This is a genomic window from Bradyrhizobium genomosp. I (2014), from assembly GCF_000261685.1.
Taxonomy (GTDB): domain Bacteria; phylum Pseudomonadota; class Alphaproteobacteria; order Rhizobiales; family Xanthobacteraceae; genus Bradyrhizobium.
Genome location: NZ_AJQE01000168.1, coordinates 1 through 41,898, shown reverse-complemented (window position 1 = coordinate 41,898; position 41,898 = coordinate 1). Strand labels below are relative to the sequence as shown.

49 protein-coding genes and 2 tRNA genes are annotated in these 41,898 nt (G+C 65.3%); 14 read left to right on the top strand and 37 right to left on the bottom strand.

Annotated features, from left to right (window positions below; all coding sequences use genetic code 11):
* Both IC50_RS39135 and IC50_RS16275 read left to right on the top strand, forming a co-directional pair.
* Window positions 1–145, top strand: a 145-nt coding sequence (locus IC50_RS39135; protein ID WP_157460983.1) for a DUF1365 family protein, incomplete at its 5' end; no start/stop codon positions are given.
* 3 nt (window positions 146–148) lie between these two features.
* Complete coding sequence (locus tag IC50_RS16275) at window positions 149–1,366, top strand: SAM-dependent methyltransferase (RefSeq protein WP_035706533.1); 1,218 nt, start codon at window positions 149–151, stop codon at window positions 1,364–1,366.
* 170 nt (window positions 1,367–1,536) lie between these two features.
* On the opposite strand, the gene IC50_RS16270 is transcribed toward IC50_RS16275, so the two are convergent.
* Both IC50_RS16270 and IC50_RS16265 read right to left on the bottom strand, forming a co-directional pair.
* Entirely contained in the window at window positions 1,537–2,316 is a 780-nt protein-coding gene (locus tag IC50_RS16270) for a DUF2182 domain-containing protein (protein WP_035706531.1), read from the bottom strand.
* 124 nt (window positions 2,317–2,440) lie between these two features.
* Window positions 2,441–3,073 (bottom strand): DUF1326 domain-containing protein, encoded by a 633-nt coding sequence (locus IC50_RS16265; RefSeq protein ID WP_035706529.1) that lies wholly within the window; start codon window positions 3,071–3,073, stop codon window positions 2,441–2,443.
* 668 nt (window positions 3,074–3,741) lie between these two features.
* On the opposite strand from IC50_RS16265, the gene IC50_RS16260 reads away from it, so the two are divergent.
* Together IC50_RS16260 and IC50_RS16255 are read left to right on the top strand one after the other, a co-directional pair.
* Window positions 3,742–4,212, top strand: a complete 471-nt coding sequence (locus IC50_RS16260; RefSeq protein ID WP_035706546.1) for an aminoacyl-tRNA deacylase — start codon at window positions 3,742–3,744, stop codon at window positions 4,210–4,212.
* Window positions 4,213–4,322: 110 nt separating this feature from the next.
* On the top strand, window positions 4,323–4,742 hold the full coding sequence (locus tag IC50_RS16255) for a CBS domain-containing protein (protein WP_035706527.1): 420 nt from the start codon (window positions 4,323–4,325) through the stop codon (window positions 4,740–4,742).
* A gap of 143 nt (window positions 4,743–4,885) precedes the next feature.
* Here the strand turns inward: IC50_RS16255 and IC50_RS16250 are convergent.
* The 13 genes from IC50_RS16250 to IC50_RS16190 all read right to left on the bottom strand — a co-directional run bounded on the left by IC50_RS16250 (window position 4,886) and on the right by IC50_RS16190 (window position 14,351).
* Window positions 4,886–4,961 (bottom strand) — tRNA-Phe (locus IC50_RS16250).
* Between the two features lie 185 nt (window positions 4,962–5,146).
* On the bottom strand, window positions 5,147–5,329 hold the full coding sequence (gene yacG / locus IC50_RS16245; protein WP_035706524.1) for a DNA gyrase inhibitor YacG: 183 nt from the start codon (window positions 5,327–5,329) through the stop codon (window positions 5,147–5,149).
* A gap of 154 nt (window positions 5,330–5,483) precedes the next feature.
* Entirely contained in the window at window positions 5,484–6,113 is a 630-nt protein-coding gene (locus tag IC50_RS16240) for a Maf-like protein (RefSeq protein WP_035706521.1), read from the bottom strand.
* Between the two features lie 323 nt (window positions 6,114–6,436).
* Window positions 6,437–6,904 (bottom strand): arsenate-mycothiol transferase ArsC, encoded by a 468-nt coding sequence (locus IC50_RS16235; RefSeq protein ID WP_035706520.1) that lies wholly within the window; start codon window positions 6,902–6,904, stop codon window positions 6,437–6,439.
* A 132-nt stretch (window positions 6,905–7,036) separates the two neighbouring features.
* Complete coding sequence (locus IC50_RS16230) at window positions 7,037–7,534, bottom strand: UPF0262 family protein (RefSeq protein ID WP_035706518.1); 498 nt, start codon at window positions 7,532–7,534, stop codon at window positions 7,037–7,039.
* Window positions 7,531–8,826 (bottom strand): histidinol dehydrogenase, encoded by a 1,296-nt coding sequence (gene hisD, locus IC50_RS16225; RefSeq protein WP_035706511.1) that lies wholly within the window; start codon window positions 8,824–8,826, stop codon window positions 7,531–7,533. Before hisD ends, IC50_RS16230 begins: the two co-directional genes overlap by 4 nt.
* A gap of 153 nt (window positions 8,827–8,979) precedes the next feature.
* A complete protein-coding gene (locus tag IC50_RS16220) occupies window positions 8,980–9,423 on the bottom strand; it encodes a DUF2948 family protein (protein WP_035706510.1) in 444 nt (147 codons plus the stop codon).
* Between the two features lie 82 nt (window positions 9,424–9,505).
* Window positions 9,506–10,165: an NAD(P)H-binding protein gene (locus tag IC50_RS16215; RefSeq protein ID WP_035706508.1), complete on the bottom strand. Its 660-nt coding sequence runs from the start codon at window positions 10,163–10,165 to the stop codon at window positions 9,506–9,508.
* A 57-nt stretch (window positions 10,166–10,222) separates the two neighbouring features.
* The gene (locus tag IC50_RS16210; RefSeq protein ID WP_035706543.1) at window positions 10,223–11,047 is read right to left on the bottom strand and encodes an alpha/beta fold hydrolase; all 825 of its coding nucleotides are present in this window, start codon (window positions 11,045–11,047) and stop codon (window positions 10,223–10,225) included.
* Between the two features lie 125 nt (window positions 11,048–11,172).
* A complete protein-coding gene (locus tag IC50_RS16205) occupies window positions 11,173–11,682 on the bottom strand; it encodes a hypothetical protein (RefSeq protein WP_035706507.1) in 510 nt (169 codons plus the stop codon).
* 190 nt (window positions 11,683–11,872) lie between these two features.
* Window positions 11,873–12,181 (bottom strand): EthD family reductase, encoded by a 309-nt coding sequence (locus tag IC50_RS16200; RefSeq protein WP_035706504.1) that lies wholly within the window; start codon window positions 12,179–12,181, stop codon window positions 11,873–11,875.
* Window positions 12,182–12,416: 235 nt separating this feature from the next.
* Window positions 12,417–14,123, bottom strand: coding sequence for an FAD-dependent oxidoreductase (locus IC50_RS16195; protein ID WP_035706501.1), 1,707 nt, complete (start codon window positions 14,121–14,123; stop codon window positions 12,417–12,419).
* 39 nt (window positions 14,124–14,162) lie between these two features.
* Window positions 14,163–14,351 carry a hypothetical protein gene (locus IC50_RS16190; RefSeq protein ID WP_035706499.1) on the bottom strand — a complete coding sequence of 63 codons (189 nt, stop codon included), beginning with the start codon at window positions 14,349–14,351 and terminating at the stop codon, window positions 14,163–14,165.
* A 317-nt stretch (window positions 14,352–14,668) separates the two neighbouring features.
* On the opposite strand from IC50_RS16190, the gene IC50_RS16185 reads away from it, so the two are divergent.
* Window positions 14,669–14,743, top strand: a tRNA-Thr gene (locus tag IC50_RS16185).
* A gap of 1,584 nt (window positions 14,744–16,327) precedes the next feature.
* Here the strand turns inward: IC50_RS16185 and IC50_RS16180 are convergent.
* The 3 genes from IC50_RS16180 to IC50_RS16170 form a co-directional block, all read right to left on the bottom strand.
* Entirely contained in the window at window positions 16,328–16,822 is a 495-nt protein-coding gene (locus tag IC50_RS16180; protein WP_035706492.1) for a Crp/Fnr family transcriptional regulator, read from the bottom strand.
* Window positions 16,823–16,998: 176 nt separating this feature from the next.
* Window positions 16,999–17,637 carry a ferric reductase-like transmembrane domain-containing protein gene (locus IC50_RS16175; RefSeq protein WP_035706490.1) on the bottom strand — a complete coding sequence of 213 codons (639 nt, stop codon included), beginning with the start codon at window positions 17,635–17,637 and terminating at the stop codon, window positions 16,999–17,001.
* Between the two features lie 12 nt (window positions 17,638–17,649).
* Window positions 17,650–18,153, bottom strand: a complete 504-nt coding sequence (locus tag IC50_RS16170) for a twin-arginine translocation pathway signal (RefSeq protein ID WP_035706487.1) — start codon at window positions 18,151–18,153, stop codon at window positions 17,650–17,652.
* A gap of 252 nt (window positions 18,154–18,405) precedes the next feature.
* On the opposite strand from IC50_RS16170, the gene IC50_RS16165 reads away from it, so the two are divergent.
* Window positions 18,406–19,398, top strand: coding sequence for an LLM class flavin-dependent oxidoreductase (locus IC50_RS16165; RefSeq protein WP_035706484.1), 993 nt, complete (start codon window positions 18,406–18,408; stop codon window positions 19,396–19,398).
* 138 nt (window positions 19,399–19,536) lie between these two features.
* Here IC50_RS16165 and IC50_RS16160 read toward each other — a convergent pair whose 3' ends face one another.
* The 6 genes from IC50_RS16160 to IC50_RS16135 are packed head-to-tail and all read right to left on the bottom strand — an operon-like array spanning window position 19,537 to window position 24,145.
* On the bottom strand, window positions 19,537–20,412 hold the full coding sequence (locus IC50_RS16160) for an amidohydrolase family protein (RefSeq protein ID WP_035706479.1): 876 nt from the start codon (window positions 20,410–20,412) through the stop codon (window positions 19,537–19,539).
* Window positions 20,413–20,424: 12 nt separating this feature from the next.
* Window positions 20,425–20,811, bottom strand: coding sequence for a RidA family protein (locus tag IC50_RS16155; RefSeq protein WP_035706477.1), 387 nt, complete (start codon window positions 20,809–20,811; stop codon window positions 20,425–20,427).
* Window positions 20,812–20,836: 25 nt separating this feature from the next.
* On the bottom strand, window positions 20,837–21,640 hold the full coding sequence (gene hpaH, locus IC50_RS16150; RefSeq protein WP_035706474.1) for a 2-oxo-hept-4-ene-1,7-dioate hydratase: 804 nt from the start codon (window positions 21,638–21,640) through the stop codon (window positions 20,837–20,839).
* 3 nt (window positions 21,641–21,643) lie between these two features.
* Window positions 21,644–22,504: a fumarylacetoacetate hydrolase family protein gene (locus IC50_RS16145; RefSeq protein ID WP_035706470.1), complete on the bottom strand. Its 861-nt coding sequence runs from the start codon at window positions 22,502–22,504 to the stop codon at window positions 21,644–21,646.
* A 54-nt stretch (window positions 22,505–22,558) separates the two neighbouring features.
* The gene (locus IC50_RS16140; protein WP_035706468.1) at window positions 22,559–23,176 is read right to left on the bottom strand and encodes a flavin reductase family protein; all 618 of its coding nucleotides are present in this window, start codon (window positions 23,174–23,176) and stop codon (window positions 22,559–22,561) included.
* A gap of 3 nt (window positions 23,177–23,179) precedes the next feature.
* A complete protein-coding gene (locus tag IC50_RS16135) occupies window positions 23,180–24,145 on the bottom strand; it encodes a Bug family tripartite tricarboxylate transporter substrate binding protein (RefSeq protein ID WP_035706465.1) in 966 nt (321 codons plus the stop codon).
* A 158-nt stretch (window positions 24,146–24,303) separates the two neighbouring features.
* On the opposite strand from IC50_RS16135, the gene IC50_RS16130 reads away from it, so the two are divergent.
* From IC50_RS16130 to IC50_RS16110, 5 genes are all read left to right on the top strand, one after another.
* Entirely contained in the window at window positions 24,304–25,086 is a 783-nt protein-coding gene (locus tag IC50_RS16130) for an IclR family transcriptional regulator (RefSeq protein WP_244429599.1), read from the top strand.
* 151 nt (window positions 25,087–25,237) lie between these two features.
* Window positions 25,238–26,533: an O-acetylhomoserine aminocarboxypropyltransferase gene (locus IC50_RS16125; protein WP_035706461.1), complete on the top strand. Its 1,296-nt coding sequence runs from the start codon at window positions 25,238–25,240 to the stop codon at window positions 26,531–26,533.
* Between the two features lie 4 nt (window positions 26,534–26,537).
* On the top strand, window positions 26,538–27,320 hold the full coding sequence (locus IC50_RS16120) for an alpha/beta fold hydrolase (RefSeq protein ID WP_035706459.1): 783 nt from the start codon (window positions 26,538–26,540) through the stop codon (window positions 27,318–27,320).
* 68 nt (window positions 27,321–27,388) lie between these two features.
* Window positions 27,389–27,892 (top strand): DUF6496 domain-containing protein, encoded by a 504-nt coding sequence (locus IC50_RS16115; protein WP_035706456.1) that lies wholly within the window; start codon window positions 27,389–27,391, stop codon window positions 27,890–27,892.
* 82 nt (window positions 27,893–27,974) lie between these two features.
* Window positions 27,975–28,706, top strand: a complete 732-nt coding sequence (locus IC50_RS16110; RefSeq protein WP_035706454.1) for an SDR family NAD(P)-dependent oxidoreductase — start codon at window positions 27,975–27,977, stop codon at window positions 28,704–28,706.
* A 55-nt stretch (window positions 28,707–28,761) separates the two neighbouring features.
* Here the strand turns inward: IC50_RS16110 and IC50_RS16105 are convergent, their stop codons facing one another.
* Genes IC50_RS16105 through phnG form a run of 9 tightly spaced genes read right to left on the bottom strand, consistent with a single transcriptional unit; the run spans window position 28,762 to window position 35,736 of the window.
* The gene (locus IC50_RS16105) at window positions 28,762–29,373 is read right to left on the bottom strand and encodes a pyridoxamine 5'-phosphate oxidase family protein (RefSeq protein WP_035706452.1); all 612 of its coding nucleotides are present in this window, start codon (window positions 29,371–29,373) and stop codon (window positions 28,762–28,764) included.
* 10 nt (window positions 29,374–29,383) lie between these two features.
* Entirely contained in the window at window positions 29,384–29,995 is a 612-nt protein-coding gene (gene phnN / locus IC50_RS16100) for a phosphonate metabolism protein/1,5-bisphosphokinase (PRPP-forming) PhnN (RefSeq protein ID WP_035706444.1), read from the bottom strand.
* Entirely contained in the window at window positions 29,992–31,149 is a 1,158-nt protein-coding gene (locus IC50_RS16095) for an alpha-D-ribose 1-methylphosphonate 5-triphosphate diphosphatase (protein ID WP_035706541.1), read from the bottom strand. Before IC50_RS16095 ends, phnN begins: the two co-directional genes overlap by 4 nt.
* An 11-nt stretch (window positions 31,150–31,160) precedes the next feature.
* Window positions 31,161–31,859: a phosphonate C-P lyase system protein PhnL gene (gene phnL / locus IC50_RS16090; RefSeq protein WP_035706539.1), complete on the bottom strand. Its 699-nt coding sequence runs from the start codon at window positions 31,857–31,859 to the stop codon at window positions 31,161–31,163.
* Between the two features lie 8 nt (window positions 31,860–31,867).
* The gene (phnK, locus tag IC50_RS16085; RefSeq protein WP_035706441.1) at window positions 31,868–32,665 is read right to left on the bottom strand and encodes a phosphonate C-P lyase system protein PhnK; all 798 of its coding nucleotides are present in this window, start codon (window positions 32,663–32,665) and stop codon (window positions 31,868–31,870) included.
* Window positions 32,658–33,554: an alpha-D-ribose 1-methylphosphonate 5-phosphate C-P-lyase PhnJ gene (locus tag IC50_RS16080; RefSeq protein WP_035706438.1), complete on the bottom strand. Its 897-nt coding sequence runs from the start codon at window positions 33,552–33,554 to the stop codon at window positions 32,658–32,660. Before IC50_RS16080 ends, phnK begins: the two co-directional genes overlap by 8 nt.
* Window positions 33,551–34,654: a carbon-phosphorus lyase complex subunit PhnI gene (locus IC50_RS16075; protein WP_035706435.1), complete on the bottom strand. Its 1,104-nt coding sequence runs from the start codon at window positions 34,652–34,654 to the stop codon at window positions 33,551–33,553. Before IC50_RS16075 ends, IC50_RS16080 begins: the two co-directional genes overlap by 4 nt.
* Before the next feature lie 4 nt (window positions 34,655–34,658).
* Window positions 34,659–35,267: a phosphonate C-P lyase system protein PhnH gene (gene phnH / locus IC50_RS16070; protein ID WP_035706426.1), complete on the bottom strand. Its 609-nt coding sequence runs from the start codon at window positions 35,265–35,267 to the stop codon at window positions 34,659–34,661.
* 4 nt (window positions 35,268–35,271) lie between these two features.
* Window positions 35,272–35,736 carry a phosphonate C-P lyase system protein PhnG gene (gene phnG / locus IC50_RS16065; RefSeq protein WP_035706537.1) on the bottom strand — a complete coding sequence of 155 codons (465 nt, stop codon included), beginning with the start codon at window positions 35,734–35,736 and terminating at the stop codon, window positions 35,272–35,274.
* Between the two features lie 106 nt (window positions 35,737–35,842).
* Here phnG and phnF point away from each other — a divergent pair, with 106 nt between their 5' ends.
* Complete coding sequence (phnF, locus tag IC50_RS16060) at window positions 35,843–36,574, top strand: phosphonate metabolism transcriptional regulator PhnF (protein ID WP_035706424.1); 732 nt, start codon at window positions 35,843–35,845, stop codon at window positions 36,572–36,574.
* A 60-nt stretch (window positions 36,575–36,634) separates the two neighbouring features.
* Here the strand turns inward: phnF and phnE (IC50_RS16055) are convergent, their stop codons facing one another.
* The 4 genes from phnE (IC50_RS16055) to phnC all read right to left on the bottom strand — a co-directional run bounded on the left by phnE (IC50_RS16055) (window position 36,635) and on the right by phnC (window position 40,245).
* Window positions 36,635–37,483: a phosphonate ABC transporter, permease protein PhnE gene (phnE, locus tag IC50_RS16055; RefSeq protein ID WP_035706421.1), complete on the bottom strand. Its 849-nt coding sequence runs from the start codon at window positions 37,481–37,483 to the stop codon at window positions 36,635–36,637.
* Entirely contained in the window at window positions 37,480–38,364 is an 885-nt protein-coding gene (phnE, locus tag IC50_RS16050; RefSeq protein ID WP_035706417.1) for a phosphonate ABC transporter, permease protein PhnE, read from the bottom strand. Before phnE (IC50_RS16050) ends, phnE (IC50_RS16055) begins: the two co-directional genes overlap by 4 nt.
* A gap of 85 nt (window positions 38,365–38,449) precedes the next feature.
* Window positions 38,450–39,379, bottom strand: coding sequence for a phosphonate ABC transporter substrate-binding protein (gene phnD, locus IC50_RS16045; protein WP_035706414.1), 930 nt, complete (start codon window positions 39,377–39,379; stop codon window positions 38,450–38,452).
* 56 nt (window positions 39,380–39,435) lie between these two features.
* Window positions 39,436–40,245 carry a phosphonate ABC transporter ATP-binding protein gene (phnC, locus tag IC50_RS16040; protein WP_035706411.1) on the bottom strand — a complete coding sequence of 270 codons (810 nt, stop codon included), beginning with the start codon at window positions 40,243–40,245 and terminating at the stop codon, window positions 39,436–39,438.
* 173 nt (window positions 40,246–40,418) lie between these two features.
* Between phnC and IC50_RS16035 the strand changes: the two genes are divergently transcribed.
* Both IC50_RS16035 and IC50_RS16030 read left to right on the top strand, forming a co-directional pair.
* The gene (locus IC50_RS16035) at window positions 40,419–41,090 is read left to right on the top strand and encodes a transferase hexapeptide repeat family protein (protein ID WP_035706408.1); all 672 of its coding nucleotides are present in this window, start codon (window positions 40,419–40,421) and stop codon (window positions 41,088–41,090) included.
* The coding region (locus IC50_RS16030) for an alpha-D-ribose 1-methylphosphonate 5-triphosphate diphosphatase (RefSeq protein WP_035706406.1) at window positions 41,087–41,898 on the top strand (812 nt) is incomplete at its 3' end. The genes IC50_RS16035 and IC50_RS16030, both read left to right, overlap by 4 nt.

Below are 41,898 nucleotides of genomic sequence, written 5' to 3'. Positions count from 1 at the left end.
TCTGCCCAGCCACTCGCTATTGGCGGCGCTGTTCGGTCTGCCCTTCCTGACGTTCAAGGTGATCGCAGCCATCCACTGGGAAGCGATGCGGCTTTGGCTGAAAGGTGCTCCGTACGTGCCCCGTTTGAAACAACGCGAGATTTGAACCATGGACCTCGCAGCCACGCATCAAGCCGTTCAATTCGATGGTGTCCCATTCCTTGCCCGACTGGCTCTGCGCCTTGCATCGCAGCTCAGTTACGGCACGGTTCACGTACGCCTTCCCGACCAGAGAACCGTCGCGTTGCGCGGCCGGCTTCCGGGTCCGTCGGCCACGATAGAACTCAACAATTACCGGTTCGCGCGCAGCCTTGTCATGGGTGGCGACATCGGCATGGCCGAGGCTTACATTCGAGGCGATTGGACCACACCCGATCTCACCCAGCTTCTCTACGTGTTCTGTCTCAACGAAGAGCTGGTCGACAATGCCTTTGCCGGGAACATGCTGGTCCGATTCTGCCGGCGGGTGCTTCATCGATTGCGCCGGAACACGAGACAGGGGTCGAGGCACAACATCCATTCGCATTACGATCTCGGAAACGAGTTCTTCGCTGCGTGGCTCGATTCAAGCATGACCTACTCGTCGGCTCTGTTTCCGGCCGAGACAGCCGACCTGCCCTCCGCCCAACAGCACAAATACGAACAACTGGCGAAAGTCATCGAATTGCGGCCCGGTCAGAGCGTGCTCGAGATCGGATGCGGTTGGGGCGGCTTCGCCGAGTTCGCCGCGAAGACTTACGGCGCCAGCGTGGTGGCACTCACCATCAGCAAGGAACAGCACGAATTTGCCCGTCGACGAATCCACGAAGCCGGGCTCGCCGAGAAGGTCGAGGTCCGGTTGCAGGATTATCGCGACCAGGAAGGTCATTTCGATCGCATCGCCTCCATCGAGATGATCGAGGCCGTCGGCGAGCAATTCTGGCCAGCCTACTTCGATCAGTTGAACCGGCGGCTCAAGCCCGGCGGTCTGGCAGGCATCCAGGCCATCACGGTCCGCGACGAGCTCTTTGACAGCTATCGGCAGCGTGTGGACTTCATCCAGAGATACATCTTTCCGGGAGGGATGCTCCCCTCGACGAACATCCTGCGCTCGCTCGGCGAACGCTTCGAGGTGCCTGTCATTCGCGAGCGCGTGTTCGGGCAGGACTACGCAAGGACGATCGCGCTCTGGCGAGAGAACTTCGGCCGGGCATGGAGCGACCTGACCTCGCTCGGGTTCGACGAGCCCTTCCGCCGGCTGTGGGAATACTATTTGTGCTACTGCGAGGCAGGATTCAGGGCCGGAAAGATCGACGTCCGGCAACTGGTTTTTGCACGCCGGAGCTGACGCGGTTCAGGGGACCGCGGCCCCCGCCAGCAGCGTGCAGTATATCAACGCACGATCCGGAGAAAGTGCGCAGCGGTTTTCCGAAGGGATGTCCTCAAACAAGCATCCAAAGCGCGATGGCGATTCATCCCAGTTTCATCGCGCTTCGGCAGCGCTGGCGGTTTCGAGCCTCACACCGCGCGCGCAAGAACGATCGCGCCGGACAGGATGAGGATCCCGCCTGCTGCATAGCTCAATCTTCGGCCGAACGGCAGCAGCTTCTCGGCGGCGACATAGAGCATGAGGCCGACGATCCAGACCAGGTTCATCACGCCGCCGACAAACAGCACGACCATCAGAAACCAGCAGCAGCCGACGCAGTAGCTGCCGTGGCGCAGCCCCATGCGGAATGCCCCGCGCGTGCCGGGCCGCCAATGCCGGCTGAGAAACAACAGCGGGCTCTCGCAGTAACGCAGGCAGGCGTGCTTGAGCGGCGTGAACTGGTAGAGCCCCGCGGCAAGCAAGATGACGCCGCCCAGAACCGCGCTGGTGCTTGCCATCGCCATCGACAAGAGGCCGAGGCGTTCGAGCGCCCATTGGGCCAGGACTGCAGCGAGACTGAAGCCGGCCCATGTCACGAGGTACCCGGCGAGAAAAATCCAGGCATCGATTGCCGCACGGGATGCATCCTCATGCTTGCGCCTGATCGTCGTATACAGGAGGACGGTGGGCGCCGCGCTCGGCACCATCATCGCGATCATCATCACCCACCACATCGCGAACAGCAGCGCGGCGGAGCGCAGCGTCCACGGCATCGGGGCCATGTCCGGCATCTCGGCCATCATGTCGGTGTCCATGCCGGCGCCGCCCGCGAGATAGGCCCAGGCGAGCGCCGCGACGACGGCGGTCCCGATCGCGACGATCAAGCGATCGCGGTAGAGCAGGTGTTCCAGTATCGCACGCCCGTACATAGGTCATCCGCAAGCGCCGTGACGAATCCGGGAGCCGGACCTTCATCCTTCGCGACGCGCGCATCGCGCCCGCCGGAGGATCACGAGCCGACACCGAAGGTGCGGTCCCGGCGGCAGCGCCGCATCACGCCGCAACGCCCTCGGGAGTCTGCACGACATTGGCGAGCGAGCTGTGCGTGCCCTGGGTCTCGAATGGGATGGCACCGGTCGAACGGATGTTGGCGGACGCGACCTCGGCAGCCCTGTGCTCGAAGCCCTCGGGCATGACCACTTGAATTCGATGTGGGGCACCGGTCACGGGATTCTTGATCGGCTCCACCTCGGTCTCGAGCACATCGCCGGCGACGAGTTTTGCGACACGGCCGTCCTTGTCGAAGGAAAATTCGAACGGCGCGAAAACCGGATCGTGAATGGTCGTCACGATCAGGCTGAAGATATGGAACAGCGTGCCCTCGGCCGAATGCTTGCCCGACAGAATGTTGAACAGCGCCTGTCGCTGCTCCGGCGTGGCGCGCTGGTCGACGATGGGCTGCATCTTGCCGTTGCCTTGATGCAGCGCGCCGGGGAAATCCACCACGACCGCAAAACAGAGGCCGTCGAGCTTGACGCCTTCAAAATGCCCTCTCGTGATCCGCATGCCGACCATGCCTTTGCAATAGCCGCGGGTCGGCAGCGCGTTGAAATCGCAGGGGCAGCCAAACGCGCAATTGCAATTCTTCATCCATTCGCCTTCGAGACGCCAATCCGATGCAGCCATGGCACATCTCCCAATGTGAGCAGGGACACGGCAGCGGTTGACGAATTTGTTCAGCGTTCTTGTCGAGGCAATGCGAGAAGGCGCGAGCGGGATCGAGATCCGATCAGAAGGCCGGCATCGCAAACAAGTATGGTGGCGAGCTGCCGTTTGCCGTCGCAGGATCATATCAGCCGCAGCCGGGCTCGTATAGCGAACGAGGGTAGTGGCCCGGCGGCAGCTGCATCTCGGGGATGTCCGACGTCGTGGAAATTGCGCGCCGGCCGGGATCAAATTGCGATCTCCTATATAATTGAGATATATACATAATTCAGCCACCGACGAACTGCCGCCCAGCCATCGCCGCAGCAACCGTCGAACGCTTTCCAAAAGGGGGGATTGACCTTGTCGATCGTCATCGCACCCCTGCGCGAAAAGTCCGCGCAGCGGCCGACGTGCATGGATGGCGCTGCCGTAGCGCCAGTGCAGAGGCGCCAGGAACCGGGCTCCCGATCCTTGTCTTGACGCGTTTTCTTCACGCGAACCGGTGCTCCACTTCGCTGGAAAACGCTCTGATTGCGGCATCCGGGGGCAAGGCCTATGCTGCAGCCCGGCAATCACGCGGCCGCCCATCGTGCGGCGGGGGCAGCCTCACGGTGGATGGCTCGCACACCCATCCGAAAGGCTACGCCATGACCATTGCCCCCACATTGCACCGATATCTGGCTGCGGAGAATATCGAGTACGCCGAGATCCCGCACGCTCTCACCATGTCGTCCGCGCGGACGGCGCAGGCCTGCCACGTCTCGGGCGATCACCTCGCCAAGGCCGTCGTGCTGCGGCATGACGGCGGCTATATGCTCGCGGTCGTGCCGGCATCGCACCATCTCAACCTGCCGGACTTGAAGGAGAGGCTCGGCGAGGATCTCGTGATGGCCAACGAGACCGAAATCAACCGGCTGTTCGCGGACTGCGCGCACGGAGCCGTTCCGGCGGTCGGCCGGTGCTACGGGCTCGATCTCGTCGTCGACGACAGCATCCGCGCCCAGCCTCAGGTCTATATCGAAGCCGGCGATCACGAGACGCTGCTTCAGCTCACCCATGCGCAGTTCGCGCGCCTGACGGCCAGTGCACCGCATGGACGCTTCAGTGTGCACGACTGACGCGGCATGAAGGCGAGATGTTCCCGGGCACGCCTCCGGCGCGCGTGCGATCGCGCCCGGTTCGTTGTATAGTCACGCCACGGGGGCTGCGTTCGCAACGGAGATCCTCCATGAAGGTCAAGGACGTGATGCACAAGGGCGTCGATTGGGTCAGCCCCAACACCCCGATCACCGAACTCGCGAAGTTGATGCAAGGGCGCGACATCGGCTGCATTCCGATCGGCGAAGACGACCATTTGATCGGGATGGTGACTGATCGCGACATCGTCTGCAAAGGCCTCGCGCGCAAGGACTTCAACGCGACGGGCATGACAGCGCGGGACGTGATGACCGAAGGCATCCATTGCTGCCGGGAAGATGACGATCTGGCGAAAGCCGTGCATCACATGGAGATGCTGAAGATCCGCAGGCTGCCCGTCATCAACAGGAGCAAGCGGATGGTCGGCATGATCAGCCTGGGCGATGTCGGTCGATCCGCCACCGCCGATCTGCTGACCCAGTGCGTCAAGGGCGTGTCGGCCCATCATTGAGGCAACGTCGGATCGTTCGCAGACCCCCGCGGCCCGCGGAGTCCTCTCGGGCGTGCCGTCGCTCGCTTCGCCGCACGCGGCGGCCATCTCCGCTCGGGGCAAGCGGCAGTCGGCTCAAGTCAAACCTGGGTGCTGAGGCGAGATGGTGCCCAGGGGCGGAATCGAACCACCGACACTGCGATTTTCAGTCGCATGCTCTACCAACTGAGCTACCTGGGCGTGCTCCAAGAGAGGGGCCAAAGCCCATCGAGCGGGCGGTTTATAGTGGGCTCCGGGCTGCCTGTCCACCCGGCTTCGCCAGGAGGCTCGCCGGGCAGGGCCCGGCTGTGCACAAGGCGGACCGGCCCTGCCAAGGCTGCCGCGGGATGAAGCCTGCATCCAACCATCCAATTGGAATTACTTGCCTATTCGACGTCATCCACTTCGTCGTCGCGACCGGGGATGACGTAGGAGCCTTTCAGCCAGCGGTTCAGATCGACGTCGCGGCAGCGCGAAGAGCAGAACGGACGGGTGGCTTCCGATTGCGGCTTGCCGCAGATCGGGCAGGTTTTGAGCGGGCCGGCGGGCTTTTTGACCTGGTCGTCCATGAGGTGCGCAGCTCAAGTGGGGTGAGGAAGTTCAAGCGCCTGTCGCCAAACGGGTTCCCGGAGCAACGGTACAGGGGCCGCGGCCCGGTCCCGGCCGGGCCATTCTACTGTGCATGGGGTCATTTTCGAGATTCTTGTCAGCCAGCCGTCGCGCTCACACCGCGGTGGTGTTGAGCCAGCCGAAGCGGATCGGAAAGCCCTCGCCGCCGAGCAGGGTCGTGGTCTCATAGAGCGGCAGGCCGACGACGTTGGTGTAGGACCCGACCATCTTGACCACGAAGGAGCCGGCGATGCCTTGCACGGCATAGCCGCCGGCTTTGCCGCGCCATTCGCCGGAGCCGATATAGGCCTGGATGTCGTCCTCCGAGAGGCGCTTGAAGCGCACCCGGGTCTCGACCAGGCGCTGACGGAAGGCTTCGCGCGGCGTGACGAGGCAGATCGCGGTGTAGACGCGATGGTTGCGGCCCGACAGCAGCCGCAGGCATTGCGCGGCTTCGTCGACCAGATTGGCCTTGGGCAGGATGCGGCGACCGACCGCCACCACGGTGTCGGCGGAGAGGATGAAGGCGCCGCGCAGCTCGTCGTCGAGCTGCACCGATTTCAGCGCCGCATCGGCTTTGGCACGGGCGAGGCGATTGGCGCAGGCGCGCGGCAGCTCACCCCGCTTCGGCGTCTCGTCGACATCGGCCGGCCGGAGCGCATCCGGCTCGATGCCGGCCTGGTTGAGCAGCGACAGGCGGCGCGGCGAACCGGAGGCAAGTACGAATTTGGGGCGGCCGAGCATCAGGTGATTTGCGGGATGAAGCAGGGGGTGAATTGCGCGCGGAACCTATCGGAAGGGGGCTGATTTCACAACCGGGAACCGGAGGTCTGATGATTCGAGCTTTCCGACATGCCTGTGCCTGCGCTCTGTGACGTCGGTGTTACGGGAGGTCTTCGCCTCTCCCCGCTTGCGGGGAGAGGCCGGAATTCAAGCGTGCTTGAATTCCGGGTGAGGGGGACTCTCCGCGATTCTCGCTATCACCGTCGTTGCCGAGACTCCCCCTCACACCGACCCTCTCTCCCCGCAAGCGGGGCGAGGGATAAAGAGCCGTCCGGGGCACGAGATCACCCCGATGCCGCGCCCGCCTTGGCGAAGCGCCGGCGGATGCGCATCAAGAGCTGATCGCAGACCTCGCGATAGGCGGAGAGCTTCTGGTCGCGGCTGCCTTCGATGGTGGTGGGATCCTGCATCGGCCAGTATTCGACCTCGGCCGCGAGTGTCCGCGTCAGCTCCAGCGCCTTGTGATGCGCCTCGGGCGAGAGCGTGATGATGAGGTCGAAATTCAGCCCCTCCCAGTCCTCAAGCTCCTCGAAGGTCTGCGGCTTGTGGGCCGAGATGTCCTGGCCGAGCTCGGCCATCACGGACACTGCGAACGGATCGAGCTCGCCCTTCCTGGTGCCGGCCGACTTCACGTAGAGGCCCTGCGGAAACATGTGCAGCAGCAGGCTCTCGGCCATCGGTGAGCGCACGCTGTTCATCGCACAGGCGAACAGCACCGATTGCGGATCGCGTGCGCGTGGCGGACCCGCCATCGCGGTCAGGCCCTTCTGATAGGGGGCATGGCCTCGTCGGAAAACCGCTGCACACCTTTCCGGGCCGTGAAGCCTGTCGTCTTGCGCATGATCCGATCCGAAAACCGGTGCCCACTTTTCGGGATCATGCGCCTAACCCTTCCAGTGCAGGACGGTGATGAGCGTGAACAGGCGGCGCGAGGTCTCGAAGTCGACCCGCACCTTGCCCTTCAGCCGCTCCTGAAGCGTGCGCGATCCCTCGTCATGGATGCCGCGGCGACCCATGTCGATGGCCTCGATCTTGTCGGGGGTCGCGGTGCGGATCGCCTGGTAGTAGCTGTCGCAGATCATGAAATAGTCCTTCACGATCCGCCGGAACGGCGTCAGCGACAGCAGATGCGCGACGACAGGCGTGCCGTCCTCGCGGCGGATGTCGAACATCAGCCGGTTGCCGGTGATGCCGATATGCAGCGTGAACGGGCCCTTCCCCTCCGCACCCTCGGGCGCGAACAAATTCTGCTCAATCAGATCGTAGATCGCGATCGCCCGCTCATGCTCGATGTCCGGCCCGGAACGGCCGATCGAGTCCTCGTCGAGCGAGACTCCGACGATGCGGTTGGTCGAGTCGTCCTGTTCGGGCGGCTTTGTCATGACAGATTGAGGCGCAATCCAATCGAACGCGAATGGGCGTCCAACCCCTCCGCCTTGCCGAGCGTCATCGCGGCCGGACCCAGCGCACGCAATTGATCGGGTCCGCATTTCAGAATCGAGGTGCGCTTCATGAAGTCATGCACCGACAGCCCCGAGGAAAATCGCGCCGAACGCGCCGTCGGCAGCACGTGATTGGAGCCGCCGACGTAATCGCCGATCGCCTCGGGCGTATGGGGTCCGAGGAACACCGCGCCGGCGTTGCGGATCTTTGCGGCGAGCGCGTCGGGATCGCTCGTCATGATCTCGAGATGCTCGGCGGCGATGGCGTCCGCAAGCGGGATCGCGTCGGCAAGAGTCCTCACCATGATGATGGCGCCGAAGTCGGCCCAGGAGCTGCCTGCGATCGCGGCGCGCGGCAGCGTCTTCAACTGCGCTTCGACCGCCTTTTCGACGTCGGCGGCAAGGCGTGCCGAGTCCGTGATCAGGATCGACTGCGCGCTCGCGTCGTGCTCGGCCTGCGCCAGCAGGTCGGCGGCGATCCAGTCGGCGTTGCCGGTATCGTCGGCAATGACGAGCACCTCCGAGGGGCCGGCGATCATGTCGATACCGACCTTGCCGAACACCAGCCGCTTCGCGGCGGCGACATAGGCGTTGCCGGGGCCGACGATCTTTGCCACCGGCGCGATCGTCGCGGTGCCGTGCGCGAGCGCGGCGACGGCCTGCGCGCCGCCGACACGGTAGATCTCTGTGACGCCACCGAGATGCGCGGCCGCCAGCACCAGCGGATTGAGCTTGCCGTCCGGCGAAGGCACCACCATCACGAGGCGCGAAACGCCGGCGACCCTCGCGGGCACGGCGTTCATCAGCACCGATGACGGATAGGCGGCGGTGCCGCCGGGCACGTAGAGGCCGGCGGATTCGATCGCGGTATAGCGCCAGCCGAGCTCGACGCCGAGCGGGTCGGTGAAGCGCTCGTCCCTGGGAAGCTGACGGCGGTGATAGATCTCGATGCGGTCCCGCGCGAGCTCGAGCGCATCCAGCGTCGCGGCATCGCAGGCTTTCACGGCGGCCTCGATCTCGGCGGCGGAGACGCGCAGGCCCGATGCATCCAGACTCAAGCGGTCGAACTTCGCCGTGGCCTCGAGCAGGGCGGCATCGCCGCGCCTGGCCACATCGTCGACGATCGCGCGCGCGGCGGCTTCGACATCGGCCGACACCTCGCGCTTGGCGGCGAGGAAGGCGGCGAATCGCTGGTCAAAATCGGCGCTGCTGCGGTCGAGGCGAACGGGCATGTTTCGCTTGGCTTCTGGCTGGTCTGGAGGGGCGGATCGGCGCACCAGGTCCCCTGCTCAATGGCGCGGCGGCCACCCGCCGTCAACCCTTGCCAGGTGTCGTCCCGGCGGACGCCGGGACGACACAGGTTCGCTGGGCGCTGGTATACCGCCTCATTCCTCGATACCCGGCCCCATTCCCAGCGCGTCGGCCCCGAGATCGGTCAGCTCGCATTCCAGGCACTCGACGTCGAGGCGGATGGCGCCGCCCTGGGCGAACAAAAGCAGGGCGCTGCCGCCGGGCTCCTCAAGGCGGCCGTCCTGGGGGTGAAATTCAATGCCGACGAGGTCCAGCACCTTGTCGGGCGCGGCGAGGTCGATGTTGCGCGACTTGCAGGCGAGCACACGGTCGAAACGGAGCGCGGCGACCAGCCGGCGTGGCGCGGCCTCGCCCTCCAGCGTCTGCTCCCAGTCCAGCCGGCTCATGCCAACCACAAGCCGCTTCTCGCCCTGCCGCCAGATGATGTCGGAGGTCTGGACCCGGGCGTCCTGGACATGGGTCGAGATCACGGCGAGGTCGTCGGCATCGAGCGCGATCAGTTTGAGCTGGGGCGACATCGCCGACGCTTCTCCTTCGGAGCGGACAGGGCTCAACGCGCGCGGGCCCCGAAATTTCCGCACAAATTAACGGGCCGGCAGGTTAGAGGCCATTGATATCCTCGATCTCCAGCACCTGGCGCGGATATCCCTCCCGGGCGACGCGGATCATGGCGCGGCCGATCTGCTCGGTCGAGGTCACGAGCCGCGGTGAAATCCTGCGCAGCACCGACCACAGCGGTCCGCTCACGGCATAGATGGCCTGCACCCAGGCGGTCTTGGACCGGGCGCCGTGCAGGGGCTGGATCGCGCCGGGCCGGAACATGTAGGCGGCCCTGAACGGCAGCTTGAAGAGATCGTTCTCGGTCTTGCCCTTGATCCGCGCCCACATCCGCGATCCCTGCTCGGTCGAATCGGTCCCGGCGCCGGTGACATAGATGAAAACCATCTGCGGATTGAGCTGCGCCAGCGTCGTCGCTGCCGCGAGCGTGAGATCATAGGTGAGGTGGCGGTAGCGTTCCTCGCTCATGCCGATCGAGGAGACGCCGAGGCAGAAAAAGCAGGCATCGTAGCCGGTGAGTTGGGCTTCGATCGCGGAATAATCCGTGAAATCGGTGTGGATGATCTCGACGAGCTTGGCGTTGCCCACGGCGGTCGGGCTGCGGCCGACCACGAGCACACGGTCGATGCCGGGGTCGATCAGGCATTCGCGCAAGACGCCCTGGCCCACCATGCCGGTCGCGCCGAAGATGATCACCTGCATCGGGACGTCCCCCAACGGGCTCGCAGTTCTAGCCGCGAGCCCGATCTCGCCGAAGCCTCACTCCCTGAAAAACGCCAGGAGGTCGGCGTTGATGGTCTCGGCATGCGTGGTCGGCATGCCGTGCGGAAACCCCTTGTAGGTCTTCAGGGTGCCCTTCTTCAGAAGCTTGGCCGACAGCGGCGCGGAATCGGCGTAAGGCACGATCTGGTCGTCGTCGCCGTGCATCACCAGCACCGGCACGTTGATCTTCTTGAGGTCCTCGGTGAAATCGGTTTGCGAGAATGCGACGATGCCGTCGTAGTGCGCCTTCGCGCCGCCCATCATGCCTTGGCGCCACCAGTTCTGGATCACCGCTTCCGACGGTTTTGCGCCGGGGCGGTTGTAGCCATAGAACGGCCCGGCGGGGAGGTCGCGATAGAATTGCGTGCGGCTGGCGGCGAGTTGCTTCTGGAGATCGTCGAACACGCTCTTCGGCAGCCCGCCGGGATTGGCCGGCGTCTGCACCATCAGCGGCGGCACCGCCGAGAGGATCGCGGCTTTCGCCACCCGGCTCTCGCCATGGCGCGCGATGTAGTGCACGACCTCGCCGCCGCCGGTGGAATGGCCGACATGGATGGCGTTCTTGAGGTCGAGATGCGCGGTGAGCGCGGCGAGATCGTCGGCATAATGATCCATGTCGTGGCCGTCGGCGACCTGCGCCGAGCGGCCGTGGCCGCGGCGATCATGGGCGACGACACGATAGCCGCGCGTGACGAAGTACAGCATCTGCGCGTCCCAGTCGTCGGACGACAGCGGCCAGCCATGGCTGAACACGATCGGCTGGCCCGCGCCCCAATCCTTGTAGAAGATCTCGACGCCGTCTTTGGTGGTGATGGTGGGCATGAACAACTCCTTCAGCGGGAATCAATCCGGGGCTCGCAAAACGCGAGCCGGCGATGCGGAGATGGTTACGTGATGGTCTGAAGTCGATGCTCTCGCGCCAACCTGCGGCAATGAGAATCGTGTGATCAAGCAAACGCCATCGGCCTGAAGCGGCGCCAGGCGCCGATCGTCAGCACAACGAAGAACACCAGCACGATGCCCTGCACCACGGCGAACACCGGCCCGGACGGCGGCGCCGGGGGCACGGCCGGTGCGAGCGCGGCAAGCGCCGGCACCTTCAGGAACGACTGGATCACCAGCACGAAGACGTTGAAATACAGCGAGATCATCGCGGTCACGATATAGACCGGACGCCATACGCCGGAGAGCTTCATGCCGTACAGCGCGATGCAGGCGATGGCGAGCAGCACCAGCGAGATGATGCCGATGATGTGTGAGGGCAGCAACTCCTTGAACGGAAACAGGAAACCGGTGGCGCTGGTGAGGATCGTGGTCAGCAGGAAGATCGCGGTGAGGGCGGGCATCGGCTTCGAGCCGAGCAGGCCGAACATCACGACGAGGCCGGCGACGATGGCGATCAGGCTGATGATGACATGGATCAGCGTAAAGGCGGGCAGACTCAACCCAAGGACCATGACATCTCTCCTACTCTCCGCATTGAGATGATGAGAGTAGTATTACGGTCCTCATGGGATTGCCACCCGCGTTGGCGTCGCATGCAAGTGCACAGCCATGCGTCATCGTGCGAATCGAAAAACGCATGGCTGATTTTTTTGCGCCGCTGTCGCGAAGGACGGCAGTTTCGACGAAAGTTGAATCGATCCTTCACACGTCCTTGGTGTCGAAGATCAAGAGGTCGGCACCGCCGCTGGCGAATTTCGGCACGTCGGCGCCGGTCGCCTTGCCTTCCGGACTGGCGAATGCCGCCTGAATGTCGGCCACGCTGTCGAAGGTGAGGATGGCGACGAGATGGATTCCGGAAGGACCTGCGGGAGATGCGACCGGCCCCTTGCTGACGGCGTATTTCTTCAGGCCGGGAAGTTTCTTGGCGAGCGGGATGTGCGTCTCGGCATAGTACTTGTCGAAGGCGGCGGCATCCTTGGGTGTTTTGTACAGCACGACGATTTCAGCCATCTAGTCCTCCCTTGTAAACCTTCTTCTATGTCCAACCTCATGGCGAGGAAGCGCGTAGCGCCCCCTGCGGATGATGCTTCGCATCGCCGCGCGAACCATGCAGGCCCGGATGCATCCCGGCCTCGATCCTTCGAGACGCGCGCGATGTGCGCTCCTCAGGATGAGGAGATAGTCTGCATCAAGCAGCATGATGGCAAGCCACTTTCGGCTGGCCATTCCCTTGTCTTCTCCTTGCCTAAAGCGCCGGTTTTGCGGCGTCGCCGAGATAGCCGTGCAGGGAGGCCACGACCTGGGCGCCCTCGCCGATGGCGCCGCCGACGCGCTTGACTGAGCCGGAGCGGACGTCGCCGACGGCGTAGACGCCGGGCACGGAGGTTTCCAGCGGCGCCACGAGCTTGCCCTGGTTCTGCTCGGACTGCGCACCCGTCACGACGAAGCCGCCGCGGTCGAGCGTCACGCCGCAGCCGTCGAGCCAGGAGGTGGCGGGATCGGCGCCGACGAACAGGAAGAGATTGCGGATGTCGGCGAAATCCTCGTCGTCCGACAGCCGGCTCTTCCAGCGGATGCGCCGCAGCAGCGAGGCCTCGTCGCCCTCGAGCGCGGTGATCTCGGTGTTGAACATCAATTCGATGTTCGGCGTCGCTTCGATGCGCTCGATGAGATAGCGCGACATGCTGGCGCCCAAGCCGCCGCCGCGGATGATCATCAGCACGCGTCTGGCGTGGCCCGACAGAAACACGGCGGCCTGCCCCGCCGAATTGCCGGCGCCGACCAGGGCCACCTCCTCGCCAGCGCAGAGCCGCGCCTCGACCGGCGAGGCCCAGTACCAGACGCCGCGTCCCTCGAACTTGTCGAGGTTCTCGATCTGCGGGCGGCGATAGCGCGCGCCGCTGGCGACCACGACCGAACGCGAGCGCAAGGGATCGCCGCCCTCGAGCGTCACCGAAAATGCACCATCCTTGCGCGTGCAGTCGAGCGACTTCACGGTCACCGGAATCATGATGTCGGCGCCGAATTTCTGCGCCTGGGTGAAGGCGCGCGCGGTCAAAGCCTGGCCCGAGATGCCGGTCGGAAAGCCCAGATAGTTCTCGATGCGCGCGCTGGCGCCGGCCTGGCCGCCGAAGGCGCGGATGTCGAGCACCGCGACGGACAATCCTTCGGACGCGGCGTACACTGCGGTGGCAAGCCCCGCCGGTCCGCAGCCGACCACCGCGACGTCGTAGATGCGGTCGCCCTTCGCGCCGCCAATCATGCCGATGGCGCGCGCGAGCTCGGTCTCATCGGGGTTGCGCAACACCGCGCCGCTTGCGGCGACGACCAGCGGCCAGTCGTCGGGCTTCGGCGAATAACGCGCGATCAATTCGGCCGCGTCACGATCGCGGTCGGGATCGAGCAGATGATGCGGCTGGCCGTTGCGGGTGAGAAAGCCCTGCAACCGCACCACGCCGGCGGAGTTCGACAGCCCGATCAGCACGGGACCGCCGACGCCGCCCTGGATCAGATTGACCCGGCGCAGGATCAGCGCCCGCATGATGCGCTCGCCGAGTTCGGCCTCGGCGACCAGCAGCGCGCGCAGCCGGTCCGGGGGCAGCAGCAGCGTCTCGACATCGCCCACGGCGCGGCCGTCGACCAGCGCCGGCTGGCCGGAGAGCTGGCTGAGCTCGGCCAGAAACTGCCCCGGCCCCTGGTCGATCACCGGGGTGACGTGACCGAGCCCGTCGCGCTGGGTGATGGCGACATGGCCCTTCAGCACGACGAACATGCCGGGCCCGGGCTTGCCGGTCTCGAACAGCAACTCGCCATCCGCGTAGGTGCGGATTTCGCCGAAGTGCCGGATGTGTTCGATCTCGGCGGGTGTCAGCGCCGGAAAGGTCTGCTCGGGGCGCGTGAACCGCGACATCTGCGCGTCACGGTCGGTTCGTTGCGTTTCGTCCTGCCCCATTGCCACCTCATGCACTCCAAAAATTCTGGCCGCCAGTCTTCAACTGCCGGTCTTGCCGGCGGTCCCCTCATTTAGGGAACCATCTTCGTTCTGCGAGGGGTCGGCCGTTGCGGCGCGTTCGCGGGCTTGCAGCTTCCGCCGCTTCAGGTTCTCGCGCAGCGCCGATTTCAGGCGGTCGTCGCGGGACGCCCTCGCCTGGCTCGCGCTCTTGTCAGTCTGGTCGGTCATCCTGGATCCATCACAGCAACCGGCAGAAGGATGCCACCGAAGTGTGGCAGCTCAAGAGGCCGGCGCGATCCGATCGTGCGAAACGCGAAATGGATCGAATCCGGCGCCCGGAGCAACTGGCCAGTTGGCCGGGGATATCCGAGCACGAATTGGCTGAAAGTCGGTCGTTTCAAGCCAAAATGCGGGCTTTGACCCCAATATCGGCCCGATTTTCTCGTTTCGACGGAGCCTGCAAGCTTGCACAGGAGGGGGGCTTGTGGCAGATATCGGCCCGCTTGGTAGGCCCCTCCGGGCGAGCCGATTCTTCACCAGCACATGCTGCCGTAGCTCAGTGGTAGAGCACTCCATTGGTAATGGAGAGGTCGACAGTTCAATCCTGTCTGGCAGCACCATAAACCCTCGATTTGAAGTAGAACGCTTCATTTGAGGAGGAGCAAAGTTTTTCCAGTTTTTTCGTCGTCGGCCACTGACTTCTGCACATAACGGCCGAGCGATATGACGGACCTTCTAAAAAGGTCGAAGTGCGCTCCGACATTGGTTTCGCCTAGCTTCTCGTGCCGACGAGCCGCTTCGATTGCATCCAAAATCTCAGATTCGGTAAACTGATACTTCGCCTTAACGTAAGTAGATATGCATAGGGATGAGAGGCAGTTCTTAAACTCATTTATTGCCAAGTCGACATAGCGCTTCCGTTCGAAGCCAGCTTCTTTGAGTGTGTCATGACGAAAAAACAGAGTTTCGAAAGCTTGCTCATAGAAGATGTGTATCTTGTCGGGTATCTAGTGTTGGGGGACCGGAGTGTAACTACTAACCAATTTGACTCGGCTGCTTCTGCCGCAAGCACGTTCGCCAACCTTTAAGGCATTGATATATCAGATAATTATCCGGTCGACTTGATGAAAAACTCCCTGGGTAAGCAGAGGTCGACAGTTCAATCGTGGCCGGCGGCACCAGTGTTCCACACATGAAGCAACCTTCTCGCGGCGCGAAGCGTCCGAGTTTTGCTGGTTTCCTTGACCCTCTCCATGTGAAGAGGGCGCAGGGAAGGCCGGGTGCCGGCTGGCACCCATGATCCGCCGCGCGAAGAATTTGCACACGCAAATGCGCAAGCGGGACAACAGGTGGGCCGGAAAACACCCGGCCTTCCCTGCGCGATGGTTTGACGGCTTATGCGCGCTCTCCCCGGAGCCGAGTTCCTTCTGGCCTCCGTCACCTCGCGAATTGGCGATGTCCCGAGACCCGGTTGAGCCCCGACCCATCTCCGCAAGGCTTGACCGTAGCAACGACGGTCAAGACCACGCGCTTTTGCCGTACGCAGCGGCCCGGCTCCGCCCAAGGGCTTCGCCGGACCTAAGCGCCGTCCGTCCGCACGCAGTCGGACCTCACGAGGTTCATCTCGCCCTGGTCCCACCTCGCATGCCCGGCGCTGCCGCGTCCACCGCACCCCGGCCCACGTTCGTGACGACGTACGATCGCCCCTCTCCTTGGGCCGGGATGGCGGGGAATATGCCGTAATTCCGAATTTCGGTAAAGTGGAATATTTTTGCGGGAAGGGGTTGACGGGGTTTTGGGAGAGGCGGGTGTTTTGCCTGACGGGTCAAAAATCGCTGCCGCTTACGGTGGCGCTTCTTCGCAAAGATGCAGTCACGCTGTCCTTTTGACCCCTTAATTCATGGTGATAATGTCGTAGCCTGCGGTCCGTCCGGGAGGACACCATGGAATGGCTTGACCGGCTGTTTGGAAGGACGTCGTCGCCTCCGAGCCGGCTCTTTGCGAGATTCAGGCGGACTTCGAGGTCGCCGACTGATCCCGACCTTCTGAAAATCGCCAAAGACCGGAAAGGGCATATTTCGCGAAGAGCCGTGCGAGATGAATATAATCGGCTGGTCTTGGAGAAGTACGCGCACGATAAGTCGTGATTTCCAGGACCGATCGAGCCTTGCTCAGCGGCGAAACATAGTGGTTTCGCAACAGTTCTACCCGTCCTGCGCGCGATCAAACGAGCCACCCACCTGCAGTGCCGCGAAGCGATCGTCGGCACGGCGCAGCCGTCGGCACAGCTCGCGGTTGATGTTCTGCAGGATGATCACATAGGCGTGGATATCGGCCTTGTAGCAGGCGTAGAGCTTTTGGGCCGTCAGCTCGTATAGCACGGTCGGCGCCTCCGCGACGACCGTGGCGGAGCGGTTCTGCATTTCGATCAGCGTCATCTCGCCGAAGAAATCGCCAGGCTCCAGACGCGATATCGGGATGACGCCGCCGGTATGCGTCCGTTTGCTCACCGCCAGCCGGCCGGACTTGACGATGAACATCGAGCGCCCCGGCTCGCCCTCGGCCACCACGGTCGCCTCGGCCTCGAAGCGGCGCTCGACCAGCATCGAGATGAGCAGGTCGAGGCTTGCCTCCGAAAGACCGCCGAAGAACGGCGTCGCGAGCAGGAACGCTTTCAGATCGGGGGGCGTGACGATCATTACGCGAAGCTACGCCTGGTCGATGGCTGCGGCAAGTTGGGCGGGCGCAGAGGTTCCGTCATTGCGAGCGTAGCGAAGCAATCCAGGAATGCGTCCGTGGAGACAGTCTGGATTGCTTCGTCGCAAGGGCTCCTCGCAATGACGCGGTGAGAGGCTTCACCTCCAATATCCACCGATCATTGCCGCGCGACATTCTCCCCGCGCGCCGTCCTTCGCTTCCGCCACACCTGCAGGTCAATCATGACCTTTACGGTCACCGCAAGGACGAGCGCGCAAAGCGCCGCCTTCGAGATCGTCTCCATCGTCCCCTCGATCAGCAGGCAATGCACCACGCTGCCTGCGACGATGACGATCGCGAGGGGGATATGGACGATGCGCCAGGTTCGCAGCCGCAATCCCAACCGCCGGCGCAGGGCCGCCAGAAGCGCGACGATGAAGATCGCCCACATCGCGGTCACGCCGAAGGGCGAGAACGGCGTCGGCGATGCGTAGGTCAGGGCATCGATCATGTCTGGCGGGCTGGTGAACCAGAGGCCGGCGACGTGAATCACCACCGCCACCGCCAGCGCGCCGCCGATCCAGTGATGGGCGCGCCGTCCGCGATAGGCCGACAGGCCCGGCAGATATCCGCCGATCAGCAGGGGCTGCACCAGCACGAGACCGAGCGCGATGATCCCGGCGAAGCCGGCGAGGATATAGACCGGGCCGCGCCATGCGAGTTGCTCGCTTGCCGCAGCGGCGGCGATCGGGACGCCAATGGCCAGGGCAAGGGCGGCCCAGATCAGTATCGCCCGGGCCGATCTCCATCCCTTCATTTGCAGGTCGGCTCAGACCGGCTGCAGCACGAAGTGCGCCTCGAGGCTGGTTTCCTTGGCGCTCCGCATCACCGGCCGCAGGAAGACGGTCTTGAACTCGCCACTGTCATAGGCGAGATGGCCATGCGGCTGGCCGAAGATCGGAATGATCTGCGGCATCTCGAGCCGGAACTTGCCGTCCTTGTCGGTGAGCGTGGCGCCATGGCTCTGCGGTTCGTGCTCCTGCCCTTCGACCGTGTGCGCCCAGATCTGGATGCGCTGCCCGGCGAGCGGCGCGCCGTCGCCGGCGCGGCGCACCGTGCCGCTCATCCAGAAGCCGCCCTTGCCGATCCGCTCCACGATCGCCGCGCCCTTGCGGTAATTGTTCGCCCCGCCGGACATCGTTTCGGTCGGCGCGAGGCCTGCCGCACGGGCGGGCAACAGCAAACCGGAAACGCCTGATGTCAAAACGCCGGTTGCGAGGACGGACCCGCCAGCGGCGAGCAGGCTACGGCGGTTGAGTACGACCCTGGTCATGTCAGTTCCTCCTGACAACCATGCAGTTGCCCGGCAAGCTACAACACCAAGCGCAAAACGCCCAGTTCAGATGAAGGGCGCCATAGGTCGCAATAACAGTGTTGTGAACCGGGGCGCGGGCCGCTCGATTGGCTCAAAGGACACGTGCGCCATCGATATCCAAATCGCGTGGCAGGTCCGTGCAGCATTCCCGCCTTTGTCCTCCTATATGTGAGGCCTCGCGCCCTTTGCGCCCCTCACGGGTACCCTCACATGATCCCCTTCTCCATCCTCGACCTCGCACCCATCCGCCAGGGCGGCGACGCGTCGCAGGCATTCCGCAACTCGCTCGACCTCGCCCAGCATGCCGAACGTTGGGGCTACAAGCGGTTCTGGCTCGCCGAGCATCACAACATGACGGGGATCGCGAGCGCGGCGACGTCGGTGGTGATCGGCCACATCGCGGGCGGGACCAGGACGATCCGCGTCGGCTCCGGCGGGATCATGCTGCCGAACCATTCGCCGCTGGTCATCGCCGAGCAGTTCGGCACGCTGGAGTCGCTCTATCCCGGACGCATCGATCTCGGGCTCGGCCGCGCGCCGGGCACCGACCAGTTCACGGCGCGGGCGCTGCGGCGCGATCTCGCCACCAGTTCCGAGAATTTTCCGCATGATGTGCTGGAATTGCAGGCGCTGCTCGGCGATTTGCAGCCGAACCAGGCGATCCGCGCCGTGCCCGGCATCGGGACCAAGGTGCCGCTCTGGATCCTGGGATCGAGCACCTTTGGCGCGCAGCTTGCGGCGATGCTCGGCCTGCCCTTTGCGTTCGCCTCGCATTTCGCGCCGCAGATGATGATGCCGGCGCTGCGCGAATATCGCGCGCGCTTCGAGCCTTCGGCGCAGCTCGACAAGCCCTATGCGATGGTCGGCGTCAACGTCTTCGCGGCCGACAGCGAGAGCGAGGCGCAGCGCATGTTCTCATCGCTGCAGCAGCAGTTCATCAATCTGCGCCGCGGCACGCCGGGGCCGCTGCCGCCGCCGACTGGCGACATGGACGCGCTGTGGTCGCCGGCGGAGAAGGCCATGGTCGGCCAGTCGCTGTCATGCTCCGCGGTCGGCTCGCCCGACGTGGTCGAAGCGAAGCTGAAGGCGCTGATCGCCGAGACCGGCGCGGACGAATTGATGACGACGGGGCAGATCTACGACCACGCCGCGCGGCTGCGCTCGTTCGAGATCGCCGCCGAGGTGCGGGAGAGATTGGCATGAGTAGCGTGCGACCTCTCGCGTGACCGGGTGAGGCTCGATTGCTGCGACGACGGAAGCGCGTTCCCTCCCCCCTTGTGGGGGAGGGAACGGAGGGAGCGCTGCTTGTCGCCGAAGTCGACCTCAGTTCAGCTCCCCCTCCTAATCCGCAAAGCCGAACAGCTTGGCCGGATTGTGCACCAGGATCTTTTCCAGCTCCGCCTCGTCAGGCGCATAGCGGTTCATCAGCTCGAGCAGGTCGGCATCGTTCGGCGGCTGCTTCACCGAGACCGGGTGCGGCCAGTCGCTGGCCCAGACGCAGCGGTCGGGCGCCGCCTCGATATAGGCGCGCGCGATCGGGATCACGTCGTCGTAGGGAGCCCCGGTCTTGGAGGTCTTCTCGCCGAGCGACAGCATCACCCAGAAATTGCCCTTCTCGAGCAGCTCCAGCATCTTGCGCAGGTTCGGATCGGCCCTACCGGCCTCGGGATCGGGGCGCGCCATGTGATCGATCAGCACGGGCACGTCGAGATTCTCGTACTTGGCGACGCTCGACATGATGCCGTCCTTCTCGGGCTGGATCTTGACGTACCAGCCGAGCTCGCGGATGCGGGCGATGGCGCGGGCGAAGTCGGCGTCCGACAGCACGGCGCCGAGCTCCTGGCGGAAGCTGAAGCGCGCGCCGCGCACGCCAGCATCATGCAGCCTGGCGAGGTAAGAGTCGCTCGCCTCGGCGAACACCAGCGCGTTGGCGCAGCCGCGATAGTTCGACCCCATCGCTTTGAGCCCGTCGAGCACGACGGCATGATCGGCGCCATAGGTCGTGGTCTGCACGATGATGCCGCGCTCGATGCCGAGCGCCTTGTGCATGCGCAGCGCCGCCTCCCAGGTCGCGGTCGGCATCCGATAGGCGGCGCCTGGGCGCTCCGGATACTTGTCGATGGGCCCCAGCACGTGAAACTGGCTGTCGACGGTCTTCGGCGGCGGCGCCTTGCTTGGGCGGCGCGGGTTGGGATCGAACGGCAGATAGGTCGGCATGCGCAAAGCTCCTCAGTCGATCACGGCGGTGAAGTCGCACTGCACCAGCGCGCCGCCATCCATGTTGTCCATCGGCAGCGCATGGCGCGCCGGGCGCGAATGCTCGTCCGGAAACATCTTGAGCCACTCGACATTGACGGGGCCGCGATTGCCGCGGTCCTTCAGCCACACCGTCATCTTGATGATGTCGTCGGTGGTGCCGCCGGCGGCCTCCACCGTCGCCTTCATGTGCGCGAACATGTTGGCGCACTGGGCGTCGAGGCTCTCGGGCATCGCGTTGGTCGCGGGATCGCGGCCGAGGATGACGCCCGACATCACGAGGTTGCCGATGCGGCAGGCGTTCGGAATCGGATTGACGTGCTTGAAGCCGCCGATGTGGATGCTCTTGCGCCGTGTCATGGTGCGCTCCCTGATGCTTGTTGGTTCAGACGAATTGGCACGACACCGAGCCGAACGTGCCATAGTCGGCATGAAAGGTGTCGCCGCGGCGGATGTCGACGGGACGCGTGAACGATCCCGCCAGCACCACCTCGCCAGCGGCGAGATATTCGTCGTGCGGCGCAAGGCGGTTGGCGAGCCAGGCGATGCCGTTGGCGGGATGATTGAGCACGCCGGCGGCAAGCCCGGTCTCCTCGGCCTCGCCGTTGCGGAACAGCAGCGCGCCGATCCAGCGCAGATCGGCATCCATCGGGCGGAACGGCCGGCCGCCGAGCACCAGCGCGGCGTTGGCGGCGTTGTCGGAGATCGTATCCATCACCTTGCGCGTCTTTCCTGTCTCCGGATCGACGCGGTGCATGCGCGTCTCCAGAATCTCCAGTGCGGGCGTGACGTAGTCGGTGGCGTTGAGCACGTCGAAGATGGTGCAATCGGGCCCGCGCAGCGGCGCCTTCAGCACGAAGGCGAGCTCGACCTCGATCCGCGGCGCGTGGAAGCGGTCGAACGGAACAGGCGTAGCGTCCGCATAGAACATGTCGGCGAACAGCACGCCGTAATCCGGCTCGGAGATGCCGACCGCGTTCTGCATCGCCTTCGAGGTCAGGCCGATCTTGTGGCCCTTGATGACGCGGCCGCGGCCGAGCTGCAGTTTCGTCCAGGCGCGCTGGACCGCGTAGGCATCCTCGATGCTGAAATCCGGATACTCCTTTGTGAACATCGGAATCAGCGATTTCGTGCGCTCGGCCTCGTCGAGCCGCGCGGCAAGCCGTTCGATCGTCGCACTATCCAGCATGATCTATTGCTCCGCGGCGACCGTGTTGCGCAGCACGCCGATGCGGCTCGACTCGACCTCGACGACGTCGCCGACTTTCAGCCAGCGCGGCGGGTCGAAGCGCGCGCCCGCCCCGGTCGGCGTGCCCGTCACGATCATGTCGCCGGGCTTCAGCGTGGCGAAAGTGGAGAGATAGGAGATCAGGAAGTCGAACGGGAACATCAGCCGCTCGGTCGTATCCTGCTGCCGCACCTCGCCGTTGACGCGCGTGATGATGTCGTGCGGCCCGCGCGGATCGAGCTCGTCCGCGGTGACGATCCAGGGACCGATGCTGCCGGAGCGGTCGAAATTCTTGCCTTGCGTGACGTTGAACTTGCCGTGGCGCAGCCAGTCGCGGATCGTGCCCTCGTTGCACAGCGTCATGCCGAAGATATGCGACCACGCTTTCTCGCGCGGAATGTGGCGGCCGCCCTGCCCGATCACGATGACGAGCTCGCCCTCGTAGTCGAGCTGGTCCGATACGCCAGGCTTCTCGATGGGCTGGCCGGAGCCCGTCATCGACGATATGCTGCGCACGAACAGGCTCGGATATTTGGGCAGGTCCGAATTGTCCTTGTATTCGGCATTGCGCTCGGCGTAGTTGACGCCGATGCACCAGAGCTTCTCCGGCGCCAGCACCGGCGGCAGCAGGACGAGCTTTTCCAGCGCGTAGTCGGGCTTCTGCCCGGCCACCGCTTCCTGGGCATCGGCGAGCGCATTGGCTGCGATCAGCGCCTTCACATCCGAGAAGTCGCGGCCGATCCGCCTGGTCAGATCGACCACACCGCCTTCGACGGCAGCACCATAGCGCGGCTCTCCGTCCACGAGATAGCTCAGGAGTCGCATTGTGAATTCCTCCGATGATCTTGAGGCAGCTGGGCGCGAGACAAACCCGCGCGCTCAGTCTTTCGATTTGGGAGTCTGAAACACGGTCTTCAGCGTCACGATCTCGCCGAGGCGGGCGTAGCGCGGCCCGCCGATGCGGGCGATCGGGTCGAGCGCCGTGGTCTCGACCTTGCCGTCGTTCACGAGGCCGTCGCGCAGATGAAACATGACGACCTCGCCGACGATCAGCCGGCTCTTGGCCTCGCCGAATTCGAGGCATTGCCGAAAGCGGCATTCCATCGCGACCGGCGCGGCCGCGAGCCGTCGCACCTTGATGAGGTCGCAGGGCAGCGTCTCCAGCCCGAGATGCTCGACCTCGCTGATTTCAGGCGGATGCTCGACGGATGAGTCGTGCACCGCGGACATCAGAGGTGCGTCGGCGATATGGATCACGTATTCCTCGGTATCGAGGATGTTGTGTGCGGTGTCCTTGTACTCGGCGCCCTTGCGGCCGACGCTGATGGCGAGCATCGGCGGCTTCTGAGAGACGAAGGTGAAGGCGCTGAACGGAGCGAGGTTGAGCACGCCGCCACGTGACAGGCTCGTGACCCACGCGATCGGGCGCGGCACCACGATGCCGGTCATCAGGCGGTAGATGCGCTCGGCGCCGAGCTCGGTGGGATCGATCCGCATGGCTCAGTTGGCCGCGATGTTGGCCTTGCGCACCACCGGAATCCACTTGGCGTCCTCGCGCTCGAGATAGGCCTTGAACTCGTCCGGCGTCATCGGCGTGGCTTCGCCGCCAAGCTTCTCGAACTTGTCGATCACGGCGGGATCTTTCAGGATCGCAACCAGCGTCTCGTGCAGCTTGTCCACGATCGGCGCCGGCGTGCCGGCGGGCGCGAAGAGGCCCGTAAAGGTCTGGCCGTCGAAATCCTTGTAGCCGAGCTCGGCGAAGGTCGGCACGTCGGGCAGCGACTTCAGGCGGTGCGGGCTGGTGACCGCGAGCGCGCGGAACAGGCCGGCCTTGATGTGCTGGAGACTGACCGTGAGCTGGTCGAACGCGAACTGAACCTGGCCGCCGAGCAGATCGTTGATGGCCGGCGCATTGCCGCGGTAATGCGCCGTGACCCATTGCAGGCCGAGGTTCGACTGCATCAGCTCGCTGAGCAGATGGTTGGTGGTGCCGGGTCCGGGCGAGGCCATGGTCAGCTTGCCGGGCTCGCGCTTGGCGAGGTCGATGAATTCCTTGAAAGTGTTGGCCTGCAGCGACGGATGAACCTCGAGCACCAGCGGCGTCATCGAGATCGTCGAGATCGGCAGGAAGTCCTTCTTCCAGTTGTAGGCGTCGCGCTTGTTGATCTCGGTCGCGAACAGCACCGGGCCGTTGGCGCCGACGAACAGCGTGTAGCCGTCGGGCGCGGATTTCGCGAAGGCTTCGCCCGCGATCATGCCGCCGGCACCGGCCTTGTTCTCGATGATGAAGGGCTGGCCGAGCTTCTCCTGGAGCTTGTCGGCGACGATGCGCGCGGCGCTGTCGACATTGCCGCCGGCGGGATAGGGCACGATCAGCTTGACGTTGCGCGCCGGCCATTGCTGGCCCGATGCAGGCCCCGCCAGCATCGCGGTGACGGCAGCTATGGCAATCCAGATTAATCTCATGTTAACCTCCCGGCGGCGTTTCCGACTCATTTCGAATGCCCTGACGTCGCGCAAGACAGCTCAAAGACACTCCGATCGGAGCGCAATCTCCAGATGCGCGCTTGCCCTGTCGAGGGATTTGTGGCGTTCTTGTCCATATTATGGACAAGGGACGCGCGATGAGATCCGCCCGCAGCGCCGTGGTGCCGCGGCAGGGCGCGCAGGCGATCCGGCGCGCCCTCGCGGTGCTGCGCATCCTGGCCGCAGGCCGCGAACACGGTGTGCCATTGGCCGAGGTGGTGCGCGCGACCGGTCTCACCCGCCCGACCGTGCATCGCATCGTCCACGTGCTGATCGAGGAAGGCATCGTCGAGCGGCACGAGCGGACCCTCCGCTACGCGATCGGCAACCAGGTGCCGGAGCTGGCGCTCGCACGGCCGCGACCCTCGCGGCTGCTGGTCGCCGCAAATCCGTCGCTGCAGCGCGCCTCCGCCGAGATCGGCGACACGCTGTTCCTGACGGTGCGCACCGGCAACGACACGCTGTGCGTCGATCGCAGGATCGGCGTCTATCCGATCCAGGTGCTGTCGATCGAGGTCGGCGCGCGCCGGCCGCTCGGCGTCTCCAGCGCCGGCGTCGCCATCCTCGCCGCGATGCCGGCGTCGGACGCGCGAAAGATCGTCGCAGCCAACGAGAAGCGGTTCGAGGCCTACCGGACCGATGTGGCGACGGTGCTGGGCGAGGTGACCGCCGCCAGACGGCTGGGCTATGGCCTGCGGGAGATCGGCCTGGTGCAGGGGACGAAATCGCTCTCGACCTGGATCAAGACGCCGGACGGGCAACCCGCCGCGGCGATGACCGTCTCCGCCGTTCGCACGAGGCTCGGACCAAGGCGCGAGCAGGAGGTCGCGGAGATTTTGCTGCGCGAGGCGCGGCTGATCGAGCAGGCGATCGGGGGATAAGCGTTGAGGCTGACGCGGACGGGACCTCTTCGCCTCTCCGCGCAAGCGGGGCGAGGGAGCCCACCGCGAGCGCGGCGCTGTCAATGGCTGACTTCGCAGACGTTTTTGTGGCACAAGGACCGCCATCGCCGACCGATCAACGAGGCCACGCATGCCCGCGCCAAAGCCGCCTGCTTTCGAGACCCTGAGCCTGCATGCGGGCCAGCATCCGGATCCCGTGACCGGCGCCCGGGCGGTGCCGATCTACCAGACCACGTCCTATGTGTTCCAGGATTCGGACCACGCCGCGGCGCTGTTCAACCTGGAGCGCGCCGGCCACATCTATACCCGCATCTCCAATCCGACCACCGGCGTGCTGGAGGAGCGGCTCGCCGCGCTCGAGGGCGGCGTCGGCGCGATCTGCACCGCGAGCGGCATGGCCGCGCTGCATCTCGCCATCGCGACGCTGCTCAATGCCGGCGACCACATCGTGGCGTCGAGCTCGCTCTATGGCGGCACCATTAACCTGCTCGCGCACACGCTGCCGCGCTTCGGCATCACCACCACCTTTGTCAAGCCGCGCGATCTCGACGCGTTCCGCGCGGCGATCCAGCCGAACACCAGGCTCGTGATCGGCGAGACCATCGGCAATCCCGGGCTGGAGGTGCTCGACATTCCCAAGGTCGCGGCGATCGCGCATGAGGCCAGGATCCCGCTGCTGATCGACAACACCTTTGCCACGCCCTATCTCAGCCGCCCGATCGAGCTGGGCGCCGACATCGTCATGCATTCGGCGACCAAATGGATCGGCGGCCACGGCATCGCGATCGGCGGCGCCATCGTCGACGGCGGCCGCTTCGACTGGCGCTCTTCCGGCAAGTTCGGCGTGCTGACCGAGCCCTATGGCGGCTATCACGGCATCGTCTTCGACGAGCAGTTCGGGACGGCGGCCTTCATCATGCGCGCGCGCACCGAAGGTCTGCGCGATTTCGGCGCCTGCCTGTCGCCGACCAACGCGTTCCAGCTGTTGCAAGGCGTGGAGACGCTTCCCGTGCGCATGGACCGCCACATGCAGAACACGCATCTCGTGCTCGAGGCGCTGAAGTCGAACAAGGCCGTCGACTGGGTGCTGCATCCCGCGCTCGAAAATCATCCTGACCATCAGCTGGCAAAGCAGCTCTTGCCGCGCGGCGCCGGCTCGATCGTCTCCTTCGGCATCAAGGGCGGACGCCCCGCGGGCCGCAAGTTCATCGAAGGCTTACGCATGATCAGCCATCTCGCCAATGTCGGCGACGCCAAGACGCTGGTGATCCACCCGGCCTCGACCACGCATCAGCAGATGGATGCCGAGCAGCTCGAGGCGGCCGGGATCGGCGAGGAGCTGGTGCGGCTGTCGGTCGGCATCGAGACGGCGAGCGACATCATCGACGATCTCGCCCAAGCGCTGCGCATCTCGCAAAAGGTCTGACGCCATGAAGCTCTCCGTCAACGGCACCGATGTGTTTGTCGCAACCGGCGGCCGCGACTTCGACAAGTCGCTGCCCGCGGTGGTGTTCATCCACGGCGCCGGCTTCGATCATTCCACCTGGGCGCTGCATACGCGCTGGTTCGCCCATCACGGTTTTGCCGTGCTTGCACTCGACCTGCCCGGCCACGGCCGCTCCGCCGGGCCTTCCCTCGGCAGCATCGCGGAGATGGCGGATTGGACGGCGGCGCTGCTGGATGCGGCCGGCGCCACTAGGGCGCATCTGATCGGCCATTCCATGGGCTCGCTGATCTCGCTGGAGACGGCGGCGCGGCATCCCGACAAGGTCTCCGCGCTGAGCCTGATCGGCACCGCCGCGACCATGACGGTCGGCCCGGATCTCCTGAAGGCGGCCGAAGCCAATTCGCAGGATGCAAACGACATGGTCTCGATCTGGGGTCTCGGCTTCAAGGCCGAGCTCGGCGGCAGCCTCGCGCCGGGCCTGTGGATGCATGGCGGCGCGCAGGCCGTGCTGAAGGCATGCGAGCCGGGCGTGCTGTTCAGAGATCTGTCGGCCTGCAATGCCTACACGAATGCGCTTGCGGCCGCCGCAAGCGTGAAGGTGCCGACGACATTGATCCTCGGCGAGCGCGACATGATGACCCCGGCGAAGGCCGGCAAGGCGCTCGCCGCCGCGATCCCGCATGCGAAGACCGTCGTGGTGCCCGGCGCCGGCCACATGATCATGGCCGAGCGCCCGGACGAGCTGCTGGCGGCACTGAGGAACTAAGCGGATCGATCTTCCGCCTTGCGCGTTGCGGTCAGATATCCCTGCCAATCAAGAACGGGAACTCGACAATGCCAAGACAGGAAGTCATCCGTAAAGCGAGGCAGGACAAGCGTGAGGGCAAGTCGGCCAGCACGCAGGCCGGCGAATTCGTCAAGGACGAGATCGACAAGATCCGCAAGGGCAAGCACGGCGCGCGCTCGACGCGTCAGGCCATTGCCATCGGACTGTCCGAGGCGCGACGCGCCGGCGTCGACCTGCCGCCGCCGCGCAAGGGGCGCACCAAGAAGTCGACGCGCCGCGGCGCCAAATATGCCTACGAGGTCGGCCAGGGAGAACGCACACCGAAGCGCCGGCCGAAGGTATCGCGCGCCGTCGAGAACGTCCTGAAGAAGGAGCCGCGCTCGGCGGCATCGCGGAGCGCGCTGTCAAAACAGGGCAAGCGGGCCGCAAGCCGCCGAACCGCGGCGTCACGTTCGGCCGCCGCGCGGAAAGCGAGCCACACCAAGGGCGCCAAGGTCCGCTCCGCCACAGCAAAGAAGGCGGCGCGCACCCGGGCGCGCCGCCGGAGTTGATGCCCTCTAGCGACCTTGTGAGTTGAATGCCAGCGGCTGTCGCACGACGATCCGGCCCTCCATTGCATCGATTGGAGCTTTCATGTCAGAGACTCTCAAGGGGCGCACGGCGCTCGTCACCGGCGGCTCGCGCGGAATCGGTGCTGCCGTCTGTCGCGCGCTGGCCGATGCGGGCGCTGCCGTGGCGATCAATTGCCGCCAGCAGATCGGGCAGGCCGAGCAGCTGGCCGGCGAGATCGGCAGGCAAGGCGGCCGCGCCATCGTCGTCGCCGCCGACGTCTCGCAAGCCGAGGCCGTGGCTGGAATGGTCGAGCGCGTCACGGCCGGGCTCGGGCCGATCGACATCCTCGTCAACAATGCCGGTATCGCCATCACGCGCGGCATCGACGATCTCACCGAGGATGATTTCGACCGCACCATCCTGGTCAACCTGAAATCCGCCTTCCTGTGCACGCAGGCCGTTCTGCCGTCGATGCGCGCGAGAACGTGGGGCCGCATCGTCAACATTTCCTCGGGCGCGGCGCGCGGCGCCGGCTCGATCGGCCCGCACTACAATGCATCCAAGGCCGGAATGGAAGGCCTCACGCGAGGCTATGCTGCGCGGCTCGTGAAGGAGGGAATCACCGTCAACGCAGTGGCGCCGTCGCTGATCGAGACCGACATGATGAGCGGCCAGCCCCAGCTCGTCAGCCGCATCCCGCTCGGCCGCTTCGGCACGGCGGAGGAAGTGGCGAAAGCCGTGATGCTGCTCGTCGACAATGCCTACATGACCGGACAGACCGTGGCGCTGAGCGGGGGCATGGCGTTTAACTGAGCGCACGCCGTCACGCCCGGGCTTGACGATCAGCTGCCGATCGAGGCGCAGCGACTCACCACATCGTCGCGGCCGCCCGTTCCGGCCAGATGCGGTCGTACTCCGCGCCGCCGACCTTGTTCTCGCTCATTTCCGCGAGGATCTGGCCCGGTGTCGGCAAACTCCTGGGATCGATACGCTTGTCGGGATTCCAGAGGTCGGAACGCACGATGGCGCGGGCGCACTGGAAGTAGATCTCCTCCACATTCATCACCATGACGCTGCGCGGCGCCTTGCCCTCGACCTTGAACGAGGCCAGCAGCTCCGGATCTATCGAGAGATGAGCGCGACCGTTGGCGCGGACCGCGTTGCCCGAGCCGGGGATCAGGAACATCAGGGACACCCTGGGATCGCGCACGATGTTGCGCAGGGAATCGACCCGGTTGTTGCCGCGGCGGTCCGGCAGCATCAGCGTCTTGGGATCGTGGATGCGGACGAAGCCGGGCAGGTCGCCGCGCGGCGAGCAGTCGATGCCTTCGGGCCCGATGGTGGCGAGCGCTGCGAACGGCGCCTTCTCGATGAAGACGCGATAGAGCGGCGTGACGTGGTCGGCGACTTTCACGGTCGAGGCGTCGTTGGTTGCGCCGTAGATGGCTTCCAGCTGTTCGACCGTTTCGATCACCGACATTCCAGCCTCCTCATTGTGCCGGCAACTCATCCTGCCAGCATTCATTCCTGATCACGCGCACGAGCTGGCGGCCGTGGTAGTCGGCGCTGCCGGCGTTGAGGATGGTGACGTCGGCCCGCGCCGACGCATCGTCGACGCTGCGCGACAGCCGCTCCACGATGTTGCCGTCGCTGTGCCGCGCCCGCGCTGCAAGCCGCTGCGCCAGCACGTCCGGCGGCGCCGTGATCGCCACCACCACGACGTTGACATAGGCCCGGCGCAGCGCGCCGATCACCGTGCGCGAGACGTTGGCAACAACGGCCCGGCCGGCACGGATGTCGTCGTTGATCTCGCGCGGCAGCGCATAGGAATGCCCGTGCGCCTCCCAATGCACGGCAAAATCGCCGTGCTCTCGCATGCGGCGGAATTCATCCCGGCTCACCGCAACGTTGTCCTCGTCAGTGGAGGACTCCCGCGTCACGACCCGGCGCGGAAAGACGATGTCGCGGTCGTCGGCGCAGGCCGCCTGGGCCAGCCGCAGCAAGGTGTCCTTGCCGGCGCCGCTGGGGCCGACCACGAGCACGAACCGTCCGGGGCCGATCGCACCCGCCTCGTCCTGCGCCACGGTCACGGTCTCGCTCATGCGACGCGGAATCCTTCGCGCCAGACGCTGCGAACAACGGGAACGTCGCCTACGACATGCACGCGGATCAGGTCGGCGCGCTTGCCGGTCGCGACCTCGCCACGGTCGGTGAGGCCGACCGCATCGGCGGGCGCCTTCGTCACGGTGCGAATCGCCGCCGGAAGGCTGATCGCGGGCACGTGCTCGGGCAATTGCAAAGCGCCCATCAGCAGGCTGGAGGGGATGTAGTCCGACGACAGGATGTCGAGCAGACCTTCGCGGGCGAGATCGACCGCGGCGATGTTGCCGGAGTGCGAGCCGCCGCGCACCACATTCGGCGCACCCATCAGAATGTCGATGCCGGCCTGATGCAGGCCGCGTGCGGCCTCGAGCGTGGTCGGGAACTCCGCCACCGAAACGCGATCGCGCACGGCGTCCGCGACGTTCTCCTCGGTGGTGTCGTCGTGGCTCGCCAGAGGAATCTTGTACCGATGCGCCAGCGCCACGATCTCGCGCATGTTGGTCGCCGCATATCGCTTCTGGTACTCGAAGCGCTTTGCGAACAGCTCGTCGAGCTCGGCATCGGTCTTGCCGCCGCCCTTGCCGCGATAATAGTCACGCAGCTTGACCTCGTCGCGGAACTGGCGCTGGCCCGGCGTGTGATCCATCAGCGACATCAGCTTGACGTCGGGACGGTCGATCAGCTCCCTGGCCTCCTCGACCACGCTCGGCATCGGGATCTCGCAGCGCAGATGCAGGAAGTGATCGGCACGCAGCAGGCTGGCATCACGCGCGGCCGTGATCGCGGCGGCGAGCACGCCGGCGCGGCCATCGACTTCCTCGGCGCCGTCCTCGCGCCAGACCCGGAGTGAATCGAAAACCGTGGTGATGCCCGAGGTCGCGAGCTGGCCGTCATAGGAGATCACGGCGGCGACCGGATTCCAGAACACTTTTGGCCGCGGCACGTAATGCGCCTCGAGATGGTCGGTATGGAGTTCGATCAGGCCCGGCATGATTAGATCGCCGGCTGCATCCTCAGCGCCCGCGGGCGCCCTGCCCTCGCCGATCTCGGCGATGCGTCCGTCCGCAAGAGCGAGCCAGCCCTGCTCGATCACCCGGTCGGCCAGCACGATCCTGGCGTTGGCGATCACGGTTACCTTCGGCTCGGCGTTCATTTCCATTTCCTTCAGGCCGCGGCAGCAAAGCTGGTGACGTCGACGATGCGGTCGGCAATCAGATGACGGATTTCGTCGTCATGGACAATGGCGACCATGGCGACGCCCTGGCGCTTCTTCTCGGCGACCAGCTCGACCACGACGGTGCGGTTGGCGGCATCGAGCGAGGCGGTCGGCTCGTCCAGCAGCAGGATCGGCAGGTCCGAGATGAAGCCGCGCGCGATATTGACGCGCTGCTGCTCGCCTCCGGAGAAGGTCGCGGGCGGAAGCTGCCAGAGGCGCTCGGGGATGTTGAGGCGATGCAGCAGCTCGCCGGCGAGCTGCTGCGCTTCGGATCTGGCCACGCCGTTCACGATCAGCGGCTCGGCGACGACGTCAATGGTGGCCACGCGTGGCACCGCGCGCAGGAACTGGCTGACATAGCCGATCGTGGAGCGGCGGATATTGAGGACCTGCCGCGGCTCGGCGGTGGCGAGGTCGATCACCGTGCCGCGATGGCGGATGCCGATGCGGCCGCTATCGCAGCGATAGTTGCCAAAAATCATCTTCAGGATCGACGATTTGCCGGCACCTGATGGCCCCGACAGCACGACGCATTCGCCGGGATTCACGTGGAAGGTCACGCCGCGCACGACCGGCAGCTCGATGCCGCCTTGCAAGTGCATCGTAAAGGTCTTTTGGGCATCGGCAACATCGATCATGGCGGTCATCGAAAGGCTCATGGCGGGAGAATCGAGGAGACGAGGAGTTGGGTATAGGGCTCACGGGGATCGTCGAGCACCTGGTCGGTGAGGCCGGTCTCGATGACGCGGCCGCCCTTCATCACCATCACGCGATGCGATAGGAGGCGCGCGACCGCGAGATCGTGGGTGACGATGATGACGGCGAGATGCAGCTCGGCGACGAGGCTGCGCAGCAGGTCGAGCAGGCGCGCCTGCACCGACACGTCGAGGCCGCCGGTCGGCTCGTCCATGAATACCAGCCGCGGCTCGGTGACGAGGTTGCGGGCGATCTGGAGACGCTGCCGCATACCGCCGGAATAGGTGCGCGGCGCATCGTCGATGCGCGCGACGTCGATCTCGACGCGGGCGAGCCAGTCCGACGCGGTGTCGCGGATGCGACCGTAGTGATTCCAGCCCACCGCCATCAGCCGCTCGCCGACATTGGCGCCGGCCGAGACCGCCATGCGCAGGCCCTGCGCGGGGTCCTGGTGCACGAAACCCCAATCAGTGCGGAACAGGAAGCGCCGCTCGGCCTCTCCGAGCGTCGTGAGATCACGGGTAACGCCGTCGCGCATCCGGTAGGACACATGGCCCGCGCTCGGCGCCAGCTGACCCGACAACATCTGCAGCAGCGTCGACTTGCCCGAGCCGGATTCGCCCACGATCGCCAGCACCTCGCCGGGATAGAGCGCGAAGGAGACGTCGCGGCAGGCGGCGATGCGGCCGAAGGACTTGCTGAGAGATGTCGCGACCAGCAGCGGCTCGTCGTTATCGAGCATGTCGTGATCAGCCATTCGACGCCTCCCGCGCCTTCTCCTTGTAGGGCGCAGCACTGAGGCTGCCGTGATGGCCCGCGGCCTGCCGGCCCTCGCAATAGTCGGTGTCCGAGCAGACGAACATGCGCCCACCCTTGTCGTCGGTGACGATCTCGTCGAGATAGGAGTTCTCGGCCCCGCACAGCGCGCAGGGCGCGTTGAAGCGGTACGGCTCGAACGGGTGGTCCTCGAAATCGAGCGAGACCACTTTGGTATAAGGCGGGATCGCGTAGATGCGCTTTTCGCGGCCGGCGCCGAACAATTGCAGCGCGGGACAATTGTCCATCTTGGGATTGTCGAACTTCGGCGTCGGGGACGGATCCATCACGTAGCGCGCGTTCACCTTCACCGGATAGGCGTAGGCGGTCGCGATATGGCCGAAGCGGGCGATGTCCTCGTAGAGCTTCACGTGCATCAGGCCGTACTCGGCGAGCGCGTGCATGCGCCGCGTCTCGGTCTCGCGCGGCTCGAGGAAACGCAACGGCTCGGGGATCGGCACCTGATAGACCAGCACCTGGTTTTCGTTCAGCGCCGTCTCGGGGATACGGTGACGGGTCTGGATCACCGTTGCCTCGTCCGTCGCCGTCGTGGTCGCAACGCCGGCGGTCTTGGCGAAGAACTTCCGGATCGAGATCGCATTGGTGGTGTCGTCGGAGCCCTGATCGATCACCTTGAGCACGTCCTGGGGACCGAGGATCGCGGCGGTGACCTGCACGCCACCGGTGCCCCAGCCATAGGGCATCGGCATTTCGCGGCTGGCGAACGGCACCTGATAGCCGGGAATAGCGATCGCTTTCAGGATCGCGCGGCGGATCATCCGCTTGGTCTGCTCGTCGAGATAGGCGAAGTTGTAGGCGGGCGCGTTCATTCCGCGGCCTCCTTCATGGCATCGCCCGCTTGGGCGTCCGCGAACTCCTGCCGCAGCTTGCGCAGCAGGCCGAGCTCGGACTGGAAGTCGACATAATGCGGCAGCTTCAGGTGCTCGACGAAGCCGGTCGCCTGGACATTGTCCGAATGCGACATCACGAACTCCTCGTCCTGCGCCGGTGCGAGCGCCTCCTCGCCGAGCTCGCGTGCGCGCAGCGCGCGATCGACCAGCGCCATCGACATGGTCTTGCGCTCGCTCTGGCCGAAGGCGAGGCCGTAGCCGCGGGTGAAGCACGGCGCCTCGGTCGCAGTACCCTTGAACTGGTTGACCATCTGGCACTCGGTCAGCTCGATCGAGCCCAGCGGCACGGCGAAGCCGGCGTCTTCCGCGAAGAATTCCACCTCCACCTCGCCGAAGCGGATCTCCCCGGCGAAGGGATGGTTGCGGCCATAGCCGCGCTGGGTGGAATAGCCCATCGCCAGCAGGAAGCCTTCATCGCCGCGCGCCAGATTTTGCAAGCGCAGGTCGCGATCCGCAGGAAAGTTCAGCGGCTCGCGGGTGAGATCGCCGACGCTGGCGCCGTCGTCGGCCTGCGGCGAGGATTCGATCAGCCCGTCACGGCCGAGAATGTCGGTCACGCGCGGCGTTGGCGCGGTGGCCGCTTCAGCCGTCGCCGGCGCGTCCGGAACGAAGCCTTCGGCGAGCGAGGGATCGAGCAGGCGGTGGGTATAGTCGAAGGTCGGCCCGAGGATCTGCCCGCCGGGAATGTCCTTGAAGGTCGAGGACACGCGCCGCTGCACCCGCATGGCACCGGTGTCGACCGGCTCGCTGGCGCCGAAGCGCGGCAGAGTGGCGCGGAAGGCGCGAACCAGGAAGATCGCCTCGATCAGATCGCCGCGCGCCTGCTTGATCGCCAGCGCCGCGAGCTCGCGATCATAGAGCGAGCCTTCGCCCATGACGCGGTCGACCGCGAGGCCGAGCTGCTCGGAGATCTGGTCGAGCGTGACCTCCGGAACGCTTTGGTCGCCGCGCCGCGCATTGGCCAGCAGGCGATGGGCGTTCTCGATGGCGCGTTCACCGCCTTTGACTGCGACATACATGCTCTTAGCTTCCTTTGCTCACGGCGCGCGTGGTGCGCGGGATCGCAACCACGGCGTCATCGGCGACCAGCACCACATCGATGCCGCGCGGAAACAGCGCTTCGTTGAGCCGGAGGCGCTCCAACAGATCGAAGGGCTCGATCGACGCCTGCAGCGTCGCGACACCGTCGATGCCGGGGCCGCGCAGCTCGAAGCTGCGCCCCGAGACCAGGCTCTCGAGCTGAATGATCACCGTGGTCGAACGGTCCGGGTATTCGTTCGTCCCGAGCGCAAAACGGTCGAGCGGCGGAAGCGCCGCGCCGTTGCTGACCAGCGCGAAGCTCGCGATCGAGCAATCCTGCACCACCGGCGCGCCGGTATGGAATTTCAGCCACTTCACCACGTCGGGGCTCTCCGCCATCCGCGCATCGAGCCAGAGTGGCGTGTCGTGGTCGAACAGCGTCAGTGCGATTGCGGCCGTGCCGCGCATCATCGGCCCCGGCGCCCCCGCCATCGGCACGATGCGCCGGACCGAGCCCGGCCGCGCCATCGCGTCCATAACCGAGCGAAAGGTCGATTGCGCCGACAGCACCTTGTCGGCGAAACCCGGCGGCAGTTCCGAAATCGTGGTCATGATCTCACCCCTCACCGCGCACCATGGTGTAGAAATCAACCTTCGTCGCAGCGGTCTCGGCCGCCGCCTGCCTGCGCTCGACCATCAGCTGCTCGCGCAACGGCGCGATGACGTTGCGCTCGACGAGCCCGCCATGATCACGGGACTGCACCAGCGCATCGCACAGCGCGATCAGCCGCGCCTTCTCACCGTCCCGGCCGAGCGTGTAGCCGAACCCGACCTCACCGCTCGCAAGCCGCACCGCGGCGCGCGACACCGTGGCTTCACCGAGATTGAACGGCGCGCCGTCGCCGCCGACCCGGCCGCGCAGCATGACGAGGCCGCTTTCGGGCATGCGCAGATGCTGATGGGCCGGGAGGGAAAAGTTGCGGAGGCGAGCGGCGATCTCGCCCGCCTCCGCGTGCGCCAGCACCGCCATCGCGGCCTTGCGCTGGGCTTGCTGGTTGTTGTGCTGCGTCACCTGGTCCACCGAACTTGCCGCGTCGAAGTTGTCTATGATAATAGACAACTTCATACGGAAGCGCCATGACTGTTTCGTGACAATGATGTGATTTCTGGAGTAGGTTTCCCGCGACATGAGCATGCAGGACACAGCCTCCTCGGGCGTCGCGCTATGGCGCCTCGTTGCCGACGGCATCGAGCGCGGCATCGCCGACGGCCGCTTTGCGGCCGGCGACAAGCTGCCGGGCGAGATGGAGATCGCCGAAACCTATCGCGTCAACCGCCACACGGTGCGGCGCGCGCTGGCTGCACTCGCCGAGCGCGGCCTCGTGCGCGCCGCGCGCGGCAGCGGGACCTATGTCGAGGCGCAGAAGCTCGCCTATCCGCTGCGCTCGCGCACGCGTTTTTCCGAGATCGTCGGCGCGGGCGGCCGCGAACCGCATGGGCGGCTGATCGAGGCGACCAATGACGTCGCGACGCGCGAGCTTGCGCGGGAACTGGGATTGAAGACCGGCGCGCCGCTGGTGCGGATCGAGGCCATCCGCCTCGCCGACCGCACGCCGATCTGCGTGTCTACCACCTGGCTGTCGGCAGACCTGTTTCCGGATGCGGGAGCCGTGTTCGCGGCGACACGCTCGATGACAAAACTGCTCGAATATTACGGCGTGCGCGACTATCGCCGCGGTGCCACCCGAATCACCGCCGGCATCGTCGATGCGACCGATGCCGCACGGCTCGATCTGGCGCTGGGCCGGCCGATCCTGGTGGTCGATGCCACCGACCACGATCTCGAGGGCAAGCCGCTGCTGACGAAGCATTCACGCTTCGCGGCCGAGCGAGTGGAGTTTCTGGTGGAGAACGGGTGAGGCGCTGCCATCTACCCCTCTCCCCTTGCGGGAGAAGGGAAGAGGAGCTCGTGGCGGCGATCAGGCCACCGCCCTTCGCCCAATGATCGCGAATCGCAGCTTGCCGGAGATGAAATCGATCGCGGCGACCGCAACCAGGATCATCAGGATCAGGAACGACACCTTCTGCCATTCCAGCACGCGGATCTGCTCGGCGAGCTGCAGGCCGATGCCGCCGGCGCCGACGATGCCGATGATGGTGGCCGAGCGCGTATTCGACTCGATGAAATACAGCACCTGGCCGGCGATCACAGGCAGCACCTGCGGCATCAGGCCGAAGCGGATCTCGTGCAGCGCGCTGCCGCCGGAGGCGCGGATGCCTTCGACCTGCTTCTGGTCGGCGCCCTCGATCGCTTCGGAGAACAGCTTGCCGAAGGCGCCGAAATCCGACACCGCGATGGCGAGCACGCCCGCGAACGGGCCGAGCCCGACGACGTTGATCCACACCAGCGCCCAGATCAGCGTATCGACGCCGCGGATCGAATCCAGGACGCGGCGAACCGGAAAGCGCAGGATCGTCGACGGCACCACGTTGCGCGCGGCAAGCAGACCGACCGGAAGTGCGAACACCGCGGCCAGCGTGGTACCGAGCAGCGCGATCGACAGCGTCTCGCCGAGCGCCTTGAGATACAGCGGCAGCGATGAGCCGGGATCGGGCGGGATCATCATCATCGTGATCCAGCCGAGCTGGCTGACGCCGGCAGCGAGACGCGACGGTGAAAAGTCGAGGTCGACCAGCCCGAACACCAGAAGCGCGAGCGCGGCGGCGATCATCGCCGGCGTCGCGAGACGCGCTGACGCCGGCCGGCTGAAGACATCCGGATGGCGGGCGCGAAGCTGTGCCGCATCGACCTCTGGATGGCGGCTCATGTCCGCGCCTCCCTGCCGAACAGGCGGCCGCGCAGCCAGCCGGTGCCGATGTCGATGAGGAAGACCGTGACGATGATGGTCAGGAGGATCGCGCTGACGTCCGAATAGTAGAACTTGCGGATCGCAACAATCAGCTCCATCCCGATGCCGCCGGCCCCGACAAAGCCCATCACCGAGGCTTCTCGCACATTGATCTCGAAGCGCAGCAGCCCATAGCTGGCATAGCCGGCGATCACCTGCGGCAGCACGGCAAAACGCATGCAGGACAGCCAGCTTGCCCCGGTCGAGCGCACGCCTTCGACCGGCCTCATGTCCGCATTCTCGACGATTTCGGAGAACAACTTGCCGAGCGCGCCGGTCGAATGGATGGCGATCGCCAGCACGCCCGCCATCGGCCCCAGGCCGAAGGCAATGACGAAGATCAGCGCGAAGACGATGCCCGGAACGGTGCGGGCGAATTCGAGCAGGCGCCGCACCGTAAAGCGCAGCCAGGGCGCGGGCGAGGTATTTTCCGCCGCGAAGAAGTTGAGCGCAAGCGCGAGCACCGCACCGATCAGCGTGCCGACATAGGAGATCAGCAGCGTCTCGCCGAGCAGCTTCAGCCATTTGTGCCAGCCCCAGAACCATTCGACCGGATCGGTCCAGACCCGCTGGCCGCTGTCGAGGGTGAGGATGCGATCGAAATAGCTGACGAAATTGCCGAAATAGGTGAAGAAGGTCCGCAGGTTCACCTCGGCCCCGATCGAGGCGACGATCAGTGCGGCGGCGAACAGGGCCAGCCCCGCCATCAACCGCAGACGCTTGCGCGCGACTGCCGCGCGGTAGGCGGCATTCAGCGCGGCGAGCTGCTGCTCGGGAAGGATCGAAACCGCAATCGTCATCGAAGGCAAGGATCCATCAAGGCAGCTGCATCAAGAAAAGAGCCAGGTCCATCGACCCGGCTCCAGTCAAATCGTCCCGACGAGCTCAGGACGCCTTCTTACGCAGATTGTCGACGAACTTAATCAGCTCGATCGTCTTGTTGTAGTCTTCGTTCGTGATCGGCGCCCACGGCTTGTTCTTGCCGTCGGAGAGCTTCTTGAACGCCTCGGGGTCCTTCTGCGCCGCATCGAGGAAGGCCTTCTTGATCGCGGCCTTCATGTCGTCGGGCAGGTTGCTGAGATAGGCATAGGGCGAGTTGATGATGAGGTCGGACTTCACGATGATGCGGAAATCCTCCTTCTTCATCACGGTGCCGTCGGCCGCCTTGACCATGCCCTTGTTGAGCATGCGGGTCAGGTTGGAATCGTCGTCGGCGTTCCACCAGTTGGCAGCGACGTCGACGGTGCCCTGGGCCAGCGCGAGGACGGCGTTTTCGTGGCTGCCGGTGAAGACGACCTTGGAGAAATAGGCGTCGGGATCGATGCCCATCTGGTTCATCTTGAAGCGCGGCATGTTGTTGCCCGAGGTCGAGTTCGGATCGACCAGGCCGAGATTCTTGCCCTTGAGGTCCTCGAGCTTCTGGTACGGCGATTTCGCCAGCACGTAGAACACCGAATAATAGCCCTTCGAGCCGTCGGAGTTGACGTCGATGACGAAGGCGTCGGTCTTCACGCCGGTGAGACGCGCGCGGGAAAACGAGGCCGGTCCGTAATAGCCGATGTGGATGTTGCCGGCGCGCTGGCCCTCGATCACGGCGGCGTAGTCGTTGGCGACCCGCAACGTCACCTTCACGCCGAGCTCTTTCGACAGATAGTTGACGAACGGCCCGAAGCGCTCCGTGACGCCGCTGCCATTCTCCGCCGGAATCACCGCGAAGGTGATCTCCGGATATTTCGCCTTCCAGTCTTCGGCGGAAGCCGGCCCGGCGAGGGTCAGCGCGGCGGCGCCGGCGAGAATCAGTCTACGGGTGATCATGAATAGCCCCTTCCTGGTTGAAGTCGGTTCGTACGCAATCAAAGACGCGCGCGGCCTCACGCCGCAGCGGCCGTTCCGAGTGCCGGGACGCCCTCGGGCGCCGGAACAGGCACGGCCCCCATGACATCGGCGGCTTCGAGATCGTAGAGCTCGCGCGCCACGTGATCGGTCAGCGCGGACGGCGCACCGTCGAACACGACGCGCCCCGCCGCCATGCCGATCAGGCGGTCGCAATAGCTGCGGGCGAGATCGAGCGAATGCAGGTTGCAGAGCACGGTAATGCCGAAATGCTTGTTGATGCGCAAAAGCGCATCCATCACGACCTTGGTGTTGCGCGGGTCGAGCGAGGCGATCGGCTCGTCGGCGAGGATGATGTCGGGCTGCTGCACCAGGGCGCGCGCTATCGCGACGCGCTGCTGCTGGCCGCCGGAAAGCTGGTCGGCGCGCTGGGCGGCGAGCGTAGCGATGTCGAACTGTTCGAGCGCGGACATCGCCAGAGCCTTGTCCTGCTCGGGCCAGGCCTGCGTCAGCGAACGCCAGGCAGGCATCGTCGCAAGGCGCCCCATCAGGACGTTGGTGAGCACGTCGAGCCGGCCGACCAGGTTGAACTGCTGGAAGATCATCGCCGAGCGCGCGCGCCATTGGCGGAGATCCTTGCCGCGCAACGCGGTAACGTCGACGCCGTCGAACAGGATGCGCCCCCCGGTCGGCGTCACCAGGCGGTTGATGCTCCGCAGCAATGTCGACTTCCCGGCGCCGGATCGCCCGATCACACCGACGAAGCCGCCGGGGGAAACTTGAAACGAAGCGTCGTCCACCGCGGCTTTTGCGCCGAAGCGACACGTCAGACCATCCACCACCAGCATGCAGGGCTCCAGAGTAGCTGGAGCCAACCGCTAACGTCCATGCTTAACACTTGTGTGACGGCGCCGTTGCGGTGCGGCGATCCTGCACGCCTCATCCCCTGTCATCTCGGCGTCATGACATCGTCATCAAGCCACTCGAAGAGGAATGCCCGCCCTCACACCCCGGATGCATCATGGCCGCCAAAGTTCTTTCGGTTCAGCCGACCATCGACCCCTCGGCCAGACTGCATGAGACCAGGCTTGGCGCCTATACCGAGGTCGGCGCGCGCACCATCCTGCATGAGGTGACGATGGGCGATTACTCCTATGTCGTGAACGATTCGCAGATCACCTACACCACCATTGGAAAATTCTGCTCGATCGCGGCGATGACGCGCATCAATCCCGGCAACCATCCGATGCACCGCGCGACACAGGCGCACTTCACCTACCGCTCCAGCGCCTATTTCGAGGGTGAGAGCGACGATGCCGCGTTCTTCGACTGGCGGCGCCAGCATCACGTCCATGTCGGCCATGACGTCTGGATCGGCCATGGCGCGATCGTGTTGCCGGGCCGCAACATCGGCACCGGCGCGGTGATTGCCGCCGGCGCCATCGTCACCAAGGACGTGCCCGCCTACACCATCGTCGCCGGCAATCCGGCCCGTATCGTGCGGCGGCGGTTCTCGGAGGAGATCGCCGGCCGGCTGGCGAAGCTCGCATGGTGGGACTGGGATCACGACAAATTGCGCGAGGCGCTGCCCGATTTCCGCAAGCTCGGGATTGAAGATTTCCTTTCGACATACGAAGCACGGGCGAGCTCTCTCACCAATTCTCCTGCCAGCAAACGAAGCGCGGTCGCGTGACGGACATATTCCTAGAAGGCGGCCGGGCCCTGATCGGCGCCGAGCTGGTCGAAACCTCGCTTCTGGTGTCCGGAACGGACATTGCGCAGGTCGATGCTTCCCGCGGCCGTGCGCGGCTGGCGATCGATGCGCGCGACCTGCTGGTCTTGCCCGGCATCGTCGATCTGCACGGCGATGCCTTCGAACGGCAGATGATGCCGCGCGCCGGCGTCGATTTTCCGATCGACGTCGCGCTCGCCGACAGCGATCGCCAGGCGATCAGCAACGGCATCACGACGGTGTTTCACGCCACGACCTGCTCGTGGGAGCCGGGCCTGCGCAGCGCCGACAATGCGCGCGGCCTGATGGAGGCGATCGAGCGGCAGCGCCCGCAATTCGCCGCCGACACCCGCTTCCATCTGCGCCACGAGACCTACAATCTCGACGCCGAGGCCGAGATCGCCCAGTGGCTCGCCGAGGGCCGCGTCGACCTGTTCGCCTTCAACGACCACATGGACGGCACAGTGGCCGACATGGCCAAGCCGCGCAAGCGCAACCGCATGGTGGAGCGCACCGGCCTTTCAGTTGAGGAATTCGACCGGCTGGTCGAGCGCGTGGTTTCGCGCGCCGACGAGGTGCCTGCTTCGGTGTCGCGCCTGGCTGCTTCTGCCCGCGCGGCCGAGGTGCGGATGCTCTCGCACGATGACGCAACGCCGGCAATGCGCCGGGAGTTTCGCGAGCTCGGCGCTGACATCGCGGAGTTTCCGGTCAACGAGGAGACGGCGCGGGCGGCAGCGAGCCACGGCGATGCCATCGTCTACGGCGCGCC

What these genes read in the sequence shown, in the direction of transcription:
- phnF (WP_035706424.1), top strand. Translation starts at nt 35,843, where the DNA reads ATGAGCATGCAGGACACAGCCTCCTCGGGCGTCGCGCTATGGCGCCTC.
- hisD (WP_035706511.1), bottom strand. Translation starts at nt 8,826, where the DNA reads ATGCCCGTTCGCCTCGACCGCAGCAGCGCCGATTTTGACCAGCGATTC.
- IC50_RS16145 (WP_035706470.1), bottom strand. Translation starts at nt 22,504, where the DNA reads ATGCGACTCCTGAGCTATCTCGTGGACGGAGAGCCGCGCTATGGTGCT.
- IC50_RS16270 (WP_035706531.1), bottom strand. Translation starts at nt 2,316, where the DNA reads ATGTACGGGCGTGCGATACTGGAACACCTGCTCTACCGCGATCGCTTG.
- IC50_RS16190 (WP_035706499.1), bottom strand. Translation starts at nt 14,351, where the DNA reads ATGACCGACCAGACTGACAAGAGCGCGAGCCAGGCGAGGGCGTCCCGC.
- IC50_RS16140 (WP_035706468.1), bottom strand. Translation starts at nt 23,176, where the DNA reads ATGCGGATCGATCCCACCGAGCTCGGCGCCGAGCGCATCTACCGCCTG.
- IC50_RS16120 (WP_035706459.1), top strand. Translation starts at nt 26,538, where the DNA reads ATGAAGCTCTCCGTCAACGGCACCGATGTGTTTGTCGCAACCGGCGGC.
- IC50_RS16160 (WP_035706479.1), bottom strand. Translation starts at nt 20,412, where the DNA reads ATGCCGACCTATCTGCCGTTCGATCCCAACCCGCGCCGCCCAAGCAAG.
- IC50_RS16125 (WP_035706461.1), top strand. Translation starts at nt 25,238, where the DNA reads ATGCCCGCGCCAAAGCCGCCTGCTTTCGAGACCCTGAGCCTGCATGCG.
- IC50_RS16230 (WP_035706518.1), bottom strand. Translation starts at nt 7,534, where the DNA reads ATGACAAAGCCGCCCGAACAGGACGACTCGACCAACCGCATCGTCGGA.
- IC50_RS16165 (WP_035706484.1), top strand. Translation starts at nt 18,406, where the DNA reads ATGATCCCCTTCTCCATCCTCGACCTCGCACCCATCCGCCAGGGCGGC.
- IC50_RS16175 (WP_035706490.1), bottom strand. Translation starts at nt 17,637, where the DNA reads ATGAAGGGATGGAGATCGGCCCGGGCGATACTGATCTGGGCCGCCCTT.
- IC50_RS16180 (WP_035706492.1), bottom strand. Translation starts at nt 16,822, where the DNA reads ATGATCGTCACGCCCCCCGATCTGAAAGCGTTCCTGCTCGCGACGCCG.
- IC50_RS16235 (WP_035706520.1), bottom strand. Translation starts at nt 6,904, where the DNA reads ATGGCGGGTCCGCCACGCGCACGCGATCCGCAATCGGTGCTGTTCGCC.
- IC50_RS16200 (WP_035706504.1), bottom strand. Translation starts at nt 12,181, where the DNA reads ATGGCTGAAATCGTCGTGCTGTACAAAACACCCAAGGATGCCGCCGCC.
- IC50_RS16195 (WP_035706501.1), bottom strand. Translation starts at nt 14,123, where the DNA reads ATGGGGCAGGACGAAACGCAACGAACCGACCGTGACGCGCAGATGTCG.
- phnN (WP_035706444.1), bottom strand. Translation starts at nt 29,995, where the DNA reads ATGAGCGAGACCGTGACCGTGGCGCAGGACGAGGCGGGTGCGATCGGC.
- IC50_RS16205 (WP_035706507.1), bottom strand. Translation starts at nt 11,682, where the DNA reads ATGGTCCTTGGGTTGAGTCTGCCCGCCTTTACGCTGATCCATGTCATC.
- IC50_RS16220 (WP_035706510.1), bottom strand. Translation starts at nt 9,423, where the DNA reads ATGTCGCCCCAGCTCAAACTGATCGCGCTCGATGCCGACGACCTCGCC.
- IC50_RS16095 (WP_035706541.1), bottom strand. Translation starts at nt 31,149, where the DNA reads ATGAACGCCGAGCCGAAGGTAACCGTGATCGCCAACGCCAGGATCGTG.
- phnE (WP_035706417.1), bottom strand. Translation starts at nt 38,364, where the DNA reads ATGACGATTGCGGTTTCGATCCTTCCCGAGCAGCAGCTCGCCGCGCTG.
- IC50_RS16075 (WP_035706435.1), bottom strand. Translation starts at nt 34,654, where the DNA reads ATGTATGTCGCAGTCAAAGGCGGTGAACGCGCCATCGAGAACGCCCAT.
- phnC (WP_035706411.1), bottom strand. Translation starts at nt 40,245, where the DNA reads ATGCTGGTGGTGGATGGTCTGACGTGTCGCTTCGGCGCAAAAGCCGCG.
- IC50_RS16210 (WP_035706543.1), bottom strand. Translation starts at nt 11,047, where the DNA reads ATGCCCACCATCACCACCAAAGACGGCGTCGAGATCTTCTACAAGGAT.
- phnH (WP_035706426.1), bottom strand. Translation starts at nt 35,267, where the DNA reads ATGACCACGATTTCGGAACTGCCGCCGGGTTTCGCCGACAAGGTGCTG.
- phnD (WP_035706414.1), bottom strand. Translation starts at nt 39,379, where the DNA reads ATGATCACCCGTAGACTGATTCTCGCCGGCGCCGCCGCGCTGACCCTC.
- IC50_RS16080 (WP_035706438.1), bottom strand. Translation starts at nt 33,554, where the DNA reads ATGAACGCGCCCGCCTACAACTTCGCCTATCTCGACGAGCAGACCAAG.
- IC50_RS16170 (WP_035706487.1), bottom strand. Translation starts at nt 18,153, where the DNA reads ATGACCAGGGTCGTACTCAACCGCCGTAGCCTGCTCGCCGCTGGCGGG.
- hpaH (WP_035706474.1), bottom strand. Translation starts at nt 21,640, where the DNA reads ATGCTGGATAGTGCGACGATCGAACGGCTTGCCGCGCGGCTCGACGAG.
- phnL (WP_035706539.1), bottom strand. Translation starts at nt 31,859, where the DNA reads ATGACCGCCATGATCGATGTTGCCGATGCCCAAAAGACCTTTACGATG.
- IC50_RS16115 (WP_035706456.1), top strand. Translation starts at nt 27,389, where the DNA reads ATGCCAAGACAGGAAGTCATCCGTAAAGCGAGGCAGGACAAGCGTGAG.
- IC50_RS16110 (WP_035706454.1), top strand. Translation starts at nt 27,975, where the DNA reads ATGTCAGAGACTCTCAAGGGGCGCACGGCGCTCGTCACCGGCGGCTCG.
- IC50_RS16105 (WP_035706452.1), bottom strand. Translation starts at nt 29,373, where the DNA reads ATGTCGGTGATCGAAACGGTCGAACAGCTGGAAGCCATCTACGGCGCA.
- IC50_RS16275 (WP_035706533.1), top strand. Translation starts at nt 149, where the DNA reads ATGGACCTCGCAGCCACGCATCAAGCCGTTCAATTCGATGGTGTCCCA.
- phnK (WP_035706441.1), bottom strand. Translation starts at nt 32,665, where the DNA reads ATGGCTGATCACGACATGCTCGATAACGACGAGCCGCTGCTGGTCGCG.
- yacG (WP_035706524.1), bottom strand. Translation starts at nt 5,329, where the DNA reads ATGGACGACCAGGTCAAAAAGCCCGCCGGCCCGCTCAAAACCTGCCCG.
- phnE (WP_035706421.1), bottom strand. Translation starts at nt 37,483, where the DNA reads ATGAGCCGCCATCCAGAGGTCGATGCGGCACAGCTTCGCGCCCGCCAT.
- IC50_RS16155 (WP_035706477.1), bottom strand. Translation starts at nt 20,811, where the DNA reads ATGACACGGCGCAAGAGCATCCACATCGGCGGCTTCAAGCACGTCAAT.
- IC50_RS16260 (WP_035706546.1), top strand. Translation starts at nt 3,742, where the DNA reads ATGACCATTGCCCCCACATTGCACCGATATCTGGCTGCGGAGAATATC.
- IC50_RS16130 (WP_244429599.1), top strand. Translation starts at nt 24,304, where the DNA reads ATGAGATCCGCCCGCAGCGCCGTGGTGCCGCGGCAGGGCGCGCAGGCG.
- IC50_RS16215 (WP_035706508.1), bottom strand. Translation starts at nt 10,165, where the DNA reads ATGCAGGTGATCATCTTCGGCGCGACCGGCATGGTGGGCCAGGGCGTC.
- IC50_RS16035 (WP_035706408.1), top strand. Translation starts at nt 40,419, where the DNA reads ATGGCCGCCAAAGTTCTTTCGGTTCAGCCGACCATCGACCCCTCGGCC.
- IC50_RS16240 (WP_035706521.1), bottom strand. Translation starts at nt 6,113, where the DNA reads ATGCTCGGCCGCCCCAAATTCGTACTTGCCTCCGGTTCGCCGCGCCGC.
- IC50_RS16255 (WP_035706527.1), top strand. Translation starts at nt 4,323, where the DNA reads ATGAAGGTCAAGGACGTGATGCACAAGGGCGTCGATTGGGTCAGCCCC.
- IC50_RS16265 (WP_035706529.1), bottom strand. Translation starts at nt 3,073, where the DNA reads ATGGCTGCATCGGATTGGCGTCTCGAAGGCGAATGGATGAAGAATTGC.
- IC50_RS16135 (WP_035706465.1), bottom strand. Translation starts at nt 24,145, where the DNA reads ATGAGATTAATCTGGATTGCCATAGCTGCCGTCACCGCGATGCTGGCG.